The sequence below is a fragment of the Microbacterium mcarthurae genome, assembly GCF_046064585.1.
GTDB classification, from domain to species: Bacteria; Actinomycetota; Actinomycetes; order Actinomycetales; family Microbacteriaceae; genus Microbacterium; species Microbacterium mcarthurae.
This window is the reverse complement of record NZ_JAROCE010000001.1, coordinates 1-57671: the sequence shown is the minus strand read 5'-3', so window position 1 is coordinate 57671 and position 57671 is coordinate 1. Positions and strand designations below refer to the sequence as shown.

At 69.2% G+C, this 57671-nt stretch carries 50 protein-coding genes (1 of these 50 running past the window's edge); 20 read left to right on the top strand and 30 right to left on the bottom strand.

The annotated features are described in order from the left end of the window. On the bottom strand, positions 1-903 hold the 5' portion of the coding sequence (locus P5G46_RS00250; RefSeq protein WP_239276834.1) for an ABC-F family ATP-binding cassette domain-containing protein. It extends 696 nt beyond the left edge of the window; only the first 903 of its 1599 coding nucleotides appear in the window; it begins with the start codon at positions 901-903; its stop codon lies beyond the left edge, outside the window. Between the two features lie 247 nt (positions 904-1150). Here P5G46_RS00250 and P5G46_RS00245 point away from each other — a divergent pair, with 247 nt between their 5' ends. Genes P5G46_RS00245 through P5G46_RS00230 form a run of 4 tightly spaced genes read left to right on the top strand, consistent with a single transcriptional unit; the run spans position 1151 to position 5133 of the window. Next, positions 1151-2185, top strand: a complete 1035-nt coding sequence (locus P5G46_RS00245; RefSeq protein WP_239276833.1) for an iron-siderophore ABC transporter substrate-binding protein — start codon at positions 1151-1153, stop codon at positions 2183-2185. 25 nt (positions 2186-2210) lie between these two features. Next, on the top strand, positions 2211-3257 hold the full coding sequence (locus P5G46_RS00240) for a FecCD family ABC transporter permease (RefSeq protein ID WP_239276832.1): 1047 nt from the start codon (positions 2211-2213) through the stop codon (positions 3255-3257). Continuing rightward, positions 3254-4312 (top strand): FecCD family ABC transporter permease, encoded by a 1059-nt coding sequence (locus P5G46_RS00235; protein WP_239276831.1) that lies wholly within the window; start codon positions 3254-3256, stop codon positions 4310-4312. Before P5G46_RS00240 ends, P5G46_RS00235 begins: the two co-directional genes overlap by 4 nt. Continuing rightward, positions 4309-5133, top strand: a complete 825-nt coding sequence (locus tag P5G46_RS00230) for an ABC transporter ATP-binding protein (RefSeq protein ID WP_239276830.1) — start codon at positions 4309-4311, stop codon at positions 5131-5133. Before P5G46_RS00235 ends, P5G46_RS00230 begins: the two co-directional genes overlap by 4 nt. Before the next feature lie 62 nt (positions 5134-5195). Here the strand turns inward: P5G46_RS00230 and P5G46_RS00225 are convergent, their stop codons facing one another. The 7 genes from P5G46_RS00225 to sufB form a co-directional block, all read right to left on the bottom strand. Continuing rightward, complete coding sequence (locus P5G46_RS00225) at positions 5196-6125, bottom strand: siderophore-interacting protein (protein WP_408904701.1); 930 nt, start codon at positions 6123-6125, stop codon at positions 5196-5198. Between the two features lie 66 nt (positions 6126-6191). Further along, positions 6192-7349: a MalY/PatB family protein gene (locus P5G46_RS00220; RefSeq protein ID WP_239276828.1), complete on the bottom strand. Its 1158-nt coding sequence runs from the start codon at positions 7347-7349 to the stop codon at positions 6192-6194. Positions 7350-7509: 160 nt separating this feature from the next. Then, entirely contained in the window at positions 7510-7839 is a 330-nt protein-coding gene (locus P5G46_RS00215; protein WP_013586729.1) for a metal-sulfur cluster assembly factor, read from the bottom strand. Between the two features lie 9 nt (positions 7840-7848). Further along, entirely contained in the window at positions 7849-8619 is a 771-nt protein-coding gene (gene sufC, locus P5G46_RS00210) for a Fe-S cluster assembly ATPase SufC (protein ID WP_239276827.1), read from the bottom strand. Between the two features lie 48 nt (positions 8620-8667). Continuing rightward, the gene (locus P5G46_RS00205; RefSeq protein ID WP_239276826.1) at positions 8668-8997 is read right to left on the bottom strand and encodes a non-heme iron oxygenase ferredoxin subunit; all 330 of its coding nucleotides are present in this window, start codon (positions 8995-8997) and stop codon (positions 8668-8670) included. After that, a complete protein-coding gene (sufD, locus tag P5G46_RS00200) occupies positions 8994-10187 on the bottom strand; it encodes a Fe-S cluster assembly protein SufD (protein WP_408904700.1) in 1194 nt (397 codons plus the stop codon). The genes P5G46_RS00205 and sufD overlap by 4 nt, the downstream gene beginning before the upstream one ends. Next, positions 10187-11605 (bottom strand): Fe-S cluster assembly protein SufB, encoded by a 1419-nt coding sequence (gene sufB, locus P5G46_RS00195; protein WP_228164089.1) that lies wholly within the window; start codon positions 11603-11605, stop codon positions 10187-10189. The genes sufD and sufB overlap by 1 nt, the downstream gene beginning before the upstream one ends. A 253-nt stretch (positions 11606-11858) precedes the next feature. On the opposite strand from sufB, the gene P5G46_RS00190 reads away from it, so the two are divergent. Continuing rightward, positions 11859-12827, top strand: a complete 969-nt coding sequence (locus P5G46_RS00190; protein WP_239276824.1) for a COX15/CtaA family protein — start codon at positions 11859-11861, stop codon at positions 12825-12827. A gap of 112 nt (positions 12828-12939) precedes the next feature. Continuing rightward, positions 12940-13422, top strand: coding sequence for a dinucleotide-utilizing enzyme (locus P5G46_RS00185; protein WP_239276823.1), 483 nt, complete (start codon positions 12940-12942; stop codon positions 13420-13422). A gap of 66 nt (positions 13423-13488) precedes the next feature. On the opposite strand, the gene P5G46_RS00180 is transcribed toward P5G46_RS00185, so the two are convergent. Next, positions 13489-14415: a heme o synthase gene (locus P5G46_RS00180; RefSeq protein ID WP_239276822.1), complete on the bottom strand. Its 927-nt coding sequence runs from the start codon at positions 14413-14415 to the stop codon at positions 13489-13491. Between the two features lie 226 nt (positions 14416-14641). Between P5G46_RS00180 and tkt the strand changes: the two genes are divergently transcribed. The 7 genes from tkt (at position 14642) to P5G46_RS00145 (ending at position 25496) form a co-directional block, all read left to right on the top strand. Further along, positions 14642-16738, top strand: coding sequence for a transketolase (gene tkt, locus P5G46_RS00175; protein ID WP_239276839.1), 2097 nt, complete (start codon positions 14642-14644; stop codon positions 16736-16738). A gap of 21 nt (positions 16739-16759) precedes the next feature. Beyond that, positions 16760-17881, top strand: coding sequence for a transaldolase (gene tal / locus P5G46_RS00170; RefSeq protein ID WP_239276821.1), 1122 nt, complete (start codon positions 16760-16762; stop codon positions 17879-17881). Next, positions 17878-19503: a glucose-6-phosphate isomerase gene (locus tag P5G46_RS00165; RefSeq protein ID WP_408904699.1), complete on the top strand. Its 1626-nt coding sequence runs from the start codon at positions 17878-17880 to the stop codon at positions 19501-19503. The genes tal and P5G46_RS00165 overlap by 4 nt, the downstream gene beginning before the upstream one ends. A 3-nt stretch (positions 19504-19506) precedes the next feature. Then, positions 19507-21057: a glucose-6-phosphate dehydrogenase gene (zwf, locus tag P5G46_RS00160; protein WP_239276819.1), complete on the top strand. Its 1551-nt coding sequence runs from the start codon at positions 19507-19509 to the stop codon at positions 21055-21057. Continuing rightward, a complete protein-coding gene (locus P5G46_RS00155) occupies positions 21054-22001 on the top strand; it encodes a glucose-6-phosphate dehydrogenase assembly protein OpcA (RefSeq protein ID WP_239276818.1) in 948 nt (315 codons plus the stop codon). Before zwf ends, P5G46_RS00155 begins: the two co-directional genes overlap by 4 nt. After that, complete coding sequence (gene pgl / locus P5G46_RS00150; protein ID WP_239276817.1) at positions 21998-22789, top strand: 6-phosphogluconolactonase; 792 nt, start codon at positions 21998-22000, stop codon at positions 22787-22789. The genes P5G46_RS00155 and pgl overlap by 4 nt, the downstream gene beginning before the upstream one ends. A 178-nt stretch (positions 22790-22967) precedes the next feature. Then, complete coding sequence (locus tag P5G46_RS00145) at positions 22968-25496, top strand: helix-turn-helix transcriptional regulator (protein ID WP_239276816.1); 2529 nt, start codon at positions 22968-22970, stop codon at positions 25494-25496. Here P5G46_RS00145 and P5G46_RS00140 read toward each other — a convergent pair. Beyond that, positions 25444-26823 (bottom strand): glycosyltransferase family 2 protein, encoded by a 1380-nt coding sequence (locus P5G46_RS00140; protein ID WP_408904698.1) that lies wholly within the window; start codon positions 26821-26823, stop codon positions 25444-25446. The two genes, P5G46_RS00145 and P5G46_RS00140, sit on opposite strands and share 53 nt — an antisense overlap. A gap of 292 nt (positions 26824-27115) precedes the next feature. Between P5G46_RS00140 and P5G46_RS00135 the strand changes: the two genes are divergently transcribed. From P5G46_RS00135 to P5G46_RS00115, 5 genes are read left to right on the top strand one after another with little or no spacing between them, the layout of a single operon-like run. Beyond that, positions 27116-28444: a nucleotide sugar dehydrogenase gene (locus P5G46_RS00135; RefSeq protein ID WP_408904697.1), complete on the top strand. Its 1329-nt coding sequence runs from the start codon at positions 27116-27118 to the stop codon at positions 28442-28444. Continuing rightward, positions 28441-29505, top strand: a complete 1065-nt coding sequence (locus P5G46_RS00130) for an NAD-dependent epimerase/dehydratase family protein (RefSeq protein WP_408904696.1) — start codon at positions 28441-28443, stop codon at positions 29503-29505. The genes P5G46_RS00135 and P5G46_RS00130 overlap by 4 nt, the downstream gene beginning before the upstream one ends. Further along, positions 29505-31310 (top strand): glutamine--fructose-6-phosphate transaminase (isomerizing), encoded by a 1806-nt coding sequence (gene glmS / locus P5G46_RS00125; protein WP_239276812.1) that lies wholly within the window; start codon positions 29505-29507, stop codon positions 31308-31310. Before P5G46_RS00130 ends, glmS begins: the two co-directional genes overlap by 1 nt. Positions 31311-31351: 41 nt before the next feature. Beyond that, entirely contained in the window at positions 31352-32800 is a 1449-nt protein-coding gene (locus P5G46_RS00120) for a polysaccharide deacetylase family protein (RefSeq protein ID WP_408904695.1), read from the top strand. Then, the gene (locus P5G46_RS00115) at positions 32797-33537 is read left to right on the top strand and encodes a hypothetical protein (protein ID WP_408904694.1); all 741 of its coding nucleotides are present in this window, start codon (positions 32797-32799) and stop codon (positions 33535-33537) included. The genes P5G46_RS00120 and P5G46_RS00115 overlap by 4 nt, the downstream gene beginning before the upstream one ends. A 55-nt stretch (positions 33538-33592) precedes the next feature. Here the strand turns inward: P5G46_RS00115 and P5G46_RS00110 are convergent, their stop codons facing one another. From P5G46_RS00110 to P5G46_RS00060, 11 genes are all read right to left on the bottom strand, one after another. Continuing rightward, entirely contained in the window at positions 33593-33946 is a 354-nt protein-coding gene (locus P5G46_RS00110) for an RNA polymerase-binding protein RbpA (protein ID WP_063257886.1), read from the bottom strand. Between the two features lies 1 nt (position 33947). Then, entirely contained in the window at positions 33948-34196 is a 249-nt protein-coding gene (gene secG / locus P5G46_RS00105) for a preprotein translocase subunit SecG (RefSeq protein ID WP_239276809.1), read from the bottom strand. A gap of 114 nt (positions 34197-34310) precedes the next feature. Continuing rightward, positions 34311-35099 carry a triose-phosphate isomerase gene (tpiA, locus tag P5G46_RS00100; RefSeq protein ID WP_408904693.1) on the bottom strand — a complete coding sequence of 263 codons (789 nt, stop codon included), beginning with the start codon at positions 35097-35099 and terminating at the stop codon, positions 34311-34313. Then, complete coding sequence (locus tag P5G46_RS00095) at positions 35090-36304, bottom strand: phosphoglycerate kinase (RefSeq protein ID WP_408904692.1); 1215 nt, start codon at positions 36302-36304, stop codon at positions 35090-35092. Before P5G46_RS00095 ends, tpiA begins: the two co-directional genes overlap by 10 nt. Before the next feature lie 6 nt (positions 36305-36310). Further along, positions 36311-37321, bottom strand: a complete 1011-nt coding sequence (gap, locus tag P5G46_RS00090) for a type I glyceraldehyde-3-phosphate dehydrogenase (protein WP_239276806.1) — start codon at positions 37319-37321, stop codon at positions 36311-36313. Positions 37322-37425: 104 nt separating this feature from the next. Continuing rightward, on the bottom strand, positions 37426-38052 hold the full coding sequence (locus P5G46_RS00085) for a superoxide dismutase (RefSeq protein WP_239276805.1): 627 nt from the start codon (positions 38050-38052) through the stop codon (positions 37426-37428). A gap of 167 nt (positions 38053-38219) precedes the next feature. Beyond that, positions 38220-39197 carry a DNA-binding protein WhiA gene (gene whiA / locus P5G46_RS00080; RefSeq protein WP_239276804.1) on the bottom strand — a complete coding sequence of 326 codons (978 nt, stop codon included), beginning with the start codon at positions 39195-39197 and terminating at the stop codon, positions 38220-38222. A gap of 83 nt (positions 39198-39280) precedes the next feature. Then, positions 39281-40159, bottom strand: coding sequence for an RNase adapter RapZ (gene rapZ / locus P5G46_RS00075; RefSeq protein ID WP_239276838.1), 879 nt, complete (start codon positions 40157-40159; stop codon positions 39281-39283). 29 nt (positions 40160-40188) lie between these two features. Beyond that, positions 40189-42132 (bottom strand): excinuclease ABC subunit UvrC, encoded by a 1944-nt coding sequence (gene uvrC, locus P5G46_RS00070; RefSeq protein WP_375095686.1) that lies wholly within the window; start codon positions 42130-42132, stop codon positions 40189-40191. A gap of 3 nt (positions 42133-42135) precedes the next feature. Beyond that, on the bottom strand, positions 42136-45075 hold the full coding sequence (uvrA, locus tag P5G46_RS00065) for an excinuclease ABC subunit UvrA (protein ID WP_408904691.1): 2940 nt from the start codon (positions 45073-45075) through the stop codon (positions 42136-42138). Positions 45076-45172: 97 nt separating this feature from the next. Further along, complete coding sequence (locus P5G46_RS00060) at positions 45173-45607, bottom strand: MarR family winged helix-turn-helix transcriptional regulator (RefSeq protein ID WP_239276801.1); 435 nt, start codon at positions 45605-45607, stop codon at positions 45173-45175. Between the two features lie 35 nt (positions 45608-45642). Here P5G46_RS00060 and P5G46_RS00055 point away from each other — a divergent pair, with 35 nt between their 5' ends. Next, entirely contained in the window at positions 45643-45879 is a 237-nt protein-coding gene (locus P5G46_RS00055) for a hypothetical protein (protein WP_239276800.1), read from the top strand. Positions 45880-45948: 69 nt separating this feature from the next. Here P5G46_RS00055 and P5G46_RS00050 read toward each other — a convergent pair whose 3' ends face one another. The 3 genes from P5G46_RS00050 to coaE all read right to left on the bottom strand — a co-directional run bounded on the left by P5G46_RS00050 (position 45949) and on the right by coaE (position 49156). Further along, a complete protein-coding gene (locus P5G46_RS00050) occupies positions 45949-46371 on the bottom strand; it encodes a VOC family protein (protein ID WP_239276799.1) in 423 nt (140 codons plus the stop codon). Between the two features lie 34 nt (positions 46372-46405). Further along, positions 46406-48475, bottom strand: coding sequence for an excinuclease ABC subunit UvrB (uvrB, locus tag P5G46_RS00045; protein WP_239276798.1), 2070 nt, complete (start codon positions 48473-48475; stop codon positions 46406-46408). An 84-nt stretch (positions 48476-48559) separates the two neighbouring features. Further along, positions 48560-49156: a dephospho-CoA kinase gene (coaE, locus tag P5G46_RS00040; protein ID WP_408904690.1), complete on the bottom strand. Its 597-nt coding sequence runs from the start codon at positions 49154-49156 to the stop codon at positions 48560-48562. Between the two features lie 105 nt (positions 49157-49261). Between coaE and P5G46_RS00035 the strand changes: the two genes are divergently transcribed. After that, positions 49262-49648: a response regulator transcription factor gene (locus P5G46_RS00035; protein ID WP_408904689.1), complete on the top strand. Its 387-nt coding sequence runs from the start codon at positions 49262-49264 to the stop codon at positions 49646-49648. Positions 49649-49656: 8 nt separating this feature from the next. Here P5G46_RS00035 and P5G46_RS00030 read toward each other — a convergent pair whose 3' ends face one another. From P5G46_RS00030 to P5G46_RS00005, 6 genes are all read right to left on the bottom strand, one after another. Then, the gene (locus tag P5G46_RS00030) at positions 49657-50820 is read right to left on the bottom strand and encodes a nucleotidyl cyclase domain-containing protein (RefSeq protein WP_239276795.1); all 1164 of its coding nucleotides are present in this window, start codon (positions 50818-50820) and stop codon (positions 49657-49659) included. Beyond that, a complete protein-coding gene (locus P5G46_RS00025; protein ID WP_408904688.1) occupies positions 50802-52433 on the bottom strand; it encodes a sensor histidine kinase in 1632 nt (543 codons plus the stop codon). Before P5G46_RS00025 ends, P5G46_RS00030 begins: the two co-directional genes overlap by 19 nt. A 113-nt stretch (positions 52434-52546) precedes the next feature. Beyond that, complete coding sequence (locus tag P5G46_RS00020) at positions 52547-53236, bottom strand: hypothetical protein (protein WP_408904687.1); 690 nt, start codon at positions 53234-53236, stop codon at positions 52547-52549. 54 nt (positions 53237-53290) lie between these two features. Continuing rightward, complete coding sequence (locus P5G46_RS00015; protein ID WP_408904686.1) at positions 53291-53842, bottom strand: GIY-YIG nuclease family protein; 552 nt, start codon at positions 53840-53842, stop codon at positions 53291-53293. Positions 53843-53881: 39 nt separating this feature from the next. Then, entirely contained in the window at positions 53882-56170 is a 2289-nt protein-coding gene (gene treS, locus P5G46_RS00010) for a maltose alpha-D-glucosyltransferase (protein WP_408904685.1), read from the bottom strand. Positions 56171-56258: 88 nt separating this feature from the next. Next, entirely contained in the window at positions 56259-57467 is a 1209-nt protein-coding gene (locus tag P5G46_RS00005; RefSeq protein ID WP_239276789.1) for an MFS transporter, read from the bottom strand. Positions 57468-57671: the final 204 nt, after the last annotated feature.

The window sequence follows — 57671 nt, the reverse complement described above, 5'->3', positions numbered from 1 at the left end:
CAGACCCTTGAGCATCTTCTCGGCGCGCGCCACCATTTGGTGCGCGGCGGCGGCCTTCGACGCCTTGGCGCCGAAGCGCGCGGCCTGCTGCTGCAGCGCGGTGGCCTTCTTCTCGACGTTGGCGCGCTCCTTCTTGCGGCGCTCCTCGTCGGCCACCCGCTGGCGCAGGTAGTTCTTCCAGTTCATGTTGTAGACGTCGATGACCTGGCGATTGGCATCCAGGTAGAACACGCGGTTCACCGTCTCGCCCACGAGCTCGACGTCGTGCGAGATCACGATGAGCCCGCCCTTGTATCCCTTCAGGAACTCGCGCAGCCACACGACGCTGTCGGCGTCGAGGTGGTTGGTCGGCTCGTCGAGGATCATCGTCTGCGCGTCGGAGAACAGGATGCGCGCCAACTCGATGCGGCGGCGCTGGCCGCCTGAGAGCGTCTTCAGCGGCTGGTCGAGGATCCGGTCGGGAAGCGACAGGTTATGGGCGATGGATGCCGCCTCGGCCTCGGCCGCGTAGCCGCCCTGCGCCTCGAACCGCTCGGTGAGGTTGGCGTACTTCTTCATCGCCTTGGCCGCGACCGCGGCATCGTCGCTGCCCATCGCGAGCGACGCCTCCTGCATGCCCAGCGCGAGGGTGCCGAGTCCGCGGGCGTCGAGGATGCGGGTGCGCGCGAGCATCTCGGGATCGCCCGAACGGGGATCCTGCGGGAGGTATCCGAGCTCTCCGCTGCGGTCGACGCCTCCGGCGGAGGGCAGCAGATCACCGGCGAGCACCTTGGTGAGCGTGGTCTTTCCGGCGCCGTTGCGACCGACCAGCCCGATCTTGTCGCCGTCCGAGACGCGGAACGACACCTCCGACATCAGCACGCGCGCGCCGACGCGGATCTCGAGATCGTGCACGGCGAGCACAGCAGACGTCCATTCGCTAGAGGAAAGGGAGGAGCGGCCGATGATGGCCAGCCACCCAGTATACGTCGACCGGAGAACACACCACCGTCGAGCGGATCCGCGCGGGAGACGGCATCCGGCTCGCGTCGCTCGGGCGATACCCCACGGTCGAGACAATCCGCGGAGGGAAAGGGCATCGGGTTTGCGGTCACCCGTTCCGCGTGATCTAAACTAAGCCTATCCTTACCTAACCCGCAGGAGGTCTTCTGTGTCCCGTTTCCGCGCGTTGGCAGCGCTCGCCGCCACCACGGCCCTCGTCCTGACCGGCTGCGCCGGCACCGCCGCCACGCCCGGCGCCCAGGATGCCTCTCCCTCGTCCGACGGCGAGTTCCCCGTCACGATCGAGCACGCCTTCGGCGAGACGACGATCCCGGCGGAGCCCGAGCGCGTCGTCGCCGTTAGCTGGGGCAACCAGGAAGCGGCCCTCGCGCTCGGTGTCGTGCCCGTGGCGATGCCGAAGGTCACGTGGGGCGACGAGGACGGCGACGGCATGCTCCCGTGGGTCAAGGACAAGCTCGACGAGCTCGGCGTTGAGACGCCCACGCTCATGGACGAGACGAACGGCTTCGACTACGAAGCCATCGCCGACGCCCGCCCCGACGTCATCCTCGGCGCCTACTCCGGCATGACGGAAGAGGAGTACGAGACCCTGAGCAAGATCGCGCCCGTCGTGGCCTACCCCGACATCGCCTGGGGCACGTCTTGGCAGGAGATGACGCTGACGGATGCCAAGGCCCTGGGCCTCGAGAGCGAAGCCGAGACGCTGGTCGCCGACCTGGAGAAGCACGTCACCGACGAGGCCGCGAAGTACCCCGCGATCAGCGGCAAGGCCACGCTGTTCACCTACCTCGACCCCACCGACCTCAGCACCGTGGGCTACTACTCGCTGAAGGACCCCCGCGCCCTGTACCTCAGCGAACTCGGCATGACCCCGGCGAAGGCCGTCGAGACCTCGAGCGCCGACAGCGACACGTTCTGGTTCACCCAGAGCACCGAGAACATCGAGAACTTCTCGGACGTCTCCGTCGTCGTCAGCTACGGCGACGAGAAGACCCTCGCGCAGCTGCAGGCCGACCCGCTGTGGTCGCGCATCCCGGCCATCGCCTCGGGTGCGGTCGTGATGCTGCCCGACAACACCTCGATCGCCGCCGCGGGCAACCCGAGCCCCCTCTCGATCGGCACGACCTTCGGCGACGAGTACATCGGTCTCGTCGGCGCGGCCGCCGAGAAGGCCGGCTCCTGATGTCGCTTCCCGACAGCTCGGCGCGATGACCGTTCTCGCCCCGACCCCGACCGCCCCCGGCGACGCGCGTCCGCGTCGTTGGGGGCGGCGCCGGGTCGTCGGCGTCGCCGTCCTGGTGACGGCACTCGTCATCGTCGCCGTGCTCTCGGTGACGTTCGGAGCCCGAGACGTCGCCCCCGCCGACATCTGGGCCGGGCTCGGCGGGTCGACCGACACCGCCTCTGCGGCCGCCGTGGGCAAGCGTGTGCCTCGAACCATCCTCGCGATGCTCGTCGGCGCCGCGCTCGCGGTCGCGGGCGCGGTCCTCCAGGGCGCCACCCGCAATCCTCTCGCCGACCCTCAGATCCTCGGGATCAACGGCGGCGCCTCGCTCGCGATCGTCACCGGCATCGCCTTCTTCGGGCTGAGCACGGCGTCGGCCTACATCTGGGTGGGCTTGCTCGGCGCGGGTGCGGCCGCGGTGCTGGTATACGCGATCGGTTCGCTCGGACGCGGCGGCCCGACGCCGCTGCGGTTGGCCCTCGCCGGGGCTGTGACCGCCGTCGCCTTCAGCTCGCTCGTCAGCGCCATCCTCCTGCCGCGCATCAACGTGATGAACGTGTTCCGCTTCTGGCAGATCGGCGGCGTCGGCGGCGCGACGCCCGAGACGATCCTGCAGGTGCTCCCCTTCCTCCTCGTCGGATTCGTGGTCTGCTTCGCGAGCGCATCGGCGCTGAACACCCTGGCTCTGGGCGACGAGCTGGCCGCGGGCCTCGGGGCGCGCGTTCGCACCGCTCGCCTGCTGTCCTCAGCCGGTGCGGTGATCCTCTGCGGAGCCGCGACCGCCGTCGCCGGTCCGATCGGCTTCATCGGCCTCGTCGTCCCGCACATGATCCGCCTCGTCGTCGGCGTCGACCACCGCTGGCTCCTCCCCGTCTCGGCGCTGGGCGGCGCCGTGCTCCTGACCCTCGCCGACGTCCTCGGCCGCATCGTCGCGCGCCCCGAGGAGATCGAGGTCGGAATCATCACGGCCCTCATCGGCGCCCCCTTCTTCATCGCCCTCGTCCGCCGTCAGAAGATGAGGGCCCTGTGACCACCGTGCTGGCTCCCCCCGCCCCCGCCGCGCTGAACGCGGTCGCCGCCGGTCGGCGTCGGCGTCGCCGTCGCTGGACGCTGGTGACCGGCATCCTGGCCGTCCTCCTCATCGTGGTCTTCGCGCTCTCCCTCATGCTCGGTCAGACCTCCTACTCCCCCGCCGAGGTCCTCGGGGTGCTGACGGGGCAGACGGTCCCGGGCGCCTCCTTCACGGTGGGAGAACTGCGGCTGCCGCGTGCCCTCACGGGTCTTCTCACGGGCCTGTGTTTCGGCATGGGCGGCGTCGTGTTCCAGACCATGCTCCGCAACGCCCTGGCCAGCCCGGACGTCATCGGCATCAACACCGGCGCCAGTGCGGCCGCGGTCATCGGCATCGTCGTCCTCGGCCTCAGCGAGACCGCCGTGTCGTTCCTCGCGATGGTCGCCGCCCTGGGCGCGGCCCTGTCCATCTACCTGCTCGCCTACCGCAAGGGCGGCTCCGGCGCCCGCCTCATCCTCGTCGGCATCGGCGTCGCCGCGATGTGCCAGGCGGTCGTGTCCTACGTGATCTCGCGCGCCGCCGAATGGGATCTTCCCGCCGCCATGCGCTGGATCACCGGAAACCTCAATGATGCGACATGGAACCGGGCCCTCCCCGTCCTCGGCGCCGTGGCGATCCTGGGCCCGGTGCTCCTGATCCTCGCCCGGCGTCTGGAGATCCTGCGCATGGGCGACGACACCGCCGCCGCCGTCGGCCTCCCTGTCGAACGCAGCCGACTGCTGCTCATCGTCGCGGCCGTGGGCCTTCTCGCCTTCGGCACCGCGGCGGCCGGGCCGATCGCTTTCGTCTCGTTCCTCGCCGGCCCGATCGCGGTCCGCATCCTCGGCCCCGTCGGGTCGCCCGTGCTCCCCGCCGGGCTCGTCGGCGCCCTCCTCGTCCTCATCGCCGACTTCTGCGCCCAGTACGCGTTCGGCACGCGTCTCCCCGTCGGCGTGATCACCGGCGTCCTGGGCGCTCCCTATCTCATCTACCTGCTCGTCCGCAGCAGTCGATCCGGAGGAACCACGCTATGACCACCGAGCGCACCCTGCGGGCCGAGGGGGTCACCCTGGGCTACGGCGATCGCACGATCGTGGAGTCTTTGACCCTCGACGTCCCCCCGGGCCGCGTCACCACCATCGTCGGCGCCAACGCGTGCGGAAAGTCGACGCTGCTGAAGGCGATGGCGCGGCTGCTGAGCCCCGCGCGCGGCGAAGTGCTGCTCGACGGCAAGGCGATCCACCGGCTGCCCACCAAGCAGGTCGCTCGCATCCTGGGCCTTCTCCCCCAATCGCCGCTCGCACCCGACGGCATCGCCGTCTCCGACCTGGTGAGCCGGGGACGCCACCCCCACCAGGGCGCACTGTCGCGGTGGACCCGCGCCGACGACGAGGCCGTCGCTCGCGCCTTGGATGCCACCGACACCACGCACCTGGCCGACCGGCACGTCGACGAACTCAGCGGGGGGCAGCGTCAGCGCGTGTGGATCGCGATGGCCCTCGCACAGGAGACCGACATCCTGCTGCTGGACGAACCCACGACGTTCCTCGACATCAGCCATCAGATCGACGTGCTCGATCTGCTCACCGACCTGAACCGCCACCGCGGGACGACCGTGGTCATGGTGCTGCACGACCTCAATCTGGCCGCGCGGTACGCCGACCACCTCGTCGCCATGTCGGCCGGACGGGTGATCGCCGCCGGAGACCCGGGCGACGTGCTCACCGAGGACACGGTGCGCGAGGTCTTCGGTCTCGACAGCCGTGTCGTCCCCGATCCGCTGACCGGGCGCCCGATGGTGATCCCCCTGGGGCGGCACCACACCGTGAGCGAGACCACCCCCGTGGTTCGCTGAGGAGCGCGCCCTCCGGGCGCGTCACCCTTCCGACCGGGCTCACCGCTCCGGTCGGGAAGCGCTCAGCCCGTGCGCTCCACCTGACCGGCGCGCCAGTACCCCATGAACGCGACACGCTTGCGGTCGACGCCGCAGCCCTGGACGAGGAGCCGGCGCAGCACCTTGACCGTCTGCGACTCGCCCGCGATCCAGGCGTAGAACTCGCCCTCGCCGTCGTCGGGGCTGTCCCACAGCAGGTCGACATCGACGTCGATGTCTTCCAGCGCCTGCGGGCGGGGTGCTGCCGCCCGTGCGAGCAGTTCTCCGGACACCGCGGTCCACGCCTCGATGGCCTCGATGAGGGCCTCGCCATGCGGGCGCTCGTCGCGAGCGAGCCAGCGCACGCGCCCGCGCGCCGCGGTGAGCGGCAGCGCATCGTCGACCGAGGGAACCTCGATGAACGCCTCGGCCTCGACGCCCGGACCGAGTCCTTCCAGCACCGCGCAGATCGCCGGGGCCGCGGTCTCGTCGCCGGCGAGGAGGATGCGCCGAGCCGTGCCCGGGTGGAAGTCGATGCCCTGCGCGGATTCGGGGCTGCGCGCGTCAGGTCCGACGACGATGAGGCGATCGCCCACCGCCGCGGTTTCGGCCCAGCTGCCCGCCGGTCCGGCATCGTGGTGGAGGACGAAGTCGATGTCGAGCTCGAGAGCCTCCGGGTCGATGCGGCGCACGGTGTACGTGCGGAACGGCATCCGCTCCGCATCGGGAAGGTCACGCCAGCGCGCGTACCACTCGCCGTTGTCGATCGCCTCGGGGTCGGCCTGTCCGATGTCGCACAGTCGGCCGTCGGGCCCAGGCAGCACGATCTTCACGCGCTGGTCTCGACGGTCCACCCCGAAGACGTCGAAGTCGGGCGACGTGAGCGTGATGCGGGCGAAGTGCGGTGACAGCAGCCGCGCGCTCTTGACCACGGCGACGTACGGGCGGTAGGCGGGACCCGTGGCTGTCTTCACCCGATAAGGATATCCTTACCTATCCTCGGATGCCACGCCCGGGGCGGGGGAAGTCTCGTCACCGAACTACCCGGTGAGGGTCGCCGTACGCTCGATGGCCTCGCGCAGCACCTCGGGAGAGCAGCCGAAGTTGATGCGGACGTGCCCGGCGCCCTCGACGCCGAAGTACGGGCCGAGGTGGAACGCGACCTTCGCCTCTCGCCGGATCTTGGTCGCCGGGTTGTCACCCCAGCCGTAGGCCGAGAGGTCCACCCACGCGAGGAATCCGGCATCCGGGACCCGATATCGCGCGAGCGGCAGATGATCGGCGAGGAGACCCGCCAGGAGGTGTCTGTTCTCGTCCAGCGCCGCGCGCAGCCCATCCAGCCAGACGTCGCTCTCGAGGGCGAACGCCGCCACCGCGGCGCGCGCACCGAACAATCCGGTCCGCCACTCCACCTCGGCGGGGAGCCCCGCCACCACGGCCGTGCGCTCGTCCGACGCCGTGACCATGAGAGCGCACTTGAGGCCCGCGAGGTTGAAGGCCTTGCTCGCGCTGACGAACGCGAAGCCCACGCGCGCCGCGAGGTCCGAAGCCGCCAGGAACGGCGTGAAGGTGGCGCCGGGATGGACGAGAGGCGCGTGGATCTCATCGCTGAGAACGACAGCCCCGTGCCGGTCGGCGATCTCGGCGAGACGCGCGAGGGCGGCGCGGGAGTGAGCGGTTCCGGTGGGATTGTGCGGGTTGCACAGCAGCACGGCGCGGGCTCCGGATGCCAGGGCGGCAGCGATCGCGTCGAGGTCGAGCGCCCACCCGTCCCCGGTGTCGCGCAGCGGCACCCTCTCGACCACTCCGCCGGCCTCGGGGATGCAGTCGTAGAAGGGCGGATACACCGGCGGCGTGACGACGACGCGGTCGCCCGGCGCGATCGACGCGCGCAGAACCTCGACGATCCCCATCATCACGTCGCACGTGCTCCGCACACGTGCCGGGTCCACCGTCCATCCGAAACGGCGCTCGGCGAATGCCGCGTAGGCGCGCGCAAGACCCGGGTCGGGCGGTGTGTACCCGGTGTCCCCGCGCTCCACCAGGCTCGCAAGCTCGCGAGAGATGGCGGGTGCGAGGGGGAAATCGGTCTCGGCGACGAACAGGGGCAGCACGTCCTCGGGATACGTCCGCCACTTCGAGCTCGAGCGCTCGCGTAGACGTTCGAGCGGAAGGGCACGAAGAGGGGCGACGCTCATGCTCCGAGGCTAGCGAATCGCCCGCGCCTCCCCCCGTGGCCGGTGTTACACCACGTCATCCCGAACACGACGAGAGCCCCGGCATTGCCAGGGCTCTCGGACAGCGTGCTCCACCAGCCGATGGGGTTCGGACCCTTCGCTGCGGAGAAGCGCCGCGTCGTCAGATCGCGAAGCCGAGGGCGCGCATCATGTCGCGACCGTCATCGGTGATGCGCTCGGGACCCCACGGCGGCATCCACACCCAGTTGATGCGGAACCGGTCCACCACGTTGTCGAGAGCCTGCGCGGTCTGCTCCTCCAGCACGTCGGTGAGAGGGCAGCCCGCCGACGTCAGCGTCATGTGGATGACGAGAGCGTCGTTCTCGTCGTCCCACGCGAGGTCGTAGATCAGGCCCAGGTCGACGACATTGATCCCCAGTTCGGGGTCCATGACGTCCTTGAGGGCCTCGGTGACCTCGTCGTATTTCTCGGGAGCGAGGGTTGCGGTCATGTAACGATCCTACGCGTCGATCGGAGTACCGGCCTCGAGGAAGCGGTCGTAGCCCTCTTCCTCGAGTCGGTCGGCGAGCTCCGGCCCGCCCTCTTCGACGATGCGGCCCTTGACGACGACGTGAACGTAGTCCGGGCGGATGTAGCGCAGGATTCGCGTGTAGTGCGTGATGAGCAGCACACCGAGGTCGGTCTGCTCCTTGGCGCGGTTCACGCCCTCGGAGACGATCTTGAGGGCGTCGACATCCAGGCCGGAGTCGGTCTCGTCGAGCACGGCGATCTTCGGCTTGAGCAGCTCCAGCTGCAGGATCTCGTGACGCTTCTTCTCGCCGCCCGAGAAGCCTTCGTTGACGTTGCGCTGGGCGAACTTCGCGTCCATGCGCAGGTTCTCCATGGCGCCCTTGACGTCCTTGGTCCACGACCGGATCGCCGGCGCTTCGCCGTCGATCGCCGTCTTGGCGGTGCGGAGGAAGTTGGTCACCGTGACACCGGGGATCTCGACGGGGTACTGCATCGCGAGGAACAGACCCGCACGGGCGCGCTCGTCGACGCTCATCTCGAGGACGTCCTCACCGTCGAGCGTGATCGAGCCGCTCGTGACGGTGTACTTGGGGTGACCGGCGATGGTGTACGCCAGGGTCGACTTGCCGGAGCCGTTGGGGCCCATGATGGCGTGGGTCTCGCCGGTGCGCAGCGTCAGCGTCACACCGTTGAGGATCGGGGTCGTGCCGGCATCCGTCTCGACCGTCACGTGGAGGTCGCGGATCTCGAGGACAGACATGGTGTTCCTTACTCGGTAGTTCGGGGAGTCGAAAGGGGGCGCGGGCCGTCAGGCCGACGCCTTGGTGACGGCAGGGTCGATGAGCACGTCGTCGCCGTCGATCACGACCTCGTACACGGGGACCGGCTCGAAGGCCGGGAGATTGAGGGGGCGACCGGTCTTCAGCGAGAAAGCCGAGCCGTGCGCCCAGCACTCCAGCGTCTCGCCCTCGACGAAACCGTCCGAGAGCGAGATGTCGCCGTGGGTGCACACGTCGCCGATCGCGTGGACCTCACCGTTGCCGTCGAGCACGACCGCGATGGCGACGCCATCGACCTCGACCCGGCGGGCCTCGTCCTGCACGAGCTCACTGAGCCCGCACACGCGCGACGCGCTCACGCCGCCGCGCCTTCGGCCAGCTCGCGCTCGATGGCCTCGATGAGCTCGGTCTCGAGCTCGGGGATGCCGATGCGCTGGACGATCTCGCTGAGGAAGCCGAGCACGACCAGGCGCCGAGCCTCGTCCTCGGCGATACCGCGCGCCTGCAGGTAGAACAGCTGCTCGTCGTCGAAGCGTCCGGTGGCGCTGGCGTGGCCGGCGCCCTGGATGTCGCCGGTCTCGATCTCGAGGTTCGGGATCGAGTCGGCGCGCGCGCCGTCGGTGAGGACGAGGTTGCGGTTGGCCTCGTACGAGTCGGTGCCGGTGGCATCCGGTCCGATGAGGACGTCGCCGATCCAGACGCTCCGCGCGCTGGCGCCCTGCAGCGCGCCCTTGTACAGGACGTCGCCGACGGTGTGCGGACCCTTGTGGTGCAGGTACACCTGCGACTCGAGGTGCTGGCCGGCGTCCGAGAACGACAGGCCGTAGAGCCGTCCCTCGCTGCCGGCGCCCGAGAGCTCGACCGACGGGTTCACGCGCACGACGCCGCCCCCGAAGCTCACGACGACGTGCGTGAGCTTGGCGTCACGGTCGACCCGCGCCTGATGCGAGGAGGCGTGGATCGCGTCGTCGTCCCACTTCTGCACGGAGACGACCGTGAGGTCGGCGCCGTCGCGCACCAGGATCTCGACGTTCTGCGCGTGCTGCGCGGTTCCCTCGTGACGCAGCACCACCGTGCCGCGCGAGTTCGGCTGCGCTTCGATGACCACGTGCGCGTGTGCGAGCCCACCGGTACCGGTCAGCCGCACGACGACCGGCTCGTCGAGCTCGACGTTCGCCGGGATGCGCAGCAGCGGCGCCTCGGGCTCGTGCACCCAGGCCAGAGCCGCCGTCACGTCCTCCGGGCGGAAGTGCTCGCCGCGCGGAGCGCTGTCGGGAGCGAGCCGCAGCTGCTCGACCGCGTCGGGTGCCGAGACCTCGACCCGCATGACGCCCTCGGCGCCGGCCTGGTCGACGAACAACGGAGCCAGCCGGTCGATGGGGGTCAGCTTCCAGTTGACCTCGCGGCCGGTGGGGGCACCGAAGTCGCTCGGGTCGAACGAGGTCGGACGCTCCGACCGGGTCTGCACGGGAACAACGGATGCCACCAGGGCGGCAGGGTCGATGTGACCCTCCGCGGCACCGGCGGGGGTCTGGGTCGCTGTCGTCATCAGCCGACGGATCCTTCCATGCCCATCTCGATGAGCTTGTTCAGTTCGAGCGCGTACTCCATGGGCAGCTCGCGGGCGATCGGTTCGATGAACCCGCGCACGATCATCGCCATCGCTTCGTCCTCGGGGAGACCGCGGGACTGCAGGTAGAACAGCTGCTCCTCGCTGACCTTCGAGACCGTGGCCTCGTGACCGAGTTGCACGTCGTCGACGCGGATGTCGATCGCGGGATACGTGTCCGAGCGGGAGATCGTGTCGACCAGGAGCGCGTCGCAGCGCACGGTGTTGGCGGAGTGGTGCGCATTGGCATCCACCCGCACCTCGCCGCGGTAACCGGCGCGACCGCCGCCGCGGGCGATGGACTTCGACACGATCGAGGACTGCGTGTACGGCGCCATGTGGATCATCTTGGCGCCGGCGTCCTGGTGCTGACCGGGGCCCGCGAAGGCGACGGAGAGCGTCTCCCCCTTGGCGTGCTCGCCCATGAGGTAGATGGACGGATACTTCATCGTCACCTTGGAGCCGATGTTGCCGTCGACCCACTCCATGGTCGCGCCCTCGTGGGCGACGGCGCGCTTGGTGACGAGGTTGTAGACGTTGTTCGACCAGTTCTGGATCGTCGTGTAGCGCACGCGAGCGTTCTTCTTCACGATGATCTCGACGACGGCCGAGTGCAGCGAGTCGCTCTTGTAGATCGGGGCCGTGCAGCCCTCTATGTAGTGCACGTAGCTGTCTTCGTCGGCGATGATCAGGGTCCGCTCGAACTGACCCATGTTCTCGGTGTTGATGCGGAAGTACGCCTGGAGCGGGATCTCGACGTGCACGCCCTTGGGGACGTAGACGAACGAGCCGCCCGACCAGACGGCGGTGTTCAGCGCGGCGAACTTGTTGTCGCCCGCCGGGATGACGGTGCCGAAGTACTCCTCGAAGAACTCGGGGTGCTCGCGCAGAGCCGTGTCGGTGTCCATGAAGATGACACCCTGCTCCTCCAGGTCCTCACGGATCTGGTGGTACACGACCTCGGACTCGTACTGCGCAGCGACGCCCGCGACGAGGCGCTGACGCTCGGCCTCGGGGATGCCGAGCTTCTCGTACGTGTTGCGGATCTCCTCGGGGAGGTCTTCCCACGTCTGCGCCTGCTTCTCGGTGGAGCGCACGAAGTACTTGATGTTGTCGAAGTCGATCTCGGAGAGATCGGCGCCCCACGTCGGCATGGGCTTGCGGCCGAAGAGCTGATACCCCTTCAGACGGGTCTTCAGCATCCATTCGGGCTCGGACTTCAGCGCGGAGATACCGCGCACGACGTCTTCGTTGATTCCTCGCTGGGCGACGGCGCCGGCGGCATCGGTGTCGTGCCAGCCGAATTCGTACACCCCCAGTCCCTCGAGTTCGGGACGGTCGATGAGCACATCGGTCATGGTGGTCACTCTCCTTCTCGGGCCTCAACGGTGTCATCCGCCCCGACATTCCCCGTCGGACTCCGGTCGGAGTCTCAGGAACGTCGCTGGTGGGCCCGCTCGAAGGCGCTGGCTTCGCGCCTAGAATGTCAAGGGTGCAGAACGCGCGAGCGCTGCACCAGAAGACCCTTCGATTCTACAGGCAACACCCGCTCCCGGCACGGCGCAGACCCGCCGCCGCGGCCCGAGAGCCCGCCGCCAGGAGGCTGCGCGCATGTCCCCCTCTTCGTCCCCCCGCGTCCTGCGACGCGTCGTCGACTGGCTTCCCGCCCACGTCGATCGTCGCCTGCGGGTGTTCGCCTGGCTGTCCTTCCTCGCGGAAGTGCTCATCATCGGCACCGGCGGCGCCGTCCGCCTCACCGGCTCGGGGCTCGGCTGCCCGACGTGGCCGCGCTGCACGCCCGACTCGCTCGTGAACACCCCCGAGATGGGAATCCACGGAATCATCGAGTTCGGTAACCGCACGCTGACGGGGGTCGTCGGCATCCTGGCCCTCGCGGTCGTGGTGCTCATGTGGCGTCTGCGGCGCGAGCGCCGCACGATGTTCGTGCTCGCGCTCGTCGTGCTCGGGGGCATCGTCGCGCAGGCCGTCGTCGGCGGGATCACCGTACTGACAGGCCTGAACCCGTTCATCGTCGGCTTCCACTACCTCGCTTCGGTCGTGCTCGTCACCGTGTGCGCGGCGTTCCTCACCCTCATGTACCTCCCGGCGGGTCCGCGCGAGCGCGTCGTGCCGACCTGGTTCGCGGGCCTCGTGCACGCCACGACCGCTGTCTTGGCGCTGACCATCGTCTTCGGCGTTCTCACCACCGGCGCGGGGCCGCACTCGGGTGACGCCGCCGCCGTACAGCGCAACGGCTTCGATGCCGAGGTCCTCGAGCACGTGCACGCGTGGCCGGGGTACGCGCTGTTCGTGCTCACTCTCGTGATCGTCGTGCTCGCGTGGCGTCAGCGCCTCGCCGTGCGCCGGTGGGCGACCGCGCTCCTCGCTGTCGAGCTCGTGCAGATCGCGGTCGGGCTGTATCAGGCCCGCAACGGCCTGCCCGAGCTGGCGGTCGGCGTCCACATGGTGCTCGCGGCCCTCACCGCCGCGGCGATGACGGTCGTGGTGCTGCGGCTGAAGGCTCCCCTCGCGGTCGTCCGCCCGGCCGAGCGCGATGTCGTCGAGGCCGTGCGGCGCTGACCTTAGCGCCTTCATAGGCGATTCATCGAGCGCCCAGGGGCGATGCACCGGCGGGTGCGAGACTGTGGACCCTCCGGTGCCGACCGTGCCCGGAATCGAAGGAGTTCATTCCATGCAGACCCGCCCCCGCCTGCTGACCAGCGTGCCCTTCTGGGCGCTCCTGGTCCTTTCTCTGGCCGCAGTGTTCGGCGGACTCGTCATCGTCCTGCGTCAGATCGACGCGATGCAGGCCGTGCTCAACGACCCGAACGCCACCGTCGTGACGGTCTACGTCGCTCAGTCGTGGGCGATCCTCGGTGCCGCGCTCCTGAGCGCCGGCGTGATCGGCATCCTCGCGACTCTGGCGGTCGCCGCCGTGGTCTCCACCCGGCACCGCCCGGATGTGTCGGTCGAGACGATCGACTGGAGCAGCGACGACGAGAGCGCCCCCGAGGCGGCCTTCGCCACCGCACCGGCGAACCCCGCGGCCGCGTCGGCCGCTCCCGCGACTCCGCTCGTCCTGGAGGACGCGGACATCGAGACCACGTCCGACACGCCCGCTCCCCCGCAGGCCACCGCGTCGCGTGACGCCGACGAGGACTCGACGCGCCGCTGACCGCGCGCGACACGAAGAACCGCCCGCCCCGATGACCGGGGCGGGCGGTTCTTCATGTCTCGGTGATCAGAACGGCAGCAGCGGGTCGACCGCGATCGCGACGAAGACCAGGGTGAGGTACGTGATCGAGGCGTGGAAGACACGCATCGGACGCGACTCGTCCCCCTGCACCGCACGCGCGTAAAGACGGTGCGACTCGTAGATGAACCAACCGCCGAACACCAGGGCGGACACGGTGTAGACGACGCCCATGGATGCCACGGGGATCAGCAGGAGCGAGCACGCGACCGTTGCCCACGCGTACAAAATGACCTGGAGACCCACCTGAGAGCCGCTGCGGGTGGCGCCGAGCATGGGGACGTCGACCTCGTCGTACTGGTCCGCGTACTTCATCGACAGCGGCCAGTAGTGCGGGGGCGTCCACAGGAACACCAGCGCGAACAGGATGAACGGCGCCCACGAGAGCGAGCCGGTCACCGCGGACCACCCGATCAAGACGGGGAAGCAGCCCGCGATACCGCCCCACACGATGTTCTGCTCGGTGCGACGCTTGAGGATCATCGTGTAGATGACGACGTAGAAGAAGATCGCGCCCGCCGACAGCGCCGCCGCGAGCGGGTTGGTGAACGCCCACAACCAGACCGTGGACACGATGGCGAGGGTCCACGCGAACGTGAGGGCACCGCGCGGCGACACCTCGCCGGTCACGAGCGGCCGGTTCTCGGTGCGCTGCATGTGGGCGTCGATGTCGCGGTCGAGGTACATGTTGAACGCCGCCGCCGACCCCGCGCTCAGCGAGCCGCCGATGACGGTCGCGAAGATGAGCCAGATGTCGGGGAGTCCGCGGGCGGCGAGGATCATCACCGGCACGGTCGTGACGAGCAGGAGCTCGAGAACGCGGGGCTTCGTCAGCGCGACATAAGCGCGAAGGGTGCGTCCGACGGAGCGGCGATCGGTCGTCGCAGTGACGTGCGACGTCGTCGAGATGTCCATCGTCCCCCGGGGTAGAGCGTGAGTATCCCCACGATTCTATGGCATCGCGTACATACGACCGGCCGCCTGTCGACCCCCGTCACAGGATGCCGTGCGCCTCGGCGTTCTCGCTATGCTGGCGATACGTGCGCCCCGCGCCGACCACCCCACCCCACTCTCGCTCCGACGGCGAGGCGTGCGGCGTCGGATCGTGACCCGGGCGCACAAGATCGAGAAAGGCACCGTGTTGTCGGACTTCGAATGGGACGAGATCGATCGGCGCGCGGTGGACACCGCTCGCATTCTGGCGGCAGACGCTGTCGAGAAGGTGGGCAACGGACACCCCGGCACCGCGATGTCGCTCGCACCGGCCGCCTACCTTCTGTACCAGCGGGTCCTCCGCCATGACCCGGCCGACACCCACTGGCCGGGCCGCGACCGCTTCATCCTCTCGGCGGGGCACTCCTCGCTCACTCAGTACGTGCAGCTCTACCTCGGCGGCTTCGGTCTCGAGCTGAAGGATCTGCAAGCCCTGCGGACGTGGGGCTCCCTCACCCCCGGCCACCCCGAGTTCGGCCACACCGACGGCGTCGAGATCACCACCGGGCCGCTCGGCCAGGGGCTCGCGTCGTCCGTCGGTTTCGCCTACGCGGCCCGCTATGAGCGGGGTCTCTTCGACCCCGAGTCCCCCGCCGGCGAAAGCCCCTTCGACCACTACGTCTACGTCATCGCGGGCGACGGCGACCTCCAGGAGGGTGTCACCAGCGAGGCATCCTCGCTGGCGGGTCACCAGGAGCTCGGCAACCTCATCGCGATCTACGACTCGAACCAGATCTCGATCGAAGACGACACCAACGTCGCCTTCACCGAGGACGTGCAGAAGCGCTACGAGTCGTACGGCTGGCACGTCCAGACGGTCGACTGGAAGAAGACCGGCCAGTACGTCGAAGACGTCGCCGAGCTGAACGCCGCGATCGAGGCCGCCAAGGGAGAGACGAGCAAGCCCTCGCTGATCATCCTCAAGACGATCATCGGGTGGCCCTCCCCCGGCAAGCAGAACTCCGGCAAGATCCACGGCTCGGCTCTCGGGGCCGACGAGCTGCGCGCGACCAAGGAGGTCCTCGGCTTCGACCCCGAGCAGCACTTCGCCGTCGCCGACGACGTGCTCGCCCACACCCGCCAGCTGGTCGAGCGCGGCGAGGCCGAGAAGGCCGCCTGGCAGGAGAAGTTCGACGCGTGGGCCGCGAAGAACCCGGAGCGCAAGCAGCTGTGGGATCGCCTGCAGGCGCGTGAACTCCCGGCCGACATCGCCGATGCGCTCCCCGCCTTCGAGGCCGGCAAGGATGTGTCGACGCGCGCCGCCTCCGGTGCCGTGATCAACGCGCTGGCCGCCGAGCTCCCCGAGCTCTGGGGCGGTTCGGCCGATCTGGCCGAGTCGAACCTGACCACGATCAAGGATGCCAAGTCCTTCATCCCCGAGTCCTGGTCGACGCACGAGTGGTCGGGCGACCCCTACGGCCGCGTGCTGCACTTCGGCATCCGTGAGCACGCGATGGGGGCGATCCTCAACGGCATCGTCCTGCACGGCCCGACCCGCCCGTTCGGCGGCACGTTCCTCATCTTCAGCGACTACATGCGCCCGCCGGTGCGCCTGGCCGCGCTGATGAACATCCCGACGATCTTCGTCTGGACGCACGACTCGGTCGCCCTCGGCGAGGACGGCCCGACGCACCAGCCGATCGAGCAGCTGGCGAGCCTGCGCGCCATCCCGAACCTGGCCGTGGTCCGCCCCGCGGATGCCAACGAAACCTCGGTCGTGTGGCTCGAGATGCTGCGCCGCACCGCCGGACCCGCCGGAATCGCCCTGACCCGCCAGAACATCCCGGTGTTCCCCCGCGGTGAGGGCGAGGCCTCGGGCGACGAGTTCGCCTCGGCCGCCCACGCGGTCAAGGGGGCGTACGTGCTCGCCGAGGCCGCGAACGGCGAGCCGGACGTCATCCTCATCGCCACGGGCTCGGAGGTCCAGCTGGCCGTCCAGGCTCGCGAGACCCTCGCCGCCGAGGGCGTGCACGCGCGCGTCGTGTCGGCACCGTCGCTGGAGTGGTTCGCCGAGCAGGACGAGGCGTACCGCGAGTCGGTGCTGCCCGCCTCGGTCAAGGCCCGTGTGTCGGTCGAGGCCGGTTCGGCCTTGACCTGGCAGGGCATCGTGGGCGACGCCGGCCGCTCGGTCGCGATCGACCACTTCGGCGCCTCGGCCGACTACAAGACCCTGTTCCAGAAGTTCGGCATCACCGCCGAGGCCGTGGTGTCGGCCGCGCGCGAGTCGATCGCCGCCGCGAAGTAAGTCCAGGAGAGAACAACGATCATGAGCACTCCCACCGAACAGCTGTCCGCTCAGGGCGTCAGCATCTGGCTCGACGACCTGTCGCGTCAGCGCATCCAGTCGGGCAACCTCGCCGAACTCATCGAGAAGCGCAACGTCTCCGGTGTGACGACGAACCCGACCATCTTCGCCGGCGCGCTGTCGAAGGGCGAGGCCTACGAAGGTCAGGTCCAGGAACTGGCCGGCCACGGCGCCGGCGTCGACGAGGCGATCTTCTCGATCACCACCGACGACGTGCGCGACGCGTGCGACATCTTCCTGCCGGTGTTCGAGGCCACCGGGGGCGTCGACGGCCGCGTGTCGATCGAGGTCTCCCCCGACCTCGCCCACGACACCGAGGGCACGATCGCACAGGCCAAGGATCTCGCCGCGCGCGTCGATCGTCCGAACGTCCTCATCAAGATTCCCGCGACCAAGGCGGGCCTGCCCGCCATCACCGAGGTCATCGGTGCCGGGATCTCGGTGAACGTCACGCTGATCTTCAGCCTCGAGCGCTACGCCGAGGTCATCGACGCCTACCTCGCCGGCGTGGAGAAGGCGCGGGAGGCGGGCCACGACATCGCCACCCTGCAGTCGGTCGCCTCGTTCTTCGTCTCGCGCGTGGACACCGAGGTCGACAAGCGCCTCGCCGCGATCGGCACCGACGAGGCCGCCGCGCTCAAGGGCAAGGCGGGCCTTGCCAACGCGCGCCTGGCGTACGAGCTCTATGAGCAGAAGTTCGCCGAGGACCGCGCGAAGGAGCTTCTCGCCGCCGGCGCCACCGTCCAGCGCCCACTGTGGGCCTCGACCGGCGTCAAGGACCCCGCTCTGCCCGACACGCTGTACGTCACGGAGCTCGTCGCGCCGGGCACGGTCAACACCATGCCCGAGAAGACGCTCGAAGCCACCTTTGATCACGGCGTGATCACCGGTGACACGATCACCGGCGCCTACGCCGATGCACACGAGGTCTTCGACCAGCTCGCGGCGGCCGGCGTGGACTTCGCCGCGGCCACCCAGGCGCTCGAGGACGAAGGCGTCGAGAAGTTCATCGCCTCGTGGCACGAGCTTCAGCAGACGGTCGCCACGGCGCTCGAGGCCGGAAGCGCCCAGGCCGCGAAGTGACCTTCGCCGTCAAGGTCAGCGGCCACGTCAAGGCGGTCGTCGACGCGGAACTGCCCGAGCTGATCGAGTCGCTCGTCGCTTTGGGGATCACCGCCCAGGATGCCACGCTGTGGGGTCCTGCGGCGGAGGACGAGGCGTCCCGGCGACTCGGGTGGGTGCAGGCGGTCTCCGTCTCGCGCCCGCTCGTGCCCGAGATCACCGCCCTGCGCGACGCGTACGTCGCGCAGGGCGTGACCCGGGTCGTGCTGGCCGGCATGGGCGGCTCGTCGCTCGCGCCCGAGGTCATCGCGCAGTCGGCGGGGGTTCCCCTCGTCATCCTCGACTCGACCGCCCCCGGCCAGGTGCTCGCCGCCATCGACGGCGACGCCGAGTCCGGTGGTCTGCGAGAGACGGTCCTGGTGGTCTCGAGCAAGTCCGGTTCCACGATCGAGACGGATGCGGCCAAGCGCGCGTTCGAGACCGCCTTCCGCGACGTCGGCATCGACCCCGCGGAGCGGATCGTCGTGGTCACCGACCCCGGGTCTCCCCTCGAGCAGTCGGCCCGCGCGGACGGCTACCGCGTCTTCACCGCAGACCCCACCGTGGGCGGCCGCTACTCGGCGCTGACCGCGTTCGGCCTGGTGCCCGCGGGTCTCGCGGGCGTCGACATCGACGACCTGCTCGACGAAGCGGATGCCACGCTGCTCGAGGTCGCGATCGACTCCCCCGAGAACCCGGCGCTCGTGCTCGCGGCGGCCATCGCCGGCGGGGGCGCACAGCGTCGCGACAAGCTCGGGCTCGTCACCGACGGCAGTCACCTCCCCGGTCTCCCGGACTGGATCGAGCAGCTGATCGCCGAGTCGACCGGCAAGGACGGCACGGGCATCCTTCCCGTCGTCCTCCTCCCGGTCTCGCCCGAACTCGAGACGAAGCCCGCAGACCTCCAGGTCGTGCGCTTCGTCGACCACGCCGACGCCTTCCACCTGTTCGAACGCCACGAGGGCGAGGTGCTCGTCAGCGGCTCGCTGGGGGCTCAGTTCGTCGTGTGGGAGTACGCCACCGCCATCGCGGGGCGACTCCTCGGGATCGACCCGTTCGATCAGCCCGATGTCGAAGCGGCCAAGGTCGCCGCACGGACGCTCCTGGCCGCGCGCCCCGCGCCGACCGAACCTGCGTTGGTCCTCGACGGCGTCGAGGTCCGCGTGTCGGACCCGGCCCTGGCATCCGGGGGCACGCTCGCCGGCGTGCTCGATGCGCTGTGGGCGTCCGTGCCCGCGGACGGCTACGTCAGCATCCAGGCGTACGTGAACCGGAACGACCTGCCGCAGCTGGCGGGCCTGCGCGAACTCGTGGCGGCCGACTCCGGCCGCCCGACCACGTTCGGGTGGGGACCGCGATTCCTCCATTCCACGGGCCAGTACCACAAGGGCGGACCCGCCAACGGCGTCTTCCTGCAGATCACCGAGCGGACCGAGGTCGACCTGGAGATCCCCGGTCATCCGTTCACGTTCGGTCAGCTCATCCACGCACAGGCCGCGGGCGACGCGAGCGTGCTGTCGGACGGCCACGGCCGCCCCGTCGTCACCCTCACGCTCACCGACCCGCAGGTCGAGGTGCTCTCACTCTTCGAGGCGGCGCAGTAAAGCATGGTCGTAGAGATCTCACCCGGTCACAATCCCCTCCGCGATCCCGACGATCGCCGTCTGAACCGCATCGCGGGCCCCAGCGCGCTGGTCATCTTCGGCGTCACGGGCGACCTGTCGCGCAAGAAGCTCATGCCCGCCGTGTACGACCTGGCCAATCGCGGGCTCCTCCCGCCCGGCTTCGCCCTCGTCGGCTTCGCGCGGCGGGATTGGGAGGACCAGGATTTCGCGAAGGTCGTGCACGAGTCGGTGAAGCAGTACGCGCGCACCGAGTTCCGCGAGGAGACCTGGCAGGAGCTGCTGGAAGGCATCCGCTTCGTCCAGGGCGAGTTCGACGACCCCGAGGCGTTCCGCCGTCTGCGCGAGACCGTCGACAAGCTCGATGTCGAACGCGGCACGATGGGCAACCACGCCTACTACCTGTCCATCCCCCCGAAGGCCTTTCCGCTCGTCACGACGCAGCTCAAGGCTTCCGGTCTGGTGGGCGAGCGGGCGGACGACACCACGGGCTGGCGCCGCGTCGTGATCGAGAAGCCCTTCGGCCACGATCTCGCCTCGGCCCGCGAGCTGAACCAGGTCGTCGAGAGCGCTTTCCCCGCCGACTCGATCTTCCGGATCGACCACTACCTCGGCAAGGAAACCGTCCAGAACATCCTCGCGCTGCGCTTCGCCAACGAGCTGTACGAGCCGATCTGGAACCGCAACTACGTCGACCACGTGCAGATCACGATGGCCGAGGACATCGGCGTCGGCGGTCGCGCCGGCTACTACGACGGGATCGGCGCCGCACGCGACGTCATTCAGAACCACCTGCTGCAGCTGCTCGCCCTCACCGCGATGGAGGAACCGATCAGCTTCAACGCGGCCGACCTGCGCGCGGAGAAGGAGAAGGTCCTCGCGGCGGTGCGCCTGCCGGAGAACCTCGCCGAGGCGACCGCTCGCGGGCAGTACGCCGGCGGGTGGCAGGGCGGCGAGAAGGTGCTCGGCTTCCTCGAGGAAGACGGCATGAACCCGCAGTCGGTCACCGAGACGTACGCCGCGATCAAGCTCGAGATCAACACGCGTCGCTGGTCGGGTGTTCCGTTCTACGTCCGCAGCGGCAAGCGTCTGGGCCGCCGCGTCACCGAGGTGGCCGTGGTGTTCAAGCGCGCCCCTCAGCAGCTGTTCTCGCGCAGCCAAACCGAAGAACTGGGACAGAACGCGCTCGTCATCCGTGTCCAGCCCGACGAGGGCGTGACGATCCGGTTCGGCTCCAAGGTTCCCGGCGACGGCACGCAGGTGCGCGACGTGACGATGGACTTCGGCTACGGGCACGCCTTCACCGAAGCGAGCCCGGAAGCCTACGAACGACTCATCCTCGACGTGCTGCTCGGCGATCCGCCGCTCTTCCCGCGGCACGAAGAGGTCGAGCTCAGCTGGAAGATCCTCGACCCGATCGAGGAGTTCTGGGCCGCCCAGGGCGGGCCGCTCGAACAGTATTCGCCCGGGTCGTGGGGACCGGCATCCGCCGATGAACTCCTCGCCCGCGATGGCCGCACGTGGAGGCGCCCGTGATCATCGACCTGCCCGACACCACCGTCAGCGCGATCTCGAAGAAGCTCGTCAGCGTCCGTGAGGAGGGCGGTGCCGTCGCTCTGGGCCGCGTGCTGACCCTCATCATCGTCACCCGACACGGAGCCGAAGAAGAGGTCATCGAGGCGGCGAACGACGCGTCGCGCGAGCACCCGATGCGCGTGATCGCCGTCCTGTTCGGTGACGAGGACGAAGAACCCCGCCTCGACGGGCAGATCCGTGTGGGCGGCGACGCCGGGGCGAGCGAGGTGATCGTGCTGCGCGCGCACGGTGCCGCCGCCTCGAACGCCGAGAGCCTGGTCACCGGGCTCCTCCTTCCCGACGCGCCGGTGGTCGCGTGGTGGCCGGCCGAGGCCCCGACCGACCCGTCGCTGTCGGCGATCGGCCGTATCGCGCAGCGTCGGATCACGGATGCCTCGTCCCAGGCCGATCCCACCGCGTGGGTCGCGCACCTCGGCGAACACTACGCGCCCGGCGACACCGACTTCGCGTGGACCCGGGTGACACGGTGGCGCGAGCAGCTGGCCGCGGTGCTCGACCAGCCGCCGTACGAGCCGGTGACCGCGATCACGGTGTCCGGCTCGAGCGACTCTCCGTCCACGGCACTTCTGGCGGCCTGGCTCGGACTCAAGCTTCAGGCCCCCGTCGACTACAGCTACCTGCCCTCGGAGGAATGGTCGAGCGGGATCAAGTCCGTGCGGCTGACCCGGGCCAGCGGCGACACGCTTCTCGAGCGGCCGACGCCGGGCGTGGCCATCCTCACCCAGCCCGGACAGCCGACGCACGAGCTGGACTTCCCGCGTCGCACTCTGCGCGAGTGCCTCGCCGAAGAGCTGCGTCGCCTCGACCCGGACGTGCTCTACGGCCGTGTGCTGACCCAGTGCACCGAACTGCTGCACACCCTCGACGAGCGGAGCGAGCGATGACGGAAAACGGCTCCGCGAAGCGCGTCATCATCAAGCGGGATGCCGAGACCCTCGCCGACTACGTGGCGACGCGCTTCGTCAATCGCATCGTCAAGCGGGTCGCCGAGGGCAAGCGTATGCACATCTGCCTAACGGGCGGCACGATGGGCGGCGCTGTACTTCGCTCCGCCGCGCGCGACCCGCGGGCGTCCGAGATCGACTGGTCGTTGGTGCACTTCTGGTTCGGCGACGAGCGCTTCGTCGCACGCGACTCCGACGACCGCAACGACCGTCAGGCGCGTGCCGCCCTACTGGACGGTCTGGACATCCCGGCGGCGAACATCCACACCGTCGCGTCGACCGATGACGGCCTCGACCTGGATGCGGCGGCGATCGCATACGCCGACGAGCTGGCGCAGTTCGCCCCGTCGGACCGCAGCGAGACGGGTCCCTGGCCGTCGTTCGACATCTGCTTCCTCGGGGTCGGACCCGACGCGCACATCGCCTCGCTGTTCCCCGACAGGCCGGAGATCTCCGTCACCGACCGCGCCACCGTGCCGGTGCGCGATTCGCCCAAGCCTCCGCCGGAGCGCATTTCCCTGACGCGTCCCGTCATCAACTCGTCCAAGCGCGTGTGGATGGTGATCGCCGGCGCCGACAAGGCCGCGGCTCTGGGTCTCGCCCTCGCCGGAGCGAGCTATCAGAGCGTCCCCGCGGCGGGGGCCAAGGGGCGGCGTCGCACGGCGTTCTTCGTCGACGAGGCGGCCGCCGATCAGGTGCCGCCGCAGCTGATCGACCGCGAGTACTGACGGACGATTTCCGTTCCCGAGGGCTGGATGCGTGGCATCCGGCCCTCTTTCGCTTGCCCGGACGAAAATCTCTTGTTTTTCACCCGAGTGCGGCTCTACAGTTTCACCCTGGGGGCATCCAGGACGGAGCGGCGACTCGCCCGCTGCGCCGTCGGCCGACGCAGTTGGGAGCGTTCGGATGCCGTTCATCGGTCGTGAGCGAGAAGTGCACCTCGCCGACGCGATCATCGCGTCGCGCGTCGGGTCCGCCTGCCTATTGACGGGCGAAACGGGGATCGGGAAGTCCGCGCTCGCGCGCGAGATCGCCCGGAAGCACGACACGACCGTCCTCTCCGTCAGTCCGAGCGAACGCATGTGGCCGCTGTCGGGCCTGTCCGCCGTCGCGGCGGCGCTCGGCGGCCGTCGCGGTGCCGCGCTGGACAGCGTGCTCGCGCGCGGGCGTGATTGGCCCGAGCACATGCTCGCCGAGGAACTGAGCCGGACACTGCATCTCGTCACCGACGAACCGGGGGTCCTGGTGATCGACGATCTGGACGAGATGGACAGCTCGAGTCTGACGGTGCTGTCCTTCGTCTTCGGTCGGCTTCGGGGCACGGGCGTGAGTGTCGTCGCGACGGTGCGCACGATGGAGGGGCGGCACGACTTCGCCGGGATGACGCACACGCGCATCGAACGCCTCTCGTTCGACGAATCCGTGGAATTGGCCCGCGCCACCATCGGCCCGGGGACGGCATCCGCCGTGCTGCACATCGTCGCCGCGTTCACCGGGGGCGATCCGTGCGTTCTGTCCCACGTGCGCCTGACATCGGGCGAGGCCACTGGGGAGGACGCGCTTCCCCTCCCTCTGCGCGTCGTGGACGATCCCACCCGTCGACGCCCTCGGGTGGCCCGCCCCACCCGCGATCCGCGGTCGTCTGCGCTTCTGGATCTCCTGTCCGTGGGACCCATCTACGCGTACGACCGTCTCTCCACAGCGGCGGCCGAGATCGGCTTCGACATCGACGAGCTCATCGACGCCGGTGTCGTCTCGGCGCATGGCGAGTACGCCCGAATGACCGACCCGGCCCTGCGCCTCCGGCATCATGCCGCGCTGTCCCCCGAGGAACGTCGACGTCTGCACGCTCGCGCCGCGGACGATCACGAAGGCGACGCCCTGTCGGTTCGCAAGTGGCACGAGAGCTTTCTCTCCCCCTCGGGCGATCGGCGGCATCTGCTCGGCGCCGCAGTCCGGTTCGCTCGGGACGGCGAGATCCCCGTGGCGATCGAGTTCGCCGAGCGGGCACTTTCCGGTGAGCTCGAGGAGACGCCCCGGCAACGGGCACTGGTCGAGCTGGGGGACGCGCTGGTGTTGCAGAGCCACGACCTGCTCGGACAGCACTACCTGCGTCGTGCGGGAGGACGCCTCGACCCGGACGTGCGCGTGCGCGCGGCGACCGCGGCGATGCGAGCCGGCACCACGGTGGACCACGTCGTCGACGACGCGCTCGTGGCCTGCTCTTCCGCCGGTGACGACCCCGCCGCGATCGAGCGGCTGCTGTGTGAGAGCGCACGCCTGCACCTCTCGCTCGGCGAAGTCGCTCCCGCCGTGGAACGCATCGTCGCCGCCGTGGATCGCGGCGTCGCGGGTGCGGAGACGCGATTGCTGGTGGAGCTCCTGGACCTCGCCGGCATCCCGGTCCCGGTCCGCCACACCGGCCGGGACGTCGCCGCCCCGAGCGTTGATGTCGACACTCCGATCGAGCACGCGACACTCTCCATCGCTGCGCGCCTGCTGCGGGAAGAGTACCCGGCCGTCCGCCGCGAGCTCAGGGCCCTCCTCGTCCGGAATCCGCGCCCGGCCCCGATGTGGCGCGACCGGCTGCTTCGCTTGCTCGTCACCGCGGAGGTGCGCGCGGGCGACCCCGTCGGCGCTCGCGAGGCGGTCACGGCATGGCGCCAGGAATGGTTGCCCGGGCGGGAGCCGGATGCCACGACGACCCTGCTCCTCGCCCAGGCCGCGTCGATCGACCCGGCCGATCCCTTCGCCGCAGATCTGGTGCGGAGGGGGCGCGACCAGTGCCGCCGGGAGGGGACCCCCGCCCTCCTCGCGCATTTCGCCGCCATCGAGGGCGCGCTGGCGTTGACGGACGGCCGCTACGACGATGCGGTCACCGCGCTTCGGGCCGCGCGGGACGCCGCGCCGCGCGACGACCCGGCCGTGCTCCGGACGGACGCCGACCTCATCGAAGCCCTCTGGCTCAGCGGGCGTCGTGGGGACGCGCGCCGGGAGATGGAGCGTCTCGAGCACGCCGGCGCGCGGCGAGAGCGCCGGTGGACGACCCTCGCGATCGCCCGCAGCCGGGCGGTGTGCAGCTCCGACCGCGACGGGGACGCGGCGTTCCGTGACGCGGAGGCGGTGTATCGAACGGACGACGCACCGTATGAGCGGCTGCGCTTGCGGTCCTCGTGGGAGCGGTGTGTGCCGCGCGTCGAGGGGACCACGGTGCGCCCGGCCCCGCTTCGGTCGGACATCGGAACCGCCCTGTCGCGCGACGAGCAGGAGATCATCGCGCTCGTCGAGCGCGGGCTGCGCAACCGCGAGATCGCGGCGGCACTGTTCATCTCGCTGCGCTCGGTGGAGCTCCGTCTGACCCGGATCTATCGGGCCCTGGGGGTCAGTTCGCGTGCGCAGCTCGTGGCGTATCTGCACGGAGCCGCGACCGCGTGACCTGCGCGCCGGCGGAGATCTCCGCGACATCGTCCGTCCCCGCCCGAACGGAGACGGCGAGCCCCGGTTCCGACGGCCCGCGGGGACGGCGGTCAGGACTCTTCCACTTCCCATCCGACGGCCGCCCGAGGGCGGCCAGGAGCGCCCGTAGACACAGCATCGCATCCCAGAGCCGGAGGAGAGGGAACGCCAGCATGTACAGGCGCGGACGTCGACGGCCCACGGCGCACGCGAACGCCGTCATCGCGGTGTCGACGAGCAGGAGTCCGACGATGATCGGGAGGACCGGCACCGCGGCGGCGATGTCCGCCGACACCCGCGCCGCATCGGTAGGAAGGACGCCCGCGCCCACGGCAGCGATCGCCGCGAGCACGAGGACGGGGACGACGGCCGCCAGGACGACGCTGGCGATGACCGTCTCGGCGGCGAACAGACCAACCGATGTCCAGAACAGACCGCGGTGCACACCGTGCCGACGCACGGTCTGCCAGAAGCCGAGGCTCCATCGCCGCATCTGCGCGGAGTAGTCGCGAAGGACGGCGGGGTCCTGTGTCTCGGCCACCGCGTGCTCCGGGTGGAAGGCGATTCGTCCAAGGCGCTTCGCGTGCACCTCGAAGGTCATGTTGAAGTCCTCGATCGACAGTCCGGGTGCGTCGATGTCGATGCGGTCCAGGACATCGGTGCGGTACAGGCTCGCGAAGCCCGGAACGATCGCGACGGCGTCGGCGGCGGGCGCCGCCTGACCGAACTTGTGCAGATACTGCGTGCACAGGTACGTGCGTTCCCGATAGGACGTCAGAACGCGCCCCATCCCCGTCTTCGGGGCGTCGGGCGCGGTCGTGGCCCGACCGGCCACCGCGACCACGCCGGGATCGGTGAACAAGGGCAGCGCCGTCCGCAGGTAGTCGGCGCGCGGCCGCGAGTCGGCGTCGAGTAACAGCAGAAGAGGGAAGCGCTCGGGGATACGGAAGCGCTCGACGCCCGCGCGGATCGCTCCGGCCTTCCCCCGGTTGGGAGTGAGATCCCACGTCGTCGCGCCCGCGGCCCGCGACCGCTCGACCGTGGCGTCGTCCGAACCGTCCGACACCACGAACACGTTGCGAGCGGGAACGAGCCCGCGCGCGGCGGCCACCGCGTCGCCGATGACCGGCTCCTCGTTGTGTGCCGCGATGAGGACCGCCACTTCCTCGGGCCGGTAGAACATCGAGGGAACGAGGAGTCCGGGAACCCGTCGCCGCTCCGCCGCGAGACGCCACAGGCCCACGGTTCCCCACACCAGCGTCGAGACGCCGACCGTGCACACGGCGACGACGACGGCGACGGTCATGGCATCCTCCACTTACGGCTCACGCGTGGCTCGAAGCTACGCGAGCCACCCTCCGTACGGCACGCGCGGCGCCCGCATGCGGGCTTGCGGTTCCCCGCAATCCGGAGTGCGGTGCGCGGGTTCCCGCAGGATGGGTCCGACTTCCTTGACCCTGGCGCGCGGAGGGGAACAGTGTGGGCCGCGGATCAGCACCGATACCCGATCGGACTCTCCGCACCCGCAGCACCCGCCCTGTCCGGGGGAGGCGACGTTCTGCCGTCATGCCCTCGGACCCCGCAGTTGGAGGATGAAGATGTCCACACTCGATGTCCGCGCCGACGTGTTCACCGCGCCCGTCCTGCCGCCGACGTCTCCCCCGGTCTTCGACTTCGATGTCGCGATCGTCGGGCTCGGTTACGTCGGCCTCCCCACGGCGCTGGCGTATCGGGCGAATGGGTCGCGCGTCCTGGCATTGGACGCCTCTTCCCGACGTCTGCGCACGATCGCCGCCCGGGGCGCGGACCTCCTCGACTCCGATCGCGCACGGCTGGACGCCGCCCTGCGCGAGCCGGCGAGCTTCCGCCTCACCGGCGATGCGAGCGAACTGAGCCGGGCCGCGGCGATCGTCGTGTGCGTGCCCACCCCGGTCGATCATCAGCAGGTCCCCGATCTGGCCCCCCTGCGGGCCGCGTGCGCCACCGTCGTCGCCGCGGCCCGCCCCGGGCAGGTCATCATGCTGACCTCGACCACGTATGTCGGCTGCACCCACGACCTCGTCGAACAGCCGCTCCGCGAGCGGGGCTTCGAGATCGGACGGGACGTGTTCGTCACCTTCAGCGCGGAACGCATCGACCCCGGAAACGCCGGATTCGCGCAAGAGGAGGTCCCGCGCGTGGTCGGCGGCGCGACGCCGCAGTGCCAGGAAGAGGGCGTGCGTCTCCTCTCGCGGTACGCCGCACGCGTGCACCGGGTGTCGAGTCTGGCCACGGCGGAGATGACGAAGCTCCTCGAGAACACCTTCCGCGCGGTCAACATCGCGCTGGCGAACGAGTTCGCCGACATCTGCGGGGCCCTCGACGTTCCCGTGACCGAGGTGATCGAGGCCGCGAGCACGAAACCGTACGGATTCATGGCGTTCTACCCCGGCCCGGGGGTGGGAGGCCACTGCATCCCCTGCGATCCGCACTATCTCCTTTGGCAGCTGAAGGCCCTGCACGTGGATGCCGGGGTCATCACCGAGGCGATGACGCGCATCGCCGCGCGCCCCCGCCGGGTCGTCGACCGTATCCGCGACCTCCTGGGACGCGCGGGGAAGGGAACGCTCGGCACCCGCATCCTCATCGTGGGCGTGACCTACAAGCCCGACGTCGCCGACCTCCGCGAATCGCCGGCCCTGGAGATCATCGACGCGCTGATCGACGCGGGCGCGGAGGTGCAGTACGTCGACACGCACGCCCCGCACATCCATCTCGATTCCGGCCGGGAACGCGACTCGCTGCCCGACCCCGCCGCGTTCCATCCGGACGTCGTGCTCGTGCACACGCGTCACCATGACTGCGACCTGAGCTGGCTCGACGGCGAGGCCGTCGTCCTGGACGGCACCTACCGCAGCTCCGACATCGCGGGACGGGTGCTGCTGTGAGCGGCGTCCCCGTCTTCCCGGCGCTCGACGGGAAGAGCATGCGGACCCTCGTCACCGGCGGCGCCGGATTCGTGGGCAGCCACCTCGTCGAACACCTGCTCGCCCTCGGCGACGAGGTCGTCGTCCTCGACGACCTGTCCACGGGCTCGGCTCGCAACCTCGCGGGTGTCGCGGACAATCCGCGTTTGGAGATGATCCACGGGTCGATCCTGAACTCCAAGACGGTGGGCACCGCGATGGAGGGGTGCGACCGTGTGTTCCATCTCGCCGCCGCGGTCGGGGTCAAGCTCATCGTCGAGCAGCCGTTGCGCGGCCTGCGGATCAACATCCACGGCACGGAGAACGTGCTCACAGCGGCGATCGAACATCAGGCGGCGGTGTTACTGGTCAGCACGAGCGAGGTGTACGGCAAGAACACGGCCGATCGGTTGCGTGAGGACTCCGACCGGGTCCTCGGCGACCCGCTGCTGTCGCGGTGGACCTATGCGGGAGCGAAAGGCATCGACGAGGCGTTCGCAAAGGCCTACTGCGACCAGGAGGGGCTCGACGTCGCGATCGTCCGCCTGTTCAACACCGTCGGTCCGCGACAGACGGGCCGATACGGCATGGTGTTCCCTAACCTGGTGGGTCAAGCGCTGCGGGGCCGCCCGCTGACCGTGTTCGGCGACGGCCTGCAGACCCGTTGCTTCTCGGCCGTCGAGGACGTCGTGCCCGCGATGGTGCGCATTCAGGAAGACGCCCGCGCGCGGGGGGAAGCCTTCAACCTCGGTGGCGCGAGAGAGATCTCGATCCTCGACCTCGCGAACGAGATCATCCGCACGCTCGACAGCCGCAGCGAGATCGAGCTCGTCCCCTACGCGCAGGCCTACGCCCCGGGTTTTGAGGACATGCGCCGACGGGTCCCCGACAACACCAAGGCGTACGAGCTCGTCGGCTACGAACCCCAGACGCCGCTGACCACGACGATCCTGCGTGTCGCCGCCGATCTGCTGGCGCGGGAGCGTCTCGGTTCGGACGCGATGCCGCTCGCGGGCGCACGAGCCTTCCAGGGGGTGCTGTGATGTGCGGCATCACCGCCTTCCGAGGACCCGCCGCGGCCGGGCACGCGCGGACTGCCCTCGAGCGCCTCGAGTACCGCGGGTACGACTCGGCCGGGATCGCCGCCCGGCGCCCCGACGGCACCGCGTTGCACGCCCGGACCCTCGCGGGGGTGGCGGCGCTCGCGACCGCTCTCGACGAGGGCGCGACGGATGCCACGACCGCGGCGATCGGGCACACCCGGTGGGCCACGCACGGCGACGTGAGCGAACGCAACGCGCACCCGCTCGAGGACTGCGGGGGGCGGCTGTTCGTCGTGCACAACGGCATCATCGAAAACGCCGACGTCCTCCGTGCCCGCCTGATCGCGGCGGGCCACCGCATGGCGACCGACGTCGACACCGAGGTCATCGTGCATCTTCTCGAGGAAGAGGCGGCGCACGGACGAGGACTCGGCGACGCGCTCGCGGACGCGACCGCACAACTCGAGGGGTCCTGGGCGATCGTCGCGCTCGATACCCGGACGGGCGATCTCGCCGGCACGGCGCACGCGTCGCCGCTCGTCCTCGCGGAGGCCGCGGACGGGGTCTACTTCGCCAGCGACGTGGGCGCTGTCGCGCCGTTCGTCGGCACCTTCCGCGTCCTCGAAGACGACGACATCGTCGAGATCGGCGACGAGGGGACCCGCTGGCACCGTCCGGGAGGAAGCTGTCGACCGCGCGGACTGTGGCCGGTTCCCGAGACCGCTCTCCTGGCGAGCGTCGGCCGGCACCACGACCACATGGGCAACGAGATCGACGAGCAGCCCGCGGTGGCTCAGCGCGTGCTCGACATCCTCTCCCCCGGCATCGACGGGGGAACGCTGTGGCGTGGTCTGGGGCTGCCGCCGCTGGATCGGATCGATCGGATCGCGGTGCTCGGCTGCGGCACCTCCTTGCACGCGGGACGTGCCGTGGCGGGCGTGTTCGAGCGCCTGGGGCACATGCCGACCCGCGCCGTCACCGCGAGCGAGGCAGCCCACGAAGTGTGGGAGCCACGCACGCTCGTCGTCGCGCTGAGCCAGTCGGGAGAGACCGCCGACGTCTTGCGCGCGCTCGACACCGTCCCCGCGGACCGCGGTACGGTTCTCGCGCTCACCAACAATCCGTCGTCGTCGCTCGCACGCCGCGCGCATGCCGTCATCGATTGCCTCGCCGGTCCCGAGATCGGCGTCGCCGCGACGAAGACCTTCGTCGCGCAGATCGTCACGGGAGCCTGCGTGGCCCTGTCGGGGCTAGCGGTCTCGGCGCGCCGCGACGTCGCCGCTTTCGACGCCGATCTGCTGGCGCTCGGAGCGATCCCCGAGACGCTCTCGGCCGCCCTCGATGCATGGCACAACCGCGCCAAGCGACTCGCCGCCGACCTCGCCACGGCATCCGGTTTCCTGTTTCTGGGGCGCGGGTCGGGACTCGTGTACGCCGCCGAGGGCGCTCTCAAGCTCAAGGAACTGTCGTATCGGTGGGCCGAGCACCAGCCCGCGGGCGAACTGAAGCACGGACCGCTCGCGCTCGTGGATGCCGGGACGCCGGTGTTCGTCGTCGACGACGGCGACCCTCGACTCGACGTCGACATCGCCGAGGTGCGGGCACGCGGGGGTCGCGTGCTCCGGATCGGCGAGCGGACCCTCCGCGTGGGAGGGATGCCGTTGCATCTGCCACGCCGCGGTCCTTCCTGGGGCCCGTTGGAAACCGTGGTCCCGCTGCAGATGTTCGCTCGCGAGCTGGCCCTCCGGCTCCATCGCGATGTGGACAAGCCCCGCAACCTCGCCAAATCGGTGACCGTCTCCTGACCCCGGAAACGCGATACCCCCTTTCGAGAAAGGCACTCCGCATGCTTCGTCGATCTCCCTCGCCGCCGCGGCGACGACCGGCCGTGCTCGGCGCCCTCGCCGTCGTCGCCGCCGCCGCGGTCAGTCTCGGCGGTGTCGTCGCCGCCGTTCCCCCTCCGGCGCAGGCCGCCACCCGCACGGTGGTCAGCCTCACCTTCGACGACGGCAACGCCAACCAGATGAGCGTCCTCCCCGCGCTGAAGTCGAACGGCATGAAGGCCACCTTTTACATCCCCTCCGGTTTCGTCGGCGCGACCGGCCACATGACGCGCGCCAATCTCACGACGCTCGCGCGCGCGGGCCACGAGATCGGCGGCCACACCGTGAATCACCCCGATCTGGCGCAGGTGAGCGTCGATGAGGCCAAGAGGCAGATCTGCACGGATCGGAAGAACCTCGCGTCCTGGGGGTTCACCGTCCGCAGCTTCGCCTACCCATTCGCCTCCAGCACCCCCGAGGTCGAGAAGGCGGTGGCCGACTGCGGCTACAGGAGCGGACGGCTGCTCGGCGACATCCGCAGCCGGTTCGGATGCCCCGAATGCTCCTACGCGGAATCCACGCGGCCGGCCGCCCGGTTCGCGCTCCGCGCACTGGACCAGGTGGACGCGAGCTGGACCCTCGACGACCTCAAGCAGGGCGTCCTGAACGCCGAGAGCAACGGCGGCGGGTGGGTGCAGTACACGTTCCACGACGTGTGCGCCGATGCCTGCAGCGACCTCGCCGTCACCCCGACGGTGTTCTCCCAGTTCGTGACCTGGCTCAAGGCCCGTCAAGCCACGGGGACCGTGGTCCGCACGATCGGCGATGTCATCGGCGGCACGGCGAAACCCCTCGTCGATGGACCGGCGGTTCCCGCTCCCACCGGGGCCACGAACGGCATCGTGAACCCCAGCATGGAGGTCGGAGCCCCCGACTGCTGGATGCGCGGAGGGTGGGGAACCAACACTCCGGCGTTCGAGACGGGGTCGCCGGCACACACGGGCGTCATCTCGAGCGGCATCGCGATGACCGGCTACGTCGACGGGGACGCGAAGCTGCTGCCGCAGTTCGACCTCGGTCAGTGCTCGCCGACCGTGACGCCGGGCAAGACCTACACCCTCAGGGAGTGGTATCTCGCCAGCGGCGTGACGCAGTTCGCGGTGTACCTCCGGTCGACCTCGGGAGCCTGGTCGTACTGGACGTCGAGCCCGTGGTACGCCGCGGCCACGGAATGGACGGAGGCCGACTGGACGACACCGGTCATCCCCGAGGGCTACAACGGGATCAGCTTCGCGCTGACGATCTTCGGTAACGGGACATTGCGCACCGACGACCTCGCGCTGTACGACAGCTCCGGGGCGCCACCGCTCTCCCCCGACCTGAGCGTCACCCGGGTCGCCCCGGACGCGGCGGCGCCGCCGCAGGGACCGGTCGAGGTCTTCCGCCCGACCGAGAGCGACGTCACCGAATGACACGCCGGACGGCGGCGGGCGCCCTCGGGGTGCTCGTCGCCGTCGGTGCGGTCGCGTGCGCCCCCACGCCGATCGACCTCCCCGACACCGGATACCCCTGGCACACGCGCATCGTCGCGACGACGTTCTGGGTCGGTGAAGTCTTCGACCCGGCAGCGCCCGACGGCAGTCAACGCGTGTCCGCCTACGATTCGATGTGGCTGGAGTCCTATGGCGGATGCGACGGCGTCGTCGTCGACGAAGAGTGCCGGACGGAGCCGCGCACCGCGGTCAATGGCTTCTTCCCGACCCGCATGACACCCCGGCAGAATCCGTTCTACCTCGACCTGCCCTACGACGACGTCAACGACGACAAGGGTTTCGCCCATCGGGGCGACGTCATCCCCTGGGCCGACGAGCCCGGCTACATCGACGACGTCGACGACCGCTCCGTCAGCCTGATGAAGAACCGCTGGGTGATCCTGCACCGCGAGGGTCGCGTGTGTTTCGGTCAGATCCAGGATGCCGGCCCGGGCGAGTACCGCGACGCCGCCTACGTCTTCGGCGACGACGACCGCCGCCCCGACAACACGCGGTACAACGGGGCGGGCCTGGACGTCTCCCCCGCCCTGAACGGCTGCCTCGGGTTCACCGACCTCGACGGTCAGGACGATCGCGTCGACTGGGCCTTCATCGATGACGAGGACGTCCCCGACGGTCCGTGGAAGAGGATCGTCACCGACAGTCCCGTGCAGTGACCGAGAGCGCGGAAGGGCCGGATGCCATGGCATCCGGCCCTTCCGTTCGGTTCTGCTACTGACCCCGACGCTCGCGCAGCTGCTGCAGCGCGTCGTCGAGGAGCGAGGCGGCTTCCTCGTCGGTTCGCCGCTCTTTCACATAGGCGAGGTGCGTCTTGTACGGCTCGGTCTTGGCCAGCGCCGGCGGGTTGTTCTTGTCGCGGCCCGCGGGAAGACCCGAGTGCGGCGAGTCGATCGTCTCGGGGATCTCGTCGTCGGGGATGCCGGCCGCGAAGTAGCGGACGGTTTCGTTCCCGAGAGCGTCCCAGTACGACACCGCGACGCGATCGGCGTGGAAGCCGTGGTCCTGTTCTCCCATCGGGCCCGCGCCGACGCGCGTGCCGCGGATGGCGTTGCCGCCAGTGGCCATGTCAGAGCTCCGCGAACTTGGTGAGGAGACCGAGCCCGACGATGGTGACGAACCACACCAGCGCCAGCACGATCGTGAATCGGTTGAGGTTGCGTTCGGCCAGGCCCGACGAGCCGAGTGCCGAGCTCATGCCACCGCCGAACATGTCGGAGAGGCCGCCACCGCGTCCTTTGTGGAGCAGGATGAGCAGGGTCAGCAGGAGGCTGGTCACGCCCAGGAAAACCTGCAGGACGAACTCGAGAATCTGCACTGTCGAAAGCCTTTCGCGAGCGGACGGGACGACCGCACAAGCGTCAAGTGTATACGGGGAGCCGCGCCGGACACACGAATGCCCGCGGCGCGCGGCCGCGGGCATTCGGTTCGGTCAGACGCCGACGTGCTTCTGGTAGCGGATGATCGCCGCGAACTCGTGCACGACGAGGCTCGCGCCACCCACGAGCGCACCATCCACGTCGGGCTCACGCATGAACCCGGCGATGTTGCCCGACTTCACCGATCCGCCGTAGAGGATGCGCGTGCGCGCCGCCGCGTCGGCGCCGAGCTTGTCGGCGACGACGGCACGGAGCTTCGCGCACACCTCTTGTGCCTGATCGGGAGTCGCGGCCTGTCCGGAGCCGATGGCCCAGACCGGCTCGTACGCCACGACGATGTCGGCATCGGATGCCACGCCCTCCAGGGCGACCTCGAGCTGCCCCACGGGGACCGCGCTGGCTCCGAACTTCTCGAGGTCCTCCGAGGTCTCGCCGACGCAGATCACGGGGACGAGACCGTGACGGAGAGCCGCCTGCGTCTTCGCCGCCACGACCTCGTCGCTCTCGTGGTGGAACTGACGGCGCTCGGAGTGTCCGATGATGACGTAGCGCGCGTCGAGCTTGGCGAGGAACTGGCCGGAGATCTCGCCCGTGTACGCACCGGAGTCGTGGGCCGAGAGGTCCTGACCACCGAGGGCGAAGTCGATCTTGTCCGCGTCGAGCAGCGTCTGCACGGTGCGCAGGTCGGTGAAGGGCGGGAAGACCGCGACCTCGACGGACTCGCTCTCGTGCTTCGCCTCCTTCAGCGTCCAGTGCAGCTTCTGGACGAACGCGACCGCCTGCAGGTGGTCGAGGTTCATCTTCCAGTTGCCGGCGATGAGGGGGGTTCTGTTCACTGCCATCCGAGGACCTCCAGTCCGGGGAGCTTCTTGCCTTCGAGGAACTCCAGGCTGGCACCGCCGCCGGTGGAGATGTGACCGAACGCCTCGTCCGCGAAGCCGAGCTGGCGCACGGCGGCCGCGGAGTCCCCGCCGCCGACGACGCTCAGGCCGTCGACCTCGGTCAGAGCCTGGGCGACGGTCTTCGTGCCCGCGGCGAAGGCGGCCATCTCGAACACGCCCATCGGGCCGTTCCAGAACACGGTGCGGGAGTCGCGAATCGCCTCGGCGAACAGGTCCGCCGTGCGCGGACCGATGTCCAGACCCAGCCCGGACGCACCGAAGGGTGTGTCCTCCAGCCCGACGGCATCCGCCACGACGTGCTCGGCATCGGCCGAGAACGACGCCGCGACGACGGCATCCACGGGCAGGACGATCTCGACGCCGCGCTCCTTCGCCGAGGCGAGGTAGCCCTTCACGGTGTCGATCTGATCCTGTTCGAGCAGGCTCGATCCGACCTTGTTGCCCTCGGCGGCGAGGAAGGTGAACATCATGCCGCCACCGACGAGGAGCTTGTCCACGCGCGGCAAGAGGTGCTCGATGACGCCCAGCTTGTCGCTGACCTTGGATCCCCCGAGCACGACCGTGTAGGGGCGCTCCGGGTTCTCGGTCAGGCGGTCGAGGACCTCGAGCTCCTTCTGGATGAGGAGTCCGGCGGCCGACGGCACGATCTGCGCGAGATCGTAGACGCTCGCCTGCTTGCGGTGGACGACGCCGAAGCCGTCCGACACGAGCGCGTCGCCCAGCTCGGCGAGCTGACGGGCGAACGCCTGTCGCTCGGTCTCGTCCTTCGAGGTCTCCCCGGCGTTGAACCGCAGGTTCTCGATGACAGCGACCTCGCCGTTCTCGAGCGACGCGACGGCCTCGCGCGCGGACTCGCCCACGGTGTCGCGAGCGAACGCGACCGGCTGCCCGAGCAGCTCGGACAGGCGCTGCGCGACCGGCTCGAGGGAGTACTTCGGGTCGGGCGCCCCGTCGGGGCGCCCGAGGTGCGAGCAGACGACGACGCGCGCGCCGGCGTTGATCAGGGCGTTGAGAGTCGGCAACGACGCGCGCACGCGGCCATCGTCCGTGATGACGCCGTCCTTCAGGGGGACGTTCAGGTCACAACGGACGATGACGCGCGTGCCGGCGAGCGACCCCAGCGATTCGAGGGTGCGCAGAGCCATGAGCGATCAGAGACGCTCGGCGACGTACTCGGTCAGGTCGACGAGGCGGTTGGAGTAGCCCCACTCGTTGTCGTACCACGCCGAGACCTTCACCAGGTTGCCGGAGACGTTGGTCAGCTCGGCGTCGAAGATCGAGGAGTGCGGGTTGCCCTGGATGTCGCTCGAGACGATCGGGTCCTCGGTGTACTGCAGGATGCCGTTGAGGCGCCCCTCGGCGGCGGCCTTCTTGTACGCCTCGTTGATCTGGTCGGCGGTCAGGCCCTCGGTGGGCGTGACGATCGTGAGGTCGACGATCGAGCCGGTGGGAACCGGAACGCGGTACGACGAACCACTGAGCTTGCCGTTGAGTTCGGGCAGGACCAGGCCGATGGCCTTCGCGGCACCGGTGGAGGCGGGGACGATGTTGATCGCCGCACCGCGTGCGCGGCGGAGGTCGCCGTGGGGGCCGTCCTGGAGGTTCTGGTCGGCGGTGTACGCGTGAGCGGTCATCATGAAGCCGCGCTCGATGCCGAAGGCGTCGTTGAACACCTTGGCCAGCGGAGCCAGGCAGTTCGTGGTGCACGACGCGTTCGAGATGATGACGTCGGTCTCGGGGTTGTACGTCTCTTCGTTCACGCCCATGACGATCGTGGCGTCGTCGCCCGTGGCGGGAGCCGAGATGAGGACCTTCTTGGCGCCGCCGGCGACGTGCTTCTTGGCGTCCTCGGCCTTGGTGAAGCGACCGGTCGACTCGATGACGATGTCGACGCCGAGCTCGCCCCAGGGGAGGTTCGCGGGGTCACGCTCTTCGAAGACCTTGATGGTCTTGTCGCCAACGGTGATGGAGTCTTCGGTGTACGAGACCTCCTCGGCGAGCACACCCCCGACGGAGTCGTACTTGAGGAGGTGGGCCAGGGTCTTGTTGTCGGTGAGGTCGTTCACCGCCACGATTTCGAGGTCTGCACCCTGCGCGAGAGCCGCGCGGAGGTAGTTGCGTCCGATTCGGCCGAAGCCGTTGATTCCGATCTTGACGGTCACGGAATATCTCCTGAATCAGTTGTGCGCGAGAAGCGCGTGATTGCGATGTTCGCTGGCGGACAACGGCGTCCCGGCGGGGTGTCCCGCCGGGACGCCCACACCGTTTACGACAGTACCAGCAGACCCGCAGTCTTCTCACGGGCGGCCGCGAAGCGCTCCTGCGCATCGGCCCAGTTGGCGATGTTCCAGAACGCCTTGACGTAGTCGGCGCGCACGTTCTTGTAGTCGAGGTAGTAGGCGTGCTCCCAGACGTCGAGGAGAAGCAGCGGCACGGTGCCCGCGACGATCTGCCCCTGCTGGTCGAAGAACTGCTGGATGACGAGGTTCTGGCCGATCGAGTCCCAGAACAGGCCGGCCCAGCCCGAGCCCTGCACGCCGAGGGCGGCGGCGGTGAACTGGCCGCGGAACGCATCGAACGAACCGAACTGGTCGTCGATCGCCGCCTCGAGGTCGCCGGTGGGCTTGTCGCCACCGTTGGGCGACAGGTTCGTCCAGAAGATGGAGTGGTTCGTGTGGCCGCCGAGGTTGAACGCGAGGTCCTTCTGCAGACGGTTGATGTTCGCGAAATCGCCCTTCTCGCGCGCTTCGGCGAGGAGGTCGAGCGTGGTGTTCGCGCCGTTGACGTACGTCTGGTGGTGCTTGCTGTGGTGCAGCTCCATGATGGTCGCGCTGATGTGGGGCTCCAGCGCGGAGTAGTCGTAGGGCAGTTCGGGCAGCGTGTACTTCGCCATGTTCTCTACTTCCGAATCGGCGCCGCACCGAGACCTCGGCGCAGCGAGGGTGACGTCTTCATCCTAGTGAGAGGCAACGCACCGACCACGGGGTTGCTTCCCCGGATGACGCGCAGTAACGGAAGAACGGATGCCGGGTGTCGGCATCCGTTCGTCATCGTGGGCGATCAGTCCTCGGCGCCCACCGGGACGGCGGACTCGGTTCCGGGGATGCCTTCGGCCTCGGCCTTCTTGTCCGCCATCGCCAGGAGACGACGGATGCGCCCGGCGACAGCGTCCTTCGTCAGCGGCGGGTCGGCGTGGTGGCCGAGCTCGTCGAGGCTCGCATCGCGGTGGGCCAGACGAAGCTCGCCGGCCTGCTGCAGATGGGCGGGAACCTCGTCGCCCAGGATCTCCAGCGCTCGCTCGACGCGGGCGCACGCGGCCACGGCCGCCTGCGCGGACCGGCGCAGGTTCGCGTCGTCGAAATTGACGAGCCTGTTCACGCCCGCGCGGACCTCGCGCCGCTGGCGCATCTGGTCCCACTCCCCCGCCGTGCGTCGGGCCCCCATCTCGAACAGGGCCCCGCGGATCGCCTCACCGTCGCGCACCACGACGCGCGGAACACCGCGCACCTCGCGAGCCTTGGCCGGGATGCCGATGCGGTGCCCCGCGCCCACGAGCGCCATGGCGGCCTCGGACGACGGGCAGGAGATCTCCAGAGCGGCCGAGCGGCCCGGGTCGCTCAGCGAACCGCTGGCGAGGAACGCGCCGCGCCAGATCGCGCTGAGATCGGGACGCGAACCCGTGGTGAGCTTGTTCGGCAGGCCGCGCACGGGACGCCGGCGCTGATCGAGGAGCCCGGTCTGCCGCGCGAGCGTTTCGCCGGCCTCGATGACGCGCACGGCGAAGTGGCCGCCGGTGCGTCCGCCGGAGCCCTGCACGTGATGCAGTTCGGGGCGCACGCCGTAGAGCTCCATCAGGTCGCGAGCGACCCGCCGCGCGAGGATGTCTGAGTCCAGCTCCGCCTCGACCGCGACGCGGTTCGCGATCGAGTGCAGACCGCCGGAGAAGCGCAGGATCGCCGTGAGCTCGGCGACGCGCGCCGTCGGACGCGGGTCGCGTACGGTGATCAGCTCGGCCTTCACGTCGGCGGTCAGCGGCACGGTTCTCCTCGGTTCAGGACGGTGGGGCAACGCCGGCGTCAGCGCGGGTGGGGCTGTCGCGGCGGCGGGGACGAGGGTACAGCCTACTCGCGGCCGAGGTCACGGTGAGTCACCCGGACGGCGACCCCCGGCTCGTTCGAGAGGCGAGCGGCCAGTTCGCGCGCCATGACCACGGAGCGGTGCTTGCCCCCGGTGCACCCGATCGCGACCACGGAATGGCGCTTGTTCTCGCGCTCGTAACCGGCCAGAACGGGCCTCAGGGCCGCCGCATAGGAGTCGAGGAAGTCCTGCGCACCCTCTTGCCCCAATACGAACTCGCGCACGGCGGGGTCTTCCCCCGTGAGAGGGCGCAGGTCTTCGTTCCAGAACGGATTCGGCAGGAACCGCATGTCCGCGACGAGATCCACGTCGGTGGGCAGTCCGTACTTGAAGCCGAAGCTCATCAGGGTCAGCGTGTGCCGCGCGGCGCCCTCCTCGCCGAAGAGCTGGACGGTCCGCAGCGACAGCTGGTGCACGTTGTAGGTCGAGGTGTCGATCACGACGTCGGCTGCCTCGCGCACGGGGGTGAGACGCTCACGCTCGCGCCGGATGCCATCGAGGATCGTGCCGTCACCCTGCAGCGGATGCGGACGCCGCACGGCTTCGAATCGACGCACGAGCACCGCATCGGAGGCATCCAGGAACACCACCCGCACCTGGCGCGCGGCCTGCAGGGCCCGCATTGCCTCGGGCAGGTCGCCGAAGAGCGAGCGTCCGCGCACGTCGACGACGACGGCCACGCGCGGAACGGCCCCGCCCGCACGCTCGGTGAGCTCGAGCAGGGGCCGCAGCATGCGCGGCGGGAGATTGTCGACGACGTACCAGTCCAGGTCTTCCAGGGCGTTGGCGACCGTCGATCGACCGGCGCCCGACATCCCCGTGACGATCAGCACCTCGCCGGGCATGTCCCGTTCCGCCTGCATGACCATCGCCCTTCCGTCGGGTTCCCAGCCTAGCGAGACAACCGGGCGTGGATCGCCTCCGCCAGGGTCGGACCGATGCCGGGAAGCGCGGTGATCTCCTCGGGCGTGGCGTTCTTCAACGCCGTCACCGAACCGAAGTGGCGCAGCAGTGCCTTGATGCGCGCTTCTCCGAGACCCGGCACCTCGGTCAGCACGCTGGAGATGTCGCGCTTGCGGCGCTTGCGCTGGTGCGTGATCGCGAAGCGATGCGCCTCGTCGCGCAGTCGCTGCAGCAGATACAGCGCCTCCGACGTCCGCGGAAGGATCACCGGGTAATCCTCGCCCGGCAGCCAGACCTCCTCGAGGCGCTTGGCGATGCCGCACAGCGCGATCTCCTCGTGGCCGGCGTCGGCGAGAGCGCGGGCGGCCGCCGCCACCTGCGGCTGACCGCCGTCGACGACGAGGAGCTGCGGTCGGTAGGCGAACCGCGGCCGTTTGCGGGTGGTCACGACCTCGCCCTCGGCCGTGGCCTCGGGGCTTTCGGCATCCGCGACGATCGCTCCGCCCACCGTCTCGCGCTCATCGTCGTCGGGCCGGTCGAGGTAGGCCAGCCGCCGGGTCAGCACCTGATACAGAGAGTCGGTGTCGTCGGTGGTCTCGGCGACTCCGAAGGAGCGGTACTGGTCTTTGCGCGGCAACCCGTCCTCGAACACGACCATGGATGCCACGACGTTGGTGCCGGCGAGATGGGAGACGTCGTAGCACTCGATGCGCAGCGGCGCTTCGGCGAGTCCCAGTGCTTCCTGCAGATCGGTGAGCGCTTGCGAGCGGGCGACGTAGTCGCTCGTGCGCCGGGTCTTGTGCAGCATGAGCGCCTGTTGGGCGTTGAGCGTCGCGGTCTTGAGCAGATCGGACTTCGGACCCCGCTGGGCCACCTGCAGAGAGACGGGTCGCCCGCGCCGCTCACGCAACCAGGCCTCGAGCTGCTCGGCGTCGTCGGGAAGCTCGGGCACCAGCACCTGACGCGGGATGTCAGCGGCCGCCGCGTCGCCGTAGGTGCGCTGCAGCACCTGATCGACGAGCTCGGCACCGGAGATGTCGATCTCTTTCTCGATCGTCGTCGCGCGCACGCCCCGGACACGCCCGCCGCGGACGACGAAGTGCTGCACCGTCGCGGCCAGTTCGTCCTCGGCGATACCGAAGAGGTCGGCATCCGTGTCGGCGGGCAGCACCAGCGCGCTCTTGCCGAGGACGGCGTCGATGGCCTGCAGCTTGTCGCGGTAGCGCGCCGCGGCCTCGTAGTCCATCGCGGCGGAGGCCTCCATCATGCGCGCCGTCAGCGCCTTGGTGAAGCGCTGGTCACCGCCAGACATGAAAGCGACGAAGTCGTCGACCATCGCCCGATGCTCCGCGATCGTGACCTTCATCGAGCACGGCCCGCCGCATCGCCCGATCTGGCCGGGGAAGCACGGGCGCCCCGATTGCATCGCCTTCTTGTAAGAGGCGTCGCTACAGGTGCGGATCGGGAAGACCTTGATCATCAGGTCGATCGTGTCGTGAACGGCCCACACCTTCGGGTACGGACCGAAGTACTTCGCGCCCCGGATCTTCGGGTTCCTCGTGACGATCACGCGCGGGGCCTCGTCGGCGAGGGTGATCGCCATGAAGGGGTACGACTTGTCGTCGCGATAGCGCACGTTGAACGGCGGATCGAACTCCTTGATCCACATGTACTCCAGCTGCAGCGAGTCGACGTCGCTGGGCACGACCGTCCACTCGACCGACGCAGCCGTGGTCACCATCCGCCGTGTGCGTTCGTGCAGCGAGTACAGCGGAGCGAAGTAGTTCGACAGACGCGCCCGGAGGTTCTTCGCCTTGCCGACGTACAGCACGCGCCCCTCGGCGTCGCGGAACCGGTACACCCCCGGGTTGGTGGGGATTTCGCCCGGCTTCGGACGATAGGGCAGGTGCGACACCCGTTCTCGGGATGCCACGACTCAGACTCCCGCGCGGGCCAGTTCCGGCTCGCGCTCGGCGGTGTTGCGCTGCGCACCGGTGCGACCGGTCTCGAGGAGCTCGGCGAGGAACGCCCCCGTGTGACTCTCGCTCACCATCGCGACCTGCTCGGGTGTCCCCGTCGCCACGATCGTTCCCCCACCGGCACCGCCCTCGGGACCGAGGTCGATGACCCAGTCGGAGCTCTTGATGACATCGAGGTTGTGCTCGATGACGATCACGGTGTTGCCCTTGTCGACGAGGCCGTTGAGCACCTTCAGGAGCAGCGACACGTCTTCGAAGTGCAGACCCGTCGTGGGCTCGTCGAGCACGTAGATCGACCGCCCGTTGCTGCGCCGCTGGAGCTCGGTCGCGAGCTTGACGCGCTGCGCCTCGCCCCCGGAGAGGGTGGTGGCGGACTGCCCGAGCCGGACATAGCCGAGACCCACGTCGACGAGGGTCTTGAGGTAGCGGTGGATCGCTTGGATCGGCTCGAAGAACTCCGCGGCCTCCGAGATCGGCATCTCGAGCACCTCGGCGATGTTCTTGCCCTTGTAGTGCACGGCCAGGGTGTCGCGGTTGTAGCGCTTGCCGTGACACACCTCGCAGTCGACGTACACGTCGGGCAGGAAGTTCATCTCGATCTTGAGCGTGCCGTCGCCCGAGCACGCCTCGCAGCGCCCGCCCTTGACGTTGAAGCTGAAGCGACCGGCCTGGTAGCCCCGCACCTTGGCCTCGGGCGTCTCGCTGAACAGCGTCCGGATCCGGTCGAACACCCCGGTGTAGGTCGCCGGGTTGGAGCGCGGCGTGCGCCCGATGGGCGCCTGATCGACGTGCACGACCTTGTCGAGGTTGTCGAGACCGGTGACCCGGGTGTGCTTGCCCGGCACGCGCCGGGCACCGTTGAGCTTGGAGGCGAGCACTTCGTACAGGATGCCGTTGACCAGCGTCGACTTCCCCGACCCGCTGACCCCGGTCACCGACGTCAGCACTCCGAGCGGGAAATCGACCGTCACGTTCTGGAGGTTGTTCTCGCGGGCCCCCACGACCGTGATCTGGCGCTTCTTGTCGACCTTGCGGCGCGTCGCCGGCGCCTCGATCGATCGGCGCCCCGAGAGATAGGCGCCCGTCAGGGAGCGAGAGTCGTCGAGCAGTTGCGCGAGGGGGCCGGAATGCACGACGTTGCCGCCGTCGACACCGGCGCGAGGACCGATGTCGACGATCCAATCGGCCGCGTGGATGGTCTCTTCGTCGTGTTCGACGACGATGAGCGTGTTCCCGAGGTCGCGCAGGGTCTCGAGCGTCTGGATCAGGCGACGGTTGTCGCGCTGGTGCAGGCCGATCGACGGTTCGTCCAGCACGTACAGCACGCCCGTCAGACCCGATCCGATCTGGGTGGCGAGACGGATACGCTGCGCTTCACCGCCGGAGAGCGTGCCGGCGGCGCGCCCGAGGCTGAGGTAGTTCAGTCCGACCTGCAGCAGGAAGTCCAAACGCGCGCGGATCTCGCGCAGGACCGCGGCCGCGATGGTGGCCTCGCGGTCGGTCAGGGTCAGCTTCGAGAAGAACTCGCGCGCGTCGGCGAGACTCATTCGCGACGCCGCCGCGATGGACGTTCCGTCGACGAGCACCGCGAGGACCTCGGGCTTGAGGCGGTCGCCGTCGCACACCGCGCACGGCACCTCGCGCAGGTACTCCGACCAGCGCTGGCGTTGCGTGTCGGACTCGGCCTGCAGGTACTGACGCTCGATGTACGGCACGACGCCCTCGAAGCCGGACGAGTACCGCATCTCGCGCCCGTAGCGGTTCTTCCACTTGACGGTGACTTTGTAGTTCTCTCCGCGCAGCACGGCGTTCTGCACGTCCTTCGACAGCTTCTTCCACGGAGTGTCAAGGGAGAAGTCGAGATCGCGAGCGAGCCCTTCGAGCAGACGCTCGTAGTACTGGAAGAGTCCCTTGCCCTGCGTCGTCCACGGCAGGATCGCCCCGTCTCGGATCGACAGGTCTTCGTCTCCGAGCATCAGGTCGACGTCGACCGACATGCGGGTGCCGAGACCCGAGCACACGGGGCAGGCCCCGAACGGCGCGTTGAACGAGAACGTCCGCGGCTCGATCTCGGTGAGCTGCAGTGGGTGACCGTTCGGGCAGGCCAGCTTCTCAGAGAACGACTGCCACGCGGCATCCCCCTCCTCGTCGACGAAGTTGACCTGCATGATGCCGCCCGCAAGTCCGAGGGCGGTCTCGACCGAGTCGGTCACACGGCTCAGAATGTCGCTGGATGCCACCAGTCGGTCGACCACGACGGCGATGTCGTGCTTGTAGCTCTTCTTCAGCGTGGGCGGCTCCGCGAGCTGGATCAGCTCGCCGTCCACGACCGCGCGCGCGTATCCCTTGGCGCTCAGCTCCTTGAAGAGGTCGACGAACTCCCCCTTCTTCTGCGTGACGACGGGGGCGACGATCTGATACCGCGTGCGGTCGGGCAGCTCCATCAGCTGGTCGGCGATCTGCTGGACCGTTTGCCGCTGGATGCGCGCCCCACAGTCGGGGCAGTGCGGCACACCGATACGCGCCCACAGCAGACGCATGTAGTCGTGGATCTCGGTGATCGTGCCGACGGTCGAGCGCGGGTTGCGGTTGGTCGACTTCTGGTCGATCGATACCGCGGGACTCAGCCCCTCGATGAAGTCGACGTCGGGCCGGTCGACCTGCCCGAGGAACTGGCGCGCGTAGGCGCTCAGCGACTCGACGTACCGGCGCTGACCTTCGGCGAAGATCGTGTCGAACGCCAGGCTCGACTTCCCCGACCCCGAGAGGCCGGTGAACACCACGAGCGAGTCACGCGGAATGTCGAGGTCGACGTTCTTCAGATTGTGAACGCGGGCACCGCGAACACTGAGCTTTCCGCTGGTGTTTCCGGGGGACGAGACAGGAACGATGGGCACCCGACAAGTCTAGGTTCCCCCTCCGACATCGGTCCCGGGTTCGCCCCGGGCGCACACGGACGCCCGCGGCGACGCTGCCGCCGCGACCGGAAGCGTCTCACGGCGCGGGGTCGATCCCCTTCGCGAAGGGGGCGAGCCCGTCGCGCAACGCCTCGAGCGCGCGCTCGTCGACCCCGACGCGGGCCATGATCTGGGCGGGCACCGCGAGCGCGCGATCGCGCAGAGCACGACCCTCGTCGGTGAGGTCGATGTCGAGGACCCGCTCATCGTCGACCCGGCGCGCGCGGCGCACACGTCCTTGCGCCTCGAGCCTCTTCACGAGGGGGGAGAGCGTCGCCGGCTCCATCGCCAGTTCGACGGCGAGAGCCCCCAACGACCGGGGAGCGCGCTCCCACAGGGCGAGCATGACCAGGTACTGCGGGTGCGTCAGCCCGAGCGGTTCGAGCACCGGCCGGTAGACCGACACGATGTTGCGGGCCGCCGTGACCAGCGCGAAGCAGACTTGGTTTTCCAATCGCAGCGGATCATCCACGCGCGGACCCCTCAATCGTTAGTACACTAATAATCATGGCACACAGAGATGCCGACCGACCCCCGCTCCGCGAACGCGTTCGGGCCGCCGGCGGGTGGTACCAGTACCTCAACACGCGACTGATCCGGGTCGCCGGCCCGGCCTCTGTCGGCCCGTACGAAACGACACCCGAGCCGGTGCGGACGGAGCGTCCGTGTCCGTTGTGCGGCCACCCGATGTCCGCGCACAGCGTCGACCGCACTGGTCCGAAGCCCCTGCTGCACTGTCCCTGAAGTCGAGCGGCGATGGCGGCAGCCGCCGCGGGGTCGCGGGATGCCGCACCGGGCACGTGACCTCCCCGGCTAACGAAGGTGCGGACGGCCGGCGTCGTCCAACGGCCAGTCGGGGTTGACCGCGATCTCCCAGGGGTGACCTTCGGGATCGAGGAAGACCCCCGAGTATCCGCCCCACGATGTGGGCGCACCCGCGCGGCCGAGGTGGGCGCCGGCCGCGACCGCCGCCTCGAGGATCGCGTCCACCTCATCGGCGGTGCGCACGTTGTGTGCGAGTGCCACACCACCCCAGCCGCCCGGATCCACCACCATCGAGTCCGCCGCGAGCTCGTCGCGCGCCCATAACGCGACGACCATTCCGCCGGCGTCGAAGAAGGCGACGTCGCCCTCGACCGACGACGGGTGCTCGCGCCACCCCAGCTGACGGTAGAAGCTCAGGGCGCGATCGAGATCGCTCACCCCGAGCGTGACCAGGGAGATCCGCTGCTCCATCGCCGTCTCTCCGTCGCTCGTCGCGAATCGCCGGTCAGGCGTGGCCGGCGCGTTCCATCGCGCGCAGCTCCTTCTTGAGGTCCTGCACTTCGTCGCGGAGACGTCCGGCCAGCTCGAACTTCAGTTCGCTGGCGGCCGCGAGCATCTGCTGCGTGAGGTCGGCGATCGTCGACTCCAGTTGATCGGCGCCCTCGGCGGCGATCCCGGTGCGGCGCAGCTGCGGTGTCGGCGACTTGCCTTTGCCCGCCTTGTCGTTGCGCGACAAGAGGCTCCGCGTGTCGGACGCCTCACGAGCGAGTACCTCGGTAATGTCGGCGATCTTCTTCCGCAACGGCTGCGGATCGATGCCCTTCTCCTTGTTGTAGGCGATCTGCTTCTCGCGGCGCCGCTCGGTCTCGTCGATCGCGCTCTGCATGGAATCGGTGATCTTGTCCGCGTACATGTGCACTTCACCGGAGACGTTTCTCGCGGCACGACCGATCGTCTGGATGAGGGACGTCCCGCTGCGAAGGAACCCCTCCTTGTCGGCATCCAGGATCGCCACGAGCGAGACCTCGGGCAGGTCGAGACCCTCACGCAGGAGATTGATGCCGACGAGGACATCGTAGACGCCGGCGCGCAACTCGGTCAGGAGCTCCACGCGACGCAGCGTGTCGACGTCGGAGTGCAGGTATCGGACCCGCACACCGTGCTCGCCGAGGAAGTCGGTCAGTTCCTCGGCCATCTTCTTGGTGAGGGTGGTCACCAGCACGCGCTCGTCGCGGTCCACACGGATGCGGATCTGCTCCAGAAGGTCGTCGATCTGCCCCTTCGACGGCTTCACCACGATCTCGGGATCGACGAGCCCCGTCGGCCGGATGATCTGCTCGACCACCCCGTCGGCGATACCCATCTCGTACCGGCCGGGGGTCGCCGAGAGGTACACGGTCTGTCCGATACGGTTCTTGAACTCGTCCCAGCGCAGGGGGCGATTGTCCATCGCACTCGGGAGACGGAACCCGTGTTCTACGAGCGTCCGTTTGCGGGACGCGTCGCCCTCGTACATCGCGCCGATCTGCGGAACCGTCACGTGCGACTCGTCGATGACGAGGAGGAAGTCGTCCGGGAAGAAGTCCAGGAGCGTGTGCGGCGGGTCACCGGCATTGCGCCCGTCGAGGTGCCGCGAATAGTTCTCGATGCCCGAGCAGAATCCGAGCTGTTGCAGCATCTCGAGGTCGAACGTCGTACGCATCCGCAGTCGTTGCGCCTCGAGCAGCTTGTTCTGCGACTCGAGTTCCTTCAGACGCTCACCGAGCTCGTGCTCGATCGTGCCGATCGCACGTTGCACCGTGTCGGTTCCCGCGACGTAGTGCGACGCGGGGAAGATCGGCACCGAATCCATCTTCTGGATGACGTCGCCCGTGAGCGGATGCAGCGTGTAGAGCGCCTCGATCTCGTCACCGAACATCTCGATGCGGATCGCGTACTCCTCGTACACGGGGATGATCTCGATCGTGTCGCCGCGGACGCGGAAGTTCCCGCGCGAGAAGTCGACGTCGTTGCGGTTGTACTGCATCGCGATGAACTTCCGGATGAGCGCATCACGGTCGTACCGCTCCCCCACCTGCAGGGCGACCATCGCTCGCAGGTACTCCTCTGGCGCCCCGAGGCCGTAGATGCACGAGACGGTCGACACGACCACGACGTCACGGCGCGACAGCAGCGAGTTCGTCGTCGAGTGGCGGAGACGCTCGACCTCGGCGTTGATCGACGAGTCCTTCTCGATGAACGTATCGGTCTGGGGGACATACGCCTCGGGCTGGTAGTAGTCGTAATACGAGACGAAGTACTCGACGGCGTTGTGAGGCATGAGTTCACGGAACTCGTTCGCGAGCTGCGCCGCGAGGGTCTTGTTGTGGGCGAGAACGAGCGTCGGACGCTGCACGGCTTCGACCAGCCACGCGGTCGTCGCCGATTTTCCCGTTCCCGTGGCACCGAGCAGCACGACATCGGTCTCGCCGGCGTTGATGCGCGCGGCGAGGTCGGCGATCGCCTGGGGCTGATCACCCGAGGGCGAGTATTCGCTGACGACCTCGAACGGGCGGACGGAACGCGTGGCCTGCATGCCTCCAGCGTAGGTGGGGCCTCCGACATCGAGGGCGGGTCTGCGTTCGCCGTGCGCGAGCAGCCCCGACCGCAGGCAGGACGATCAGGCGCGAAGGCGCTCCCAGAGATCGTCCACCTGTCGGCGAGTGGCATCCACGTCGCCGGCCGTGTCGATCACGACGTCGGCCAGGGCGAGGCGCTCGTCGTCACCGACCTGCGCCGCGATGCGCGCGCGGGCGTCGGCTTCGGTGAATCCGCGCTGCGAGACGAGCCGCTGCACCCGCTGCTCGGCGGGCGCGTGAGCCACCACCACGAGATCCCACTCCCCCGTGCCCCGAGACTCCGCGAGCAACGGCACGTCATACACCACGACCGCGTCGGCGTCGGCGTCGAACGCCGCGCGGAAACGGCGCTGCGACTCCTCCCGGACTGCGGGGTGCACCAGGGCGTTCAGGGTCGCCAGCCGCTCGGGGTGCCCGAAGACCTGCGCCCCGAGGACGGGACGATCGAGGCTGCCGTCCGGCCGCAGCACGTCACCACCGAACTCCGCGACGATGGCCGCCAGCACCGGCGACCCCGGGGACTGGACGTCGCGCACGATGGCATCCGCGTCGACCACCACCGCTCCTCGTTCGGCGAGCATCGTCGCGATCGTCGACTTGCCCGAGGCGATTCCGCCGGTCAGTGCGAGGAGGGTCACCCCTCGAGGATGCCACAGCAGCCCCGGGGTCCCCGGGCCGCCTGCGTGGTCTAACATCGCCTCAGGGCCGCGTCTGCGCCTTCCGACCGGCGCGAGGGTGTCATCATGCCGAATCCGAACGTCGTGGTCGTCATCGAAGACGATGTCGACATCCGATCACTCATCATCGCGATACTCGAGCCCCACGGCTTCTCGGTGCACCCCGCAGCCGACGGGTTGTCCGGCATCGAGGCCGTCCGCCGCAGCGACCCGGCTGTCACGACGCTCGACGTGAGCATGCCGGGACTTGACGGCTTCGCGACGGCGCGACGCATCCGCGAGTTCAGCGAGACGCGCATCCTCATGGTGAGCGCCCGAGTGGATGCCACGGAAGAACGCCTCGCCCGCGAGGCCGGCGCCGACGACTACCTCACCAAGCCGTTCCGTCCGCGTGAGCTGCGTGCGCGCGTTCAGGCGCTCGCCGATGAACTGCCGCCCGGCGACGAAGGCTGACCGGACCGTCACTCCGCCGCGAAGCCGAACGGTTGCTCGCCGCTCATGGCCGCGTGACGCGCCTTCGCATCGGCGCGGTCGACGAGCGTCGGACCGTCCCGCCCGTCCTCCGACGCCAGCGCGACCCCGATCCCGACCACCGGCACGACCGAAGTGCCCAGGTCGGACAGATCGTCCACGAGGCGTTCGTGGAGCACTCGGACGAGCCGACGATGGTCCGTGGCGGGAGGGGTGGAGAAGGCGACGGACAGACCCGTCGCGTCCGTCACCCCCACCAGCGCCATGGTGGGGGCATGTCGGCGCACGGAGGCACGGAAGGCACGCGCCATGTCCTCCGCTTCTTCCGGACCGAACGCGGTGGCCACGCGACGCAGATCGTCCACCCGGATGCCGATGACGCACAGGTCTTCGCCGGCGGCGTCGGCGCGAGCCACGAGGATCGTCAGGACCGCCCCGAACGACTCCCGCAGCAGCACCCCGGACCGATCGACGATCAGCTGACGGGTCTCGGGGTTGCCCCGCAACGCGGACTCGTTCGTGCGGAGCACCGAGGTGACGACGACGGCGGCGACGACCAGCGCCATCGTGAGGAATGCCGAGACACTCGTACCGAAGTACGTCTGGAAGACCTCGCTGTCGGGACCCTGCGCCAGGAACACGACCGTTCGCAGGCTGAACCACACGGCCTCGATGCCCATGATGACGGTCAATCCGGCTGCACTCCATCGTCGAGCGATGGCACCGCGGCGCGTCTCGATCGCGCCGAGGACGGCGAACAGCGCGTTGGCGAGGAACAGCGGGACCGCCCCGGCCCAGTCCCCAGCGCGGGACCCCTCGACGAGCGCGGCGATGACGACACCGACCAGCGCGACCGCGGTGACCACGACGGGGACGCGGAGCGGCCGGCCGTTGAAGGCGACGCTTCCCAACCAGATGAATGCGGTTGCCGCGACGAAGGCGCCGTTGCCCAGCGCGATGGCGATGAACGCTCCGGGCACGGCGATCCAGACCAGGTACGCGACCGCCGAGAATACGCCGGAGAGGAAGGCGGTGGCCCACAGCCGGCCCGGCAGCGCATCCTTGAGCATCAGCGTGTCCAGCAGGTACATCACTGCCGACACCACGATGACCAGCGACGCCGCCATCTGCAGGCTCAGGACATCGAGGACCATGACGCCGCTCCTTCCTTGTGGGGCAGACGCACCGTGAACACCGAACCTCTGCCCGGTTGCGTCGCTACCGTGATGTCGCCGCCGTGGGCGCGCGCGATGTCGCGGCTGATCGCGAGACCGAGGCCGCTGCCGTGCACCGTGGAGTTGCGAACGGCATCCGCCCGGAAGAACCGCTCGAAGATCCGCCCCTGTTCACTCGGGGAGATACCGGGACCGTCGTCCGCGACGCGGAGGACCACGGTGTCCTCCTCCCGATCGACGGTCACGGTCACACGTCCGCCCCGGCGGTTGTACTTCACCGCGTTCGACAGCAGGTTGTCGACCACCTGCCGCAGGCGGTGCGCATCGACGACGGTGGGGCACGACCGCACCGCGCTCGCATCGATCTCAATGCCCTGTGCCGCCGCGCGGGGAGCGACCGACGTGACGGCGGCCCGAACGATGGCTTCGAGATCCGCCGGAGCAGGCTGCAGGGCGAAGCCGACCCCGTGCCGGGACGCTGCCGATACCGCCAGGATGTCGGCTACGAGCTCCCTGAGCCGGATGGCGTTGCGCTCGGCGATCTCCAGTTGCTCACGGGTCGAGGGCTCGAGGCGGTCGTCGTCGAGAGCGAGTTCGAGATAGCCGATGATCGAGGTGAGCGGGGTGCGGAGTTCGTGGGACACGCTCGCCACGAGGTCTTCGCGAGCGCGCAGCGCCGTCTCCTCCGCGGTCACGTCTCTCGAGACCACGACCCGGCCGCCATCTGCTCCGTCGCGCGGACGCAGGCGTCGAACGGTCACGTTCAGCGCGCGTCGATCCTCACCCGGCATCCCGTACCAGACGAGCTCGCCGTCGAAGACCTCGCCGGCGCGCGCGCGCGCGAACGGAGTCTGCCGCGACTCCAGGGGGGTGATGCCGTCCGCGGCGAACACGGCGGAGGACGGCCCGACGGCGTCGGTGCCGGCTTGAAGACGAGCATGGGCTTCGTTGCTCACCGCGAACTCGCCACCCGGCGTGATGTGGATGACGCCGAAGTCGACGGCGTCGAGCACCTCGGTGACGAGGTCCTCCTGTCGGCGTGCGCGCTCGAGGGAGCGCCGCAGTTCCGCCGACTGCTTCTCCAGGAGCGATCGTTGCGCCCGCGTGCGCTGCGTGGCGAAGTGCGACATGGTCGCCAGGGCCGCGAGCGTGAAGGGCAGCACGAACGTCGACGCGGCAACGCGGTGCGACTCGTCGAAGGCCTGGTAGGTGATGATGGCCGACACGGCAACGGTCACGCCGATCACACCGCGGATGCCGAAGGCCGCACCGATCCATATCGCGGGAAACGCCCAGAGCAGGCCGATCCCGGCGACGGGCGCACTACCGCGCATCAGCCCGATCGCGATCACGTCGATGACGGGCACGGCGAGCGCGATCCATGACGGCAAACGATCTCGCGGTGACAGGACGATGACTGCGGCGCAGGTGAAGACGATGCCCGCGCCCGAGACGAACAAAGTGACGTCCTGGATCTGTCCGAGGAATGAGGTCACGGCCGCGGCGAGGATTGCGGCAGCCGCCTGCAGCAATTGATTGGTCAGCAGGCTGCGATGCAGACCGAGCCGCTCGCTCGGCGACGAGCCGGACATGGCCTCGACCATATCGCGCGCGCAGGCCGACGGGGTGGTGCCCACGCGGTGCGGGCCGGTGTCGGCGTGCGCCCCCTGGTCAGGACGTCGGGAGCTGTACGCCCGGAGGGTCGTCAGAACCCGAAATCGCCGCCGAGGTCGCCGCCGAAATCGCCGAATCCTCCCGCGTCGGTCATGCCGGGATCGTCCAGAGCGGCCGCGTCGCCGCCGTCGGCGGCCATTCCGTCCTCGAAGCCCGCGGCGTACCCCGGGTCGAAGAGCGATCCGACAAGAGCGGAACCGATGACGTAGCCTCCGATCGTCCCCAGCATCGACGCTCCGAGCATCGATCCGAAGCCCGGGCCCGCGCTTCCTCCGCCGAAGGAGCGCCCACCGAACGTGCGTTCCATGAATCCGGGACGCGTGTACTCGGCACGCGTCGCGGCGCGCGCGAGCGACCCGGGGTCGTCGGAGGTCGGTCGTTCCGAGGCGGGCAGACCGGCCGACAGCTCCTGCAACACTTGCTGACGCTGTGCGGGGGTCAAGCGGCCGAAGGCCTCCGCGTGCACCTGCTCGACCGTCTCCGGCGGGGCGGTGCGCAGAAGATATCGATAGCGCTCGACGGCCTGCGCGTCCTCACGTGTCGACGCGGAAGCGGATGTCGGATCACCCGGCGGCGGCGGGGGCGAGTAGCGTTCGTCGCCACTCGAGTGGCTTCCGGGCGCATGCGCCGCGGTGGGGGCGGTCGTGCGACGACGGTCGTCGCCGCCGAAGAGTCGGTCGAGGAAGCCCATGAGTACCTTCCCGGGGTGAGGGGATCTCACCGTAGAACGGTCGCCTTGGAGTCCCCTGAGCCACGCGGCGGGGGCGAGAGTCTCTCATCCTTGGCGGGCGAAGGCTTCGCTCGTCCACCGCGCGAAGAGGTCCCAGGGATCGGTGACACCTCCCGCCAACGCTGCGATGTGGGTGTCGAGGGCCTCGCTCCGAGCGAACCACTCGGACCCCCCGAGTCGCTCGGACGCGAACTGGAGATGACGGCGCCTTTCGAGCGAGCGATCGCCGCGTTCGAGCGCGAGGAGCTCGTCGTGCCGTATCGCACGGAGCCGCTGACGTGGCTGAGCGCTCGTCCCGATCTTGATGCGGTCGCGGAACCGCACGTAGTAGACGACGTCGACGCGCGGCGGCGGAAGGTCAGTGTCGAGCGGCTCCCCGTGGCGCCACTCGCACACCGCGCACAGCCATCCGGTCGGCCAGCGCACGCCGAGCCGCGACCCGCACAGCCGGCAGGGCGTGGGCAAGACATCCGTCACGCCGTCACGCCGCCCCGCCCACTCGGCTGCAACGGAGAGATGCTCGTCGCACAGGTCGAGCGGGGCATCGAACGCGACAGAGACACGGCACCCGGGTACGACGCACGACACCTTGCTCATGCGCGAAGCGTATGTCCGACCACCGACATGCCGCCGGGGTCAGTCTTCGGCCACCTCCGGCGCCTGCATACGGAGGAACAGGCCCGCGTACGGCCCCAGCTCGAGGGCGAAGCTCTGCAGTTCATCGACGCGACCCACGACATCGCCGGTGGCGGCATCGACGGCGGTGCTCTGCGGAACCAGCCACTCCGACCGGACCGTCCCCTCGATGCTCTCTCCCGAGAAGTTGAGCACCGTGATCTGCAGTGGTGCGTCCTCGAGGCGACGGTCTCCGCCGTCGAGCCGGTGCACCATGACGAGCATGCTCGGGTGCCCCACCTGCGGGATGTCGACCTGGGATGCCACGGCGATCCCGTTCTCGCTGCGGATCTTCAGGATGTCCCGCAGGCCTGTGAGGAACGACTCGGGATCGGCCTGCTGCCGCGCGAGCGAGCCGTAGAGCGCCCGCGCCCGCGGCATCCCCGATGCCGACGTGGACGCATCCGGAGCGACATCGAGCAGGTCGTGCGCACCGCGCTCGATCCAGCGGGTGTCGCCCGAGGCGATCAGGTGCCGCACCTCGTCGGCGGGGAGCGTGAGCGACCCCGTGAGGTCCCAGCCCGACAGCGCGAACACACCCGGCTGCCACGAGTTGTACTTGGCGAGCAGGAGGTGAGCGTCGCGGATAGCCGGGACATCGGCGTCCGTGATGGCGTCGAGGGTGGCCTTCCCCTGGGTCGCCGCGATGAGCGAGGCGGTCGTGCACGCGATGCCGTTCTGCGTGAAGACCAGGTTGTAGTCCGCGTCGACGGTCAGAGCCTGCGTCAACTCGGCGCGGACGGTCTCGGCGATCTCCGCTCCGGTCGATTCCCCGTGTCGGAACGGGTAGACCGTGTCGCGATGCGTGGTGGCCCAGTGCACGAGCTCGTAGGTCAGCTCGTCGTGGTTCTGCATGCCGTGGACGAGCTGCACCGGCTCGACCCCCGTCTCCAGCGCGGTCGTCAGGGCGAGCCGGAGGAACTCGGTGTTCGCTGTCGCGAGAGCGTGGTGGTATCCGGGCCGGGTCACGAAGTCATACGACAGGTCGGCACCCACGGCGCCGGTGTCACGGATGTCTTCGATGGTGAGGTTGAGCTCCTGGAAAGTGAATCCCCCGACCTTGCGCACCATCCCGGCGATGATGTGGTTCGCGGCGTGCGAGAGCGGATGACCCTCCGACCACGCCGGCAGCCCCTCCGCGCTCTTCTCGACGCCCAGGAATCCATTGGCGTCCAGTCGGAGCGCACTCGTCCCGAGGTCGCCGAGGGAGTGCAGGGCGTCTCCGATGACGAGGCGCATACCCGCGAAGGTGGGGTCCAGCCAGTTGATCGAGGGCTGTCCCTCCTTGAAATAGTGCAGATAGACCCATCGGCGCTCGAGTCCGTCCGTGCCGACGACCGGCGCCGTTGCGCTCCAGTTGGTCTCCTTCACCCCCGGGGTGTAGAAGATGACGCGCTGCAACTCGCCGATGATGTAGCCCCGGGCGCTCAGTTCGCGTTCGGTGTCGGCATCCAGATTGACCGAATCGCGACCGGCGGGAACCTCGGGAAGGAGGCTCCAGTCCTCGCGCGGAATCTCGACCATGTGGTAAATGCCGGGGTAGTCCTTGTACGCCATCTCGGCGAGCCGGAAGTCCGCTCCCTTGCCGGTGTGACCGGGAACGATGTCGTCGATCACACTGCCGCCGTGCGCGTCGGCCACGTCCGCCATACGCCGGAAAGCGTTCTCATCGCCGAACTCAGGGTCGATCTGCGTGCTGATGCGGTCGAAGTGACCGTCCACGCTGGGCGTTTCCTGCCACCCGCTGATGCCACCGGCGCGCTTGACGGGGCCCGTGTGGATGCCATTGATGCCGACCCATTCGAAGGCCTCCCACAGGGCTTCGTCGCCGAGCGCATCGAGGAAGGACTCGCCGGGACGCGCCATGAGGGAGATCGGGTACGCGGTGAACCAGACATCCGTGGATTCGATGGCTCGCCGCGCATCGGGGCGGGCGTAGGGATTGCGCCACATCGACGGCTGCCCGGAGAGCTGCCGGCTGAGCACATCGGCATCCTTCAGCATCGACTGGCGAACCAGCCACTCCACATACGACGGGTTCGCTCCGTTGGCGTTGCGCGGATCCGTCAGGAAACGGCGCAGTGTGCCGCCGCGGAACTGGTCTCGCGGTCGCAGACGTCGGGGGCGGGCCGGATAGCGTTGTTCGTCGTAGCTGATCTCGACCACGGGTTCGGCAGAGTCCTCGGCCGTTCCGTCGTCGATACCGTCGTGCGGCGTCCGTGCTGTCGTCAGCTCGTCGGCGTCATCCACTCGCGACCTCCTCATGTCGTCGTAACGACGCTAGTCGCCATCGGTGACATCGTGGTGAGGGATTGACCCGGGCGCGCAAACCCCCGCCTCAGCCGGCATGCTTCGGACGCAAGGCCAGCGAGGCGAGGACAGCCCCGAGCCCGCAGAGGACGACGACTACAGCGACGAACGCCTCCCATCCGACGCCGGCATACACGATTCCGAGAGCCCACCCGAACACACTCGAGCCGCCGTAGTACCCGAGGTAGTACAGCGACGACGCCTGCGCGCGCGCCTGGGGCTCCGCGGCGATCGGCGTCCAGCCCGACGCCACCGCGTGAGCCGCGAAGAAGCCCGCGGTGAACACGATGAGACCGGCGACGACCGCGGGGGTGAAGGGCACCACCAGAATCACCGCGCCGAGCGCCATGACACCGATCGAGCCGATCAACACCGTGAATCTCCCCCGGCGCACCGCCAGGACGCCGGCACGGGGCGAGGAGACGGTGCCCGCCAGGTAGGCGAGGAACAGGAGCGTGACCGCGCCCGGAGCGAGCAGAAACGGCGCTTCTCGCAGGTGGAAACCGAGATAGTTGTACACGGCCACGAATGCACCCATGAGAAGGAAACCTTGCGCATACAGGGCGAGCTGCACCGGAGAGCGCAGGTTCGTGCGCAGGCGTGCGGCGAGGGACGGTCCGGCCACCAGCGCCGACCGGCCCGGCACGAAGCCACGAGCGCGAGGCACCAGCGCCAGGAACACGGCGGATGCCAGCGCGCACAGCACGATGACGGAACCGACCCCCCATCGCCAACCGAAGAGCTCGCCCACCGGACCGGACAACAGACGCCCGCTCAGTCCGCCCACCGTCGTGCCCGCGATGTAGGAACCGGCCGCCGCGGCGACATGGCGCACGTCGACTTCCTCGCTCAGATACGCGAGGGCGACCGCCGGAACGGCCCCGAGCGCCACCCCCTCCCCCAGGCGTAGTGCCAGGAGAACACCGACGTCAGGCGCCAACGGAGCAAGTCCGCCGAGAACCGTGGCGGCCACGATCCCGACCGCCATTGCGGGCACGCGGCCGACGCGATCCGCCACGACGGACCACGGGATGACCGCCGCCGCAAGGCCGAAGGTGGATGCCGACACGGTCAGCGCCACCGTCGCGGCATCCGCGCCGGTGTCGGAGGCGATCTGCGGGAGCAACGCCTGCGTCGCGTACAGCTGCGCGAACGTGGCGACTCCCCCGAAGAACAGACCGACCAGGAGCCGGCGGTAGTCGCGGCTCCCCGGAAGATGCCCCGCGAAGTCGCTCACGATGCGACCCTACCCAGGGAAACACTCTTCTGAAGAAACGACGACGGCGCCGGGCGCCCCCACTGGTGCGGGGACGGCCGACGCCGAAACGACGATGTGTCCGTATATGCGAAATGGCCACCCAGCATTGGGTGGCCATTTCGTGTGAAGAAGTCCGGCGGTGTCCTACTCTCCCACAGGGTCCCCCCTGCAGTACCATCGGCG

Bases quoted from the DNA above. Each gene is read 5' to 3' on its own strand.
- P5G46_RS00135 (WP_408904697.1), top strand. From the start codon at position 27,116: ATGTCCACACTCGATGTCCGCGCCGACGTGTTCACCGCGCCCGTCCTG.
- uvrB (WP_239276798.1), bottom strand. From the start codon at position 48,475: ATGCAGGCCACGCGTTCCGTCCGCCCGTTCGAGGTCGTCAGCGAATAC.
- tal (WP_239276821.1), top strand. From the start codon at position 16,760: ATGAGCACTCCCACCGAACAGCTGTCCGCTCAGGGCGTCAGCATCTGG.
- P5G46_RS00140 (WP_408904698.1), bottom strand. From the start codon at position 26,823: ATGACCGTCGCCGTCGTCGTCGCCGTGTGCACGGTCGGCGTCTCGACG.
- P5G46_RS00190 (WP_239276824.1), top strand. From the start codon at position 11,859: ATGTCCCCCTCTTCGTCCCCCCGCGTCCTGCGACGCGTCGTCGACTGG.
- P5G46_RS00050 (WP_239276799.1), bottom strand. From the start codon at position 46,371: ATGGAGCAGCGGATCTCCCTGGTCACGCTCGGGGTGAGCGATCTCGAT.
- sufD (WP_408904700.1), bottom strand. From the start codon at position 10,187: ATGACGACAGCGACCCAGACCCCCGCCGGTGCCGCGGAGGGTCACATC.
- P5G46_RS00025 (WP_408904688.1), bottom strand. From the start codon at position 52,433: ATGTCCGGCTCGTCGCCGAGCGAGCGGCTCGGTCTGCATCGCAGCCTG.
- P5G46_RS00115 (WP_408904694.1), top strand. From the start codon at position 32,797: ATGACACGCCGGACGGCGGCGGGCGCCCTCGGGGTGCTCGTCGCCGTC.
- P5G46_RS00095 (WP_408904692.1), bottom strand. From the start codon at position 36,304: ATGGCTCTGCGCACCCTCGAATCGCTGGGGTCGCTCGCCGGCACGCGC.
- P5G46_RS00120 (WP_408904695.1), top strand. From the start codon at position 31,352: ATGCTTCGTCGATCTCCCTCGCCGCCGCGGCGACGACCGGCCGTGCTC.
- tpiA (WP_408904693.1), bottom strand. From the start codon at position 35,099: ATGGCAGTGAACAGAACCCCCCTCATCGCCGGCAACTGGAAGATGAAC.
- glmS (WP_239276812.1), top strand. From the start codon at position 29,505: ATGTGCGGCATCACCGCCTTCCGAGGACCCGCCGCGGCCGGGCACGCG.
- P5G46_RS00035 (WP_408904689.1), top strand. From the start codon at position 49,262: ATGCCGAATCCGAACGTCGTGGTCGTCATCGAAGACGATGTCGACATC.
- sufC (WP_239276827.1), bottom strand. From the start codon at position 8,619: ATGTCTGTCCTCGAGATCCGCGACCTCCACGTGACGGTCGAGACGGAT.
- P5G46_RS00215 (WP_013586729.1), bottom strand. From the start codon at position 7,839: ATGACCGCAACCCTCGCTCCCGAGAAATACGACGAGGTCACCGAGGCC.
- P5G46_RS00145 (WP_239276816.1), top strand. From the start codon at position 22,968: ATGCCGTTCATCGGTCGTGAGCGAGAAGTGCACCTCGCCGACGCGATC.
- sufB (WP_228164089.1), bottom strand. From the start codon at position 11,605: ATGACCGATGTGCTCATCGACCGTCCCGAACTCGAGGGACTGGGGGTG.
- P5G46_RS00110 (WP_063257886.1), bottom strand. From the start codon at position 33,946: ATGGCCACTGGCGGCAACGCCATCCGCGGCACGCGCGTCGGCGCGGGC.
- zwf (WP_239276819.1), top strand. From the start codon at position 19,507: ATGGTCGTAGAGATCTCACCCGGTCACAATCCCCTCCGCGATCCCGAC.
- P5G46_RS00030 (WP_239276795.1), bottom strand. From the start codon at position 50,820: ATGGTCCTCGATGTCCTGAGCCTGCAGATGGCGGCGTCGCTGGTCATC.
- P5G46_RS00085 (WP_239276805.1), bottom strand. From the start codon at position 38,052: ATGGCGAAGTACACGCTGCCCGAACTGCCCTACGACTACTCCGCGCTG.
- P5G46_RS00240 (WP_239276832.1), top strand. From the start codon at position 2,211: ATGACCGTTCTCGCCCCGACCCCGACCGCCCCCGGCGACGCGCGTCCG.
- pgl (WP_239276817.1), top strand. From the start codon at position 21,998: ATGACGGAAAACGGCTCCGCGAAGCGCGTCATCATCAAGCGGGATGCC.
- P5G46_RS00230 (WP_239276830.1), top strand. From the start codon at position 4,309: ATGACCACCGAGCGCACCCTGCGGGCCGAGGGGGTCACCCTGGGCTAC.
- P5G46_RS00180 (WP_239276822.1), bottom strand. From the start codon at position 14,415: ATGGACATCTCGACGACGTCGCACGTCACTGCGACGACCGATCGCCGC.
- P5G46_RS00220 (WP_239276828.1), bottom strand. From the start codon at position 7,349: ATGAGCGTCGCCCCTCTTCGTGCCCTTCCGCTCGAACGTCTACGCGAG.
- P5G46_RS00015 (WP_408904686.1), bottom strand. From the start codon at position 53,842: ATGAGCAAGGTGTCGTGCGTCGTACCCGGGTGCCGTGTCTCTGTCGCG.
- P5G46_RS00185 (WP_239276823.1), top strand. From the start codon at position 12,940: ATGCAGACCCGCCCCCGCCTGCTGACCAGCGTGCCCTTCTGGGCGCTC.
- P5G46_RS00055 (WP_239276800.1), top strand. From the start codon at position 45,643: ATGGCACACAGAGATGCCGACCGACCCCCGCTCCGCGAACGCGTTCGG.
- rapZ (WP_239276838.1), bottom strand. From the start codon at position 40,159: ATGCAGGCGGAACGGGACATGCCCGGCGAGGTGCTGATCGTCACGGGG.